The following is a 57,671-nucleotide window of genomic DNA, read 5'->3' on the forward strand; positions in this document are numbered from 1 at the left end:
GTACCCGATATAGCGCCGGACAAGGTGGCGCAGCGCGGGGTGCGGTGCCCGCGTCGCGAAGTCCACATCCGACTCAGCCATCGGGTTCAGCGTAAGCCAGTTCAGTCGCGGTGTAAGACCCCCGCGGCCGACACCAGGCCCGTCTCGTACGCGACGATCACAAGCTGGGCCCGGTCACGCGCCTCGAACTTGCCGAGCAGGTGACTGACGTGGGTTTTCACGGTGCCGAGGCTGACATGCAGCCGTTCGGCGATCTCCGCATTCGAATGCCCTTTGGCGATCAGGGTCAACACCTCCGTCTCCCGTTCAGTGATCTTGGCCAGTTCCTCGGCGGCCCGCCGCGGCACGGGCCGCCCGGCGAACTCGGAGATCAACCGCTTGGTCACCTTGGGCGCGAGCAACGCGTCCCCGGCCGAGACAGTCCGAACCGCCGCCAGCAGGTCCCCCGGCCGCGCGTCCTTGAGCAGAAACCCACTCGCCCCGGCCCGAAGCGCGGCATAGACATAAGCGTCCAGATCGAACATAGTCAGGATCAAGACCCGTGTCTCCGGCCGCGCGGCACAGATCAAGCGAGTGGCTTCGATCCCGTCCATCTCCGGCATCCGGACATCCATCAACACGACATCCGGCCGCTCCCGCGCGACAACGTCAACCGCCTCCCGCCCAGTCCCCGCCTCCCCCACAACGGTGAACTCAGGATCAGAATCGATCAGCGCCCGGAAAGTACCGCGCAGCAACGTCTGGTCGTCAGCGATGACAACCCGAACCATGTCCGTCTTCACACATCAACCTCATAACCGCCCTAGCCATCCTGCGTTCCCACCGCCACTCTGCCATCATTCTTGTCCCGTCCGCCTGACCGCCGCACAGGGTTTACTGGCCTCTCGAGCCCGTTCGCCCTCCCTGGCCCCGTCCCGTCCTCCATCACCATGCAAGCCAGGATGTCCATATAGGACGTCCTGATCACGTTGGGGTCGCGGCCTGGCGCACGTCGTCGCCACTCGGAGCTGTTTGATGACAGGGTGTCCTCACACCGGCCAAGGCTGCCCCGGCGACTGGTGCGCGTGAACACCACCGAAGGTGGGATCACGCCTGTAAGCGGCCGTTGACCGTTCCTGCATGAGCTCAGCGGGAACCTTGGTGGTGCTGGACTGCGCGGGAACACTACCGGCCGCGGGCGGTTGCGCCTGTAAGGCGGTGGGTGGCCGCTCCTGCGTGGACCAACTGGGGGCCTTGATGGTGGTGCCGGGCTGGGGTGGGCGGACCGGTCGGCGTGGGCGGGGAGGGAGTGAGTGGGTGTGGTGTTCATGGTGTTTCTCCGTAAGGAAGGGTTGCGTACACGCGGAATCCGCCTTGCGGGCGTGGGCCTGCTTCGAAGGTTCCGTCGTACATCGTTACGCGCTCTCTGATGCCGATCAGGCCGTGGCCGGGTTGACGGGCGGGGATGTTGCCGCCTGAGCCGTCGTCGATCACTTCGATTCGGACCTCTCTTTCCTTGTTCTCCACGATGATTCGGCACGCTGCCGGTGCCGCGTGCTTCACCACGTTGGTCAGTGCCTCCTGGACGATCCGGTAGACCGAGAGACCGATACCTTCAGATAATCGTTCCAGGCCATGGGTTTTCATGGTGACCCGGACGCCGGCCAGCGCCGCCCGGTCCGCCAGTTCGGCCAGACCGCCCGGCTGGGGCGCCGGGGCGAACTCGACCTGCGAGCCGCCGGTTCGGAGTACTCCGAGCATGTGCCGCATCTCCGTCAACGCGTCACGTCCTGTCGTTTCGATGACGTGCAAGGCTTCCCTGGCCTGCCTGGGCTGGACGTCGACCAAGTGGTTCGTCACCCCGGCCTTCACCACGATCAGGCCCATGCTGTGCGCGACCACGTCATGAAGCTCCCGGGCGATGCGCAGACGCTCTTCCGTGACCGCACGATCGGTCGACCGCGCAAGGTATGCACGGCGGTCACGGATCGCCCGGCCGACTGTCCAGGTCACGCCCAGAATCGCCGCGCCGATCAGCAGTTGGCCTGCCGTCGACCATCGCGTGCTGATCGGACTGATCAGCACGACCATGAACAATCCGAGGCTGCTGAGTAAGCCGAGCGTCAACGTCGGTTCCCAGCGGGGTCGCCGTTCTGTCAGAGCCAAGATGTACACAGTGGCCGCCGGGGCGACGAAGAACGTGTCGAGCAGGTCGAGCGTCAGACACAGTGTCGACAGCGCGAGGACGGTTCCGAACACCGGCCGCGGCCAGCGACGGCGGACCGCGATCGGCAGCGTGCTACCGGCCACGAGAACAGCGGCCAGCCACTCCGGCACTGCTTGCGCGGCGTCGCGCAGCACGACCGGGATGAGCGCCAGCAGCGTGTACACGAATGCGAAAGCGCTGTCGCACACGTACTGTTGCTCTCTGGTCAGCCCGCCGATCAGGAACGGTCGGGATGCTGTTTCGTCCACGCCTCCGACGCTAGCGCGGGGGTCCGACAGTCCGCCTCTGTCTGGAGATAGAGATCGCGGTTCTATCTCCAGACAGATGCGCCGACCGGGCCGGGTACGGCAGCGTGGAACCGTGATCGAAACAACGCACCTCACCAAACGCTACGGGTCCACCACCGCGGTGGAAAGCCTTTCCGTACAAGTCAATCCCGGGTGTGTCACCGGCTTCCTCGGCCCAAACGGCGCCGGGAAGTCGACCACCATGAGAATGGTGCTGTGCCTGGCCGCACCGACTTCGGGCGAGGCGTTGGTCCAGGGCCGCCGGTACGACCAGTTGCGCTTTCCCATGCACGAGGTCGGTGCCCTGCTCGACGCCAACGCGGTCCATGGTGGACGAACAGCGGTCGACCACCTCCGTTGCCTGGCACGAACAAACGGCATCGGCGACACCCGCGTGGTGTCCGTCATGGAACAGGTCGGCCTCGCCGGCGTGGCCAAGCGCCGGATAGGCGGCTTCTCACTGGGAATGAGGCAGCGGCTCGGCATCGCCGCGGCCCTGCTGGGCGATCCCGGCGTGCTGATGTTCGACGAACCGGTCAACGGGCTGGATCCGGACGGAGTCCGCTGGATCCGTGAGCTGACCCGGTCGTTGGCCGCCGAGGGCCGCACTGTCCTCGTTTCCAGCCACTTGATGAGTGAGATGGAGCAGACGGCGGACCGGCTGCTGATCATCGGCCGTGGCCGGTTGATCAGCGACACCACAGTCCGCGACCTGCTCAGACAGTTCGGCCGGGGCGTGCTGGTGCGCTCCCCACGGCAGGCCGAGCTCGCCACGGTGCTCACGGCGGCAGGCGGCGAGGTCGACAGCGATCCGGGTGGCGGTTTGTCCGTGAAAGGCCTGGACGTCGCCGAGATCGGCGATGCGGCAGCAGCACATGGCATCGCTGTGCACGAGGTGACTCCGCGCAGCGCGTCCTTGGAGGAGGCATACATGGCGTTGACCGCCGACAGTGTTGACTACCGGGCGGGGGCTCAGCGATGAGAGACGTCCTCTCCGCCGAGTGGCTGAAGATCCGCACCACGCGATCGAGCCAGTACGTCCTGCTCGCGGTGGTCGTGATCGCCGTGGTGGGAATCCTGCTGGCGTACGCGTGGGCACAAACGTGGAACGGCATGTCTCCGCAGAGCCGGGCTCGCCTCACGGACAGTTCGATCGAGGACACCACGGCACCGCTGCTTCACTTCTGCCTGGGCGTGCTCGGTGTCCTGATCATCACGGGCGAGTACGCGACCGGCATGATCCGCACCAGCCTGACGGTCGCGCCAAGGCGACTTACGGTCCTGCTGTCGAAGGCCGTCGTCATCGGTGCCCTTGCGTGGGTTTCGGGGCTCCTGGTGACCTTCTCGACGTATCTGGTGAGCCGGGACATCCTGGCGAGTCGCGGGTTTCCCGCCTACGCGGCCTCGTTCGGGGAAGAGTTACCCGGACTGGTCGGGGCAGGCAGCCTGCCGACGGTGATCGCCCTTGTCGGGCTGGGACTGGGTGCTGTGCTCCGATCCACTGCGGGCGCGTTGTTCGCGATCGCCGCGCTGGTGTTCATCGTGCCGGCCCTCATCGGTTTCCTGCCTGACCCATGGGACGACCGCATCGGTTCGCTGATGCTTCCCCATGTGACCGATCCGCTCGTCGCAACCGGTTATGTCGTTGTGGCACTGGGTGCCGCGGCCGTGGCGATGGTCCGTAGGGACGTCTGACCGACGTTCTTCGTTCTTCGATTTCGGTCGAGTGGGTGAAGATCCGCTCGGTCCGGTCGAGTTATGGCGAGGACAACCCGACGCCCGAACGCAGAACTAGTGTCCAAGCGCCCGTCATGGAGCAGAGCTCGGAGTACTTGCCTCACCGGCGAGTACACGGCCGGGACCGTCGCCTCCAGCGTGACCGTCCGACCACACCGGACTCTCGATCAACTGTGGCGAAGGCGTCGTTGTCGCAGCAGTGTCGCTGGTTTGGTGTTCCGGCTGAGCGCGTTCGGCGTGGCTCGGTGGATCGTCGGCGACGCTGTTGTGGTCGGCTCTCGGTACCGAGCGGATCGCGGGCGGCTCGGTTGCCGCCGCGATCATGCCGGTGGCCTCCGTGACGGTCGCGCTGGGCGGCGCCGTTCTGAGCTCGGTCAGGCGGGCCGTGCCGCAACGCACGGCCTAACGCCGACCGCGCATTGCTTCACCGACTGCGGGAAGGAGGACAACGATCTCTGCGAGCAGCCACAGAACCAGGGACAGCGCCAGAGCGGCGATGAATTCGCCACCGCCGTCCACGAGGACCCGGATGACCGCGTAGATGTAGTAGAGCACCACGACCGCGCCGAGGACCACGAGGATCCACCGGGCGAACGCGAGCCGTGCCGCCAGCAGGATCGCGAACAGCGCGAAGGTGCAGGCGACCGAGATCCCCGTGGCGATACCGAAGTCGACATTGCCGGTGACGTCCTCGGCGAACGCCATGCCGGGCACCGAGATGACCGCTTCCACGCTGGTCGTCGTCCCGTCCCAGGAAATGATCGAGACCACCAGGGAGAACACCGCGCACAGGAAGAACAATGCCGCCGCGATGTAGGCGGGAGCCGTGTTGTGGCGTGGGGCGTAACCGCCGTAGGGCGGCTGCGGCCAACCGGGACCTGGATAACTCATGTGCAGGAGTATCAACGATGACGTCACGCAGGACTGGACGAACCACCAAGAACGGCCGACGCCGGCGGCCGGGTGGACGCCGGGTGCGGTCTCCGACCGCCGCGATCAGTCGATGAGGAACGAAGGCAGCGGCCTGGTGTCGTTCTCCGGGACCCACCGGCCGTCCTCGAGCCGGTAGTTCAGCGCCGGACCATTGGTCACCAGCGTGCGCAGTGCGTGCACGAGGCGGTCCACGTGCTCGGTTGTAGTGCCCAGTCCGATGCTGGCCCGCAGGGCGCGCTGCTCGCTCGACCCGGCTTTGGTGAGCAGGCGGCGAGTCGCGATGTGGGCACAGAACGCGCCGTCGCGGACACCGATGCCGTACTCGGCGGACAACGCGGCTGCGATCAGGCCCGCGTCATGGCCTGCGATCGTGAAGCTGACGACACCGACTCGCGGACCGTCGAAGATGCTGAGCTCTGTCAGGCCTGGCACCTCGCGCAAACCGGTGCGCAGACGGTGCAGCAGGGCGATCTCGTGTGCCTCGATGTCCGCCCACCGTGCGGCGATCGTCTTGCATGCCACGGCAAGGGCGTGCACGCCGACGACGTTCGGAGAGCCGGCCTCGTGCCGCTCGGGCACCGCGGACCATGCGACGCCCAACCGGTCTCCCCAGCTCACCACGTGCTTGGTGGCGCCACCGCCCGCCAGGTATGGCTCCGCCGCCTGCAACCAGTCGGCACGGCCGATCAGCACACCAGCGCCGAAAGGGGCGTACAGCTTATGTCCTGACAACACGACGTAGTCGACGTTCCACGACCGGATGTCGATGGGCCGATGCGGCGCCAACTGTGCCGCGTCCAAGGCGACCCGCGCACCGTGCCGCCGGGCGACCGCGGCGAGTTCCTCGATGGGCCACAACTCACCGGTCACATTGGACGCTCCGGTGATCACCACGAGCCGGGGGCCGATGGGTGCGGCGGCCAAAGCCGCGTCCAGGGCGATGACGGCGTCACCCGGGGACGCCGGAGTCTGGACTCGCCGGACCCACGGGCCCTTCCACGGCAGCAACGCCGCGTGGTGCTCGGTGTCGAACAGCACGACCGCGGTCGCCTTGGGCAGCGACCGGGCAAGGAGGTTGAGTGAATCAGTCGAGTTCCGGGTGAAGACGACCGTGTCACGGGTGCGGGCACCGACGAAGTCACGCAGCACATCGCGGGCACGCTCGTAGACCTTGGTGGAGACCTGGGAGGCGAACCCCGCGCCTCGGTGGACGCTGGCGTACCAGGGCAGGAGTTCGTCAACCGCGTCCTGCACGGCGCTCAGACAGGGCGCGCTGGCGGCGTGGTCGAGGTTCGCGTACTGGATCTGCTCACCGGTGGCGAGCGGGACGGTCAGGGCGGCGCTGACGACCGGCGGCACCTGCACCGGCGCCTGGTCCTGCGCGAACTGGCGTTGACTGGGAAGTGCGAGCGTCATCTCTGGCTCCTCCGGGCCTCAGGGACCCACGAGGGTCCGCGCTTGCCCGGCCACGGTGTTGTGGCGGGCCTGGTCCTCACCCGGGGCACCCCACCGCGGTAGGAGGGTTGCCGGCCAGCAAGCCGGGGCTTGACGCTGGCGCTCATGACCTTCGTTTCGAACAGTAGCGGACGGACGCCGTCTCACGCGACCACCGCACGGGCGAAATGTGCTGTACACCACAGGCCGACAGGCCAGCGGTCCGTTGGCACACGACGAAGGAGGGGTGCGAACGCACAGGTGAGAGTCTGTTTTCGGACAGGTGGCGCCGGGTGTCAGTTCGGTGTCGATCACGGCCGAGCGTGGCGGGCACCGAGACCTCGGCGCGGCGGCGGGCGTGGTCGCACGCGGGGCGGTCGCTGTCAGTGACCGCGCCTGTCCCTTGAGACGGACGCGGTCAGGTGGCGACTCTGTCGTGGAAGGAGGTGGTTCAGTCGCCGTGTTCGCCGCGCCACCGGGCGTGCCGGCCCGCGCGGTCGATCGCGCGGATTCTGCGTTCAGTCGCGTCCCGGGCTTGCCGGGTGGTGACCACGAGGATGTGGTCGTGGATTTGCAGGCGCGTGGTGGGTTCGGGGGTGAAGGCGGCGTCGTCCCGGGTGACCAGGCTGACCGTGGCGCCAGGGGGTAGCCGCAGCTCGGTCAGGTAGACGCCGTGCAGTTTCGAGCCTTCCGGGATCTTGACCTGGATCAGCTCGGCCCCCAGCTCGTCCAGCGGGGCCGAGTCGACCTCCACGTGCTTGGACTGGGCGCCCTTGCTCAGGCCGAGGGTCCGCGCGACCAGCGGGAGCGTGCCGCCTTGCACCAGGGTCAGCACGATCACGAGCACGAACACCGCGTCGACCAGGTTGCGGGCACCGGGCAGGTCCTCGCTGAGCGGGATCATCGCCAGCACGATGGGCACCGCGCCACGGAGGCCCGCCCAGGACAGGAACACCTGTTCTCGCCACGGGACACGGAAGGGCAGCAACGACAGGAAGACCGACAACGGGCGTGCCAGCAGCAGGAGCACTGCCGCCGCGACGAGGCCCGGCACAACGGAATCGAGCAGACGAGCCGGGGAGGCGAACAGGCCGAGCAACACGAACAGGCCGATCTGGGACAGCCAGCCCAGGCCTTCGGCGAACGACAGCGTGTCGGCGCGGTGCGGGAGCTGGGAGTTGCCCAGCACCAGGCCGGCGACGTAGGTGGCGAGCAGGCCGGAGGCGTGCGCGAGCTGGCCGGTGGAAAAGGCGACGACGCACACCGCGACGGTGGCCAGCGGGTACAGGCCGGTGGCGGGCAGGGCGACCCGCCGCAGGATGAGACCGCCGATCCAGCCCAGGCCCACGCCGATCAGTGCGCCCGCCGCGAGCTCGTACACGGCCAGCAGCGGGAAGACCCAGTCGATCGTGGTCGCGGTGGACAGCACGACCACGGCTATGTACGACGGCGCGTCGTTGAAGCCGGATTCGAGTTCGAGTGAACCGACGACCCGTTTGCTGACGCCCAGACCGCGCAGGACGCTGAAGACAGCGGCGGCATCCGTCGAGGCGAGCACGGATCCCCACAGCACGGCCTGTTTCCAGTCCAGGCCGAGGATGAAGTGCAGACCCGCCGCGGTCACCCCGATACTGACCGCTACGGCCACAGTGGACAGTGCGATGCCGATGCCCATGGACAGCCGGACATCCGACCATCGCGTGGTCAGGCCGCCCTCGGTGAGGATCAGCACCAGGGCGGCGAGCCCGAGTGCCTGCGTGAGCTGGGCGTCGTCGAAGCGGATGCCCAGCCCCGCCTCGCCGATCGCGACCCCGATGCCCAGGTACAGCAACAGCGAAGGCAGGCCAAGCCGGACTGACACCCGGACCGCGAGCACGGCCACGAGTACTACGGCAGCCCCGATCCCCAGGGCAAGGGTCAGCCCAGTCACGCCCGCATTGTCTCATCTGTCCTAAGTGCTCTCGGTCAGCAGCTTGTTGAGCCGTTCGGCCGCATCCGCTGGTGCGCGTGACAGCTCGACAATCTTGTCGCGGCCTCGTTCACCCGCCACAAGAGACACATCCGCCTTGCGCACACCAAAAATCTTGGCCAGAACGGCACGAAGGTGCTCGTTCGCCTTCCCTTCGACCGCGGGCGCCGCGACGGCAACGATGAGAGCGTTCTCACCCCAGCGGCCACCGACCCGGTCCTGACGTGCGCCGGGTTTCACCCGGACAGCGAAGCGGAACTCCACCAAGCGATTATCCAGGGTGTTGCCAGTTCACGCCGGTTCTGGCGAAAAACCCAGATGAACCTGACGGGAACGCGACTACGGGAGGCACTGCGAGCGGTACAGACGGCGGTCGACCAGTCGGCTGGACGTGCTGGTGAACAGATGCTTGCCGCACGGCGGCGTGAACGGGAAAGAAACGGCCCGGCTCACCAGGTGAGCCGGGCCGCCGAGAACCCGGGTTGGTGCCGCACTTCGGCATCAGCCCGTTCGACGCAGGTGCGCCGGGTGATCTCAGGTCAGGACAGCGCCACCTCGACGATGCTCCTGACCTGAGCGACGATGTCGATCCGGTTCTGTTCGAAGACCGGGTCGGTGACCGCCGTTGTGTTGTCCGGGGCGAATTGCAGAACCGGTGTGTGCACGTGGCCACCGGGAATCGTCAGTTTCAACGCGTCACGCAGAAGCGTTGTGCGGTAAGCGATTTCGTTGGACAGGTAGCTCCCGCCGCCGCCCGCCCTGGCGATCGAGCCTTCCGTGGGCCCGGTCGGCGAAACCACGGGCGTGGTGGTGCCAGGCCGGATTTCGGTGACCGAGGTGTTGTCGAAGACGGGGAAACGGCCGGTGGACGCGGCGACGATCTTGGCGTACGGCAGCGTCGTCGGCACGAACTCGGGCTGTGGTGTCACCGTCGGCACGCCCGCGGGGATCGGAATCGTCGTGGCGCGGTTCTCGTTGTCGTTGTCCAGGCCGGTGTGCCAGCGGCCGTTGTAGCGCTCGATGTCCACTCTGCCTACACGGCCTTGGCTGACCGTCGTGAACATGTCGAGTTTCGGCAGCGCGGCCAGGAACGTGCGCTCGACCATCCCCGCTTCGAACGGCGTCCACAGCACCGGGAACATCGCCGTCTGCACGACAGCCGGGCCCTGCGGCGTCTTGAGCATCACGCCGTCCAGCGCCAAGGCGGTCGCCCCGGACGGGTTGCTGCGGCGGATGTCCCCGTCGAGCTGGAACGGGTCGAAGCCACTGACCAGGACCCGTTTCACCCCGGCCGGGAACGCGACCGAATCCTGGCCGCGCGAGCTGGTCTCCACCGAGCCGATCAGCTCGGTCCTGGCCGCGTCGGACAGGGCGAAGCTGGGCAACCATTGCCGCAGCGCCTTCGTCAGCGCGAGCCGCGCCCAGTACAGCGGACGGTCGTCGGCGCGGGGCAGGTCACCTCCTGCCGGCCCACGACCCTGCACGCGGTCGACGGCCGCCCGCCACAACCCGGCGGCTTCCTGCTTGACCACATGATCTGCCTGTTGCTTCGACCGGACAACGCACAGCAGTCGTTCGAACCGGCTCCCGAACCGGTCGAAACCACTACGCCGCAACACTTCCTGGGGAACCGCCAGGTCGAGCCTGCGTTCCGAGACGGTCACCGGCACGGCGCGGTCGTAGCAGTCGGCGGCCTGCTCATGGGCGAAGGCGAGCGGAGCCGTGACGATCACCGCCCCGGCGACGATTCCGCAGGTCACGGCCCTGCGCAGCAAAGTTCTCACGAAGATCCTCCTCACGTCGGTCTATGCAACCAGGGCGGACAGTGGTCACACAGGCGCCGAAAGTTTGCTCGATGCGGCAGAGAGGGCCGAGGCCGGCCACTCAGACGGGCCGCTGCAGGACCAACCTCCGGGAGGCGGCTCAGCGGAGCCGCGCGGACCACGGTCAGAAGCCGCTGAGGAACGCCGCAGTGACGGTCACCGCTTTGTCCGACGTCTTGCCGTCCTTCACCAGGACCGCGAACGCCACATCACCGCGGAAGCCGACGAACCAGCCGTGGGCGTTGTCGCCCTGGTTCTCCGTTTCGGCCGTGCCGGTCTTCCCGTGAACCGACCGGAACCTCTTCAGCTCGGTGGCCGTCCCCGACTGCACGACCTCACCCATCATCGCCTGGACCTGGCCGAGCACGGCTGCGGGCGGCGCCTGGTAGCCCGCCAGGACCTGGGTCTGGGCGTCCTTGCGCAGGGTCGGGGTGACCGGCTTCTTCGCCGCCACGGTGGCCGCGACGAGGGCCATTCCCAGTGGCGAGGCGACGACCTTGCCTTGGCCGATGCTGTCCTCGACGCGTTGGACCGCGCTGTCCGCGGCCTCCACCTTGCCCAGCTCCGACTTGATCCCGGGGATGTCGTAGTCGGCGTTGAGGCCGAGCTGGGTGGCCGCCTTCCGCAGTCCGTCGGCCGGGAGCTGGCCGGCGATCTGACCGAAGGTCGTGTTGCACGACCGGGCGAAGGCGTTGCGCAGCTTCGCGTTCGGCACGTCGAAACCGTCGTTCTTCAGGACACGGCCGCTGATGGTGGCCTGGGCCGGGCACGCCACCGGCGAGTCCGGGGTGAGGCCCTGCTGCTGGATCGCGGCGGCCGCGGTCACGATCTTGAACGCGGACCCCGGGGCGTACTGGCCGCTCAGCGGGTTGCTGTCCGGGCCGCTGGCCGCTTCGTTCTGGGCCACGGCGAGTATTCCGCCGGTGGACGGCTTGATCGCCACGATCATCGTGGGCTCGCTCGCCTTGGCGACCGCGTTCTGCGCGGCGACGGCGATCTTGGCGTTCAGCGTCGACTTCACCGCCTCGGTCGAGGTCTGTGCCGGCTTCTCACCGAACAGCGTCTCGACGTCCTTGCCCGCGGCGTCGACGATGGCCACGTACCGGGCGTCGGTGGTGCCGCCGCCGCTCGCACCACCGACGAGGGTGTTCATCAACGACGGGGAGATCTTCGGGTCCAACGGCTTGGCCGTGGAGCCTTCCCAGACGGCGATCGGCGTGCCGTCGTCGCCGAGCACCGCGGGCTGGCCCGCCTGGCCGATCTTGCCGATCACCGCGATGGTCTGCCCGGCCTGCAACTTCCCGTGCAGGACCGTCGGCGCCCACTTCACCTGCCACTTGCCGTTCACCCTGGCCAGTTGGACCGAGACGGACCACTTGTTGGCGCTGGCCACTTTCAGAGTAGCCTCGACAGGAACGGTGACCGTGGCGGCGCCGGGCTGTGGGTCCGCGGACGGCTTACGGGTGTACGTCAGCGTGCCGGCCGGAACGCCTTTGTGAAGAGCCGTGATCGCTTGCCGCGCCGCGTCCGGGTTGTCCGTCAACGCGGCGGCTTCGGCGGCGTTGCCCGAGGACAGGGCCTTGAGGAACGGGTCGATCACCTGGCTGGTCGACGGCCCGTTGCCGACGGTGGGGATCTCCGGGCCGTCTTTCGCCGTGTTTCCAGCGCTGTCCCCCTCGGAGGACGGCGGCCATAAGACAAGAACCCCGGCGACGATGATTGTCACCGCCGCCAGGGCTCCGCCGATCAGGATCGCGCGTCTCTTGCCGTCCGTCACTACGTCCCACCCCCGTCTAATGGGTCACCCCAGACCCATTGGCAGCATGCCAGAGGTGTCAACGTAGCGACAGGTGAGCTACTTCCTGGCCACCCCAACCCGAACTGTTACACCGTCGCCGACCGTGCCCTCGACCGCGTCCGCGCCAACCGGACCGTACGACAGTTCTTCGGCCAGGGTTTCCGAAGCGACGAACTTCTCATGGTGCTGAGCGGCCCGCAACACGTCACCGGACAGGTCAAGCTGGAGCGAGATCCGGTCCGCCACATCCAAACCAGCCGAGCGGCGCGCCTGCTGCACGACCCGGACCAGGTCGCGCACAAGCCCCTCGTCGGACAGCTCGGGCGTCACGTCGGTGTCCAGCACGACCAGCCCCGAACCACCCGGCAACGGAGCCGCCACGCCGTGGTCACCGGTGACCAGCCGACGCTCGTACTCCCCTTCCAGCAGCTCGATCCCGGCCGCCACGACCGCGCCCGTCGAAGACGTCGACCACTCGCCGGCCTTCACGGCCTTGATCACGGTCTGCACGTCCTTGCCCAGCCGCGGACCCGCCGCACGCGCGTTCACCACGAGCTCGAAGTGCCCGTGCGCGGCCACATCCGTGGTCAGCTCGACCTGCTTGACGTTCACCTCGTCCTTCAGCAGCTCGGTGAACGGCTCGAGCACAGCCGCATCCTCCGACGCGATCACCAGACGTGCCAACGGCAACCGCACGCGCAGCTTGTTGGTCTTACGCAACGACAACGCCGCCGAGGCGACCTGACGCACACGGTCCATCCCGGCAACCAACTCGTCGTCGGCGGGCAGCAAGTCCTCCGACGGCCAGTCGGTCATGTGCACGGAACGCTCACCGGTCAGCCCACGCCACACCGTCTCCGTGGTCAACGGAAGCAACGGCGCGGCCAGACGGCTCACGACCTCGAGCACCGTGTGCAGCGTGTCGATCGCGTCCTGGTCACCGGACCAGAAGCGGTCACGAGAGCGCCGCACGTACCAGTTGGTCAGCACCTCCAGGTACTCACGCACCGAGGCACACGCGCCGGAGATGTCGTACGTCTCCAACGCGACGCGCACCGAAGCGGCCAGATCATGAGTCTTGGCAAGGATGTAGCGGTCGAGCACGTGCTGGCTGTCGGTCCGCCAGGTCCCCTCCACGCCCTCGGCGTTGGCGTACAACGCAAGGAAGTAGTACGAGTTCCACAGCGGCAGCACTGCCTGCCGGACGGCGTCCCGGATCCCGCGCTCGGTGACGATCAGGTTGCCACCACGAAGGATCGGCGACGACATCAGGAACCAGCGCATCGCGTCCGAGCCGTCACGCTCGAACACCTCGTTGACGTCCGGGTAATTGCGCAGCGACTTGGACATCTTCTGCCCGTCGTCGCCGAGCACGATCCCGTGCGCCACACAGGAACGGAACGACGGCCGGTCGAACAACGCCGTCGCCAGCACGTGCAGCGTGTAGAACCAGCCACGCGTCTGGCCGTTGTACTCGACGATGAAGTCGCCCGGGTAGTGGTGGTCGAACCAGTCCCGGTTCTCGAACGGGTAGTGCACCTGCGCGAACGGCATCGAGCCGGACTCGAACCAGCAGTCCAGCACCTCCGGCACCCGGCGCATCATCGACTTGCCGGTCGGGTCGTCCGGGTTCGGCCGGACCAGCTCGTCGATCGCCGGCCGGTGCAGATCCGCCGGCCGCACACCGAAATCACGCTCGAGCTCGTCGAGCGAACCGTAGACGTCCGTGCGCGGGTACTCCGGGTTGTCCGAGCGCCACACCGGGATCGGCGAACCCCAGTACCGGTTGCGCGAGATGCCCCAGTCGATCGCGTTGGCCAGCCACTTGCCGAACTGACCGTCGCGAACGTGCCCGGGAACCCAGTTGATCTCCTGGTTCAGCTCGACCATGCGGTCACGGAACTGGGTCACCGCAACGAACCACGACGACACCGCGCGCTGGATCAGCGGGTTGTCGCAACGCCAGCAGTGCGGGTACGGGTGGTCGTAGGTCTCGTGCCGCAGCAGCAAGCCCGCTTCCTTGAGGTCGCGGATGATCACCTTGTTGGCGTCGAACACGTGCATGCCAACGTAAGGCGCGACCTCTTCGGTGAACTCACCGTGCGGGTTGACCGGGCCGACGACCGTGATGCCCGCGGCGTCCGTGACAACCTTGTCCTCTTCACCGTAAGCCGGTGCGATGTGGACGATGCCCGTACCGTCGTCGGTCGTGACGTAGTCCGCCGCGAGAACCTGGTGCGCGTTCGGCTGCTGCCCCTCGAAGAACGGGAACGGCGGCTTGTAGCGGCGCCCGACGAGGTCGCTTCCCTTGTACCGCGCGACGATCCGCTCCGCGGCGTCCTCGCCGAGTTCACGCGAGTACGCGGAAACCCGTGCCTCGGCGAGCACAAACTTGCGGCCTTCGTGCTCCACGGTCACGTAGTCGACGTCCGGGTGCACCGCGGCGGCGAGGTTGCTCGGCAGCGTCCACGGCGTCGTCGTCCAGACCAGCGCCTCTTCGCCGTTGTCCAGCCGCAGGCTGACCGTCACGGCCGGGTCCTGCCGGTCCTTGTAGACCTCGTCCATTTTGGTCTCGGTGTTGGACAGCGGCGTCTCGCAACGCCAGCAGTACCACATCACCTTGAAGCCCTCGTAGACCAAGCCCTTGTCCCACAAGGACTTGAACGCCCACATGACGCTTTCCATGTAGTCGAGGTCGAGCGTCTTGTAGTCGTTGTCGAAGTCGACCCAGCGGGCCTGGCGGGTGACGTAGTCGCGCCATTCGTCGGTGAACCGCAGCACGGACTTGCGGCACGCGTCGTTGAACGCGGCGACACCGAACTGCTCGATGTCCGCCTTGGTCTTGAAGCCGAGTTCCTTCTCGGCGGTCACCTCGGCCGGCATGCCGTGGGTGTCCCAGCCGAACCGGCGTTCGACGTGCTTGCCGCGCATGGTCTGGAAGCGCGGGACGACGTCCTTGACGTAACCGGTCAGCAGGTGGCCGTAGTGCGGCAGGCCGTTGGCGAACGGCGGGCCGTCGTAGAACACGAACTCGTTCGAGCCGTTCTCCCCGGCGGGCCGCGCCTCGACCGAGGCCTGGAAGGTCCGGTCGATCTCCCAGTACTGGAGTACCTCGGCCTCGAGCTTCGGGAAGGAGGGCTGGGCGGGCACGGTCGCCTCGCCGCCGTGCGTCGCCTTGGGGTACGGCATTTCCGGGTGCCTCTCGCGGTCGTCTGCCCAACTGGGGACGACACACCAGGTTTTCCCGGCGTACCGCGGTACCACCCCGATTGCTCTCGTCGAAGGAGACAAAAGCCACTCGTTGACGGCTGTGACGGGCCTACCCGTCCGGTTCTACTGAGGTCCTGGCGGACCCGTTCTTCCGGAGGCTCCCCGGTGATGGCCGGATCGGTGCCTGTACTCCTAGAGTACAAACTCCGGCAAACGGGTTACGAGCGAGCCCTCTGCTGGGCGGCCAGGGTCGCGTCCGGGCTGCACAGCGCGCACGGCGTGAACCCCAGTTCGCGGGCCTCGGACACCGGCAGCGGCAGCACCGGGCGGTTGCCGAGCCAGACACACGAGCCCAAGTGGTAGCGCGGCCGTTCGTCGATCACGACCACCTGGTCGGCCAGCTCACTGACGACCAGCAGGTCGGTGGCGTCCGTGCCTTCCTCGGGCGGCTCGATGTCCGGGTCGAACACCGGCTGCTGCACGGCCGTCACCGGCTCGGGCGGCAGATCGGTGACCGGTTCCTGCACAGCGGTGACCGGTTCCGGCGGGTTCGTGCCGAACGGCGGCTCACCGAAGACCGGCTTCTCGTACGCCGGCCCAGGGCGTTCCACCGGTTCGATCGGCGTGGCCTTGAGCTGGTTCTCGAACGCCTCGAACGACTCGTCGAACTCCTTGTCGGAGACGGCGTCCGCCGCGGCGGACGAGGACGTCGCCCGGACCGGAGGAGGCGGCGGGGCCGGCGGCGGCTCCGCCGGGGACGACCCGGCCGGTGGCTCTCCGACCCGCTCGGGCTCGGGCCTCCGGTCGGCCGCGGGAGCCCCCCGCGACCGACGACGCCTGTTCTGGATCCAGTCGAGCACCAGCAAGGCGCCTGCCACCACGCTGATCAGCACGGAGATCCATGCCCACAGCGTGTTGGCCGTGGTCAGCGCCGCGATCAACAGCCCGAGCGACGCCACCACGAGCACCAGGACCAGATACAGCATCTTCTAGGTCAGACCCTGGATCAGCCGGCCTCGGCCGCGCGTGGGCCGAACGAGTAGCCCTGCTGGCTGGCCGACCGGCTTCCCTCCGACGACGGTGCCGCCGGTGCGCGGTCCTCCAGCTCCCGCAAGGACGACTGCAGCAGCGTCTTCAGGCGCGTGCGGTACTCGCGCTCGAAGGTCCGCAGCGTGTCCAGCTTCTTCTCGAGGGTCAGCCGTTCCTGCTGTGCCGAGCCGATCAGCTCGGTGTGCTTGCGCTGCGCCTCACGCTCCAGCGCGGTCGCCTTGTCACGAGCTTCCCTGGTCAGCGTCTCGGCACGGGTACGCGCGTCGTTCAGCATGGTCTCGGCCCGCGTACGGGACTCGTTGATCATGGTGTCGGACTTCGAGCGGGCCTCGGAGAGCAGCTGCTCGGCCTTGGTCCGGGCCTCGGCCAGCATGCTGTCGGACTCGGCCTTGGCCTCGCCGGTCAGCCGGTCGGCCATCTCCTGCGCCAGACCCAGCACCTTGGCCGCCTGGACGTGGTGGTCGCCCCCGCCGGCACCGGGGTTGGTCTGCTCCATCGCGCTGGGCGGTGGGACAGGGGTCAGCCGCCGGGACGGCACGGGCTCGTCCACGACGCGGGTCGGAGGGCCGGAGGAGAGGTTGGTCCTGGCGTCGTCCAGATCCGCCCGCGCCGACTCGAGCTGCGCATCCAGCTGCTCGACCTGCGCGCGCAGGTCGTTGTTCTCCTCGATCAGCCGGGCCAGTTCGCCCTCGACCAAGTCGAGGAAAGCGTCAACCTCGTCCTCGTTGTAGCCCCGCTTCCCGATAGGAGGCTTGCTGAACGCGACGTTATGCACGTCAGCGGGGGTCAACGACATCAGATCACCTCACGCACTCACGGCCTGCGGGCATCCCGGGTTCCCCGTCACCCGGGATACACCAGTCGCATCCCGATGAACACGACCAGCAGCAGCACCATAATCGATAAGTCCAGTCCTACGCCTCCGATCCGAACCATCGGGATCAACCGACGGAACAGACGGACCGGAGGGTCGGTCACTGTGTAGATGGTCTCCAGCGCGACCGCAACCCCGCCCGCCGGATGCCACTCCCGGGCGAACGCCCGGACGAGCTCCACGATGACACGAGCGGTGAGCAGTAGCCAGAAGGCGAACAACACGTACCAAACGGCTAGAAGCACTGGTTCCACGCTACAACTCTGCCATTCATCAGCCCCTGCTGGCGAACCCGCCCTCAGCCAGTCTGCGCCGGTCCTCGGCGCTGACGTCGACGTTGGGCGGTGAGATCAAGAACACTTTGTTGGTGACCTTGTCCATCGCCCCGCGCAACGCGAAGGCCAGACCGGCCGCGAAGTCCACCAGACGCCGGGCGTCCGCGTCCTCCATCTCGGTCAGGTTCATGATCACCGGAGTGCCCTCGCGGTAGTGCTCGCCGATCGTCCGGGCCTCGATGTAGCTGGTCGGATGCAGTGTGATGATCCGCCCGAGCGGGGTCGCGGCCGGTGCGGACTCCGGCACCGGGCGCAGCCGCCCGGCCGGCTCGCGGTGCGGCTCCACCGCGAGTGCGCCGCGCGTCGGCGGCGTGTCCCCAGCCCATGCCGGTCGGCCCCTGCCCCGGTCGGCTGGCTGGTAGTCCTGCTCGTCGGCCTCCTCACGGAAGCCGGAACGGCGACGGCGCGGGCCACGCTCCGGATACGCTGCGTAGTCGTCCTCGACGTACTCCGAGCGGTAGCCGTCGGAGCGGTACGAGCCGTAGCGGTCGTCGTCGCCCTCGTAGTCCTCGTCTTCCGCCGGGACCATCCCGAAGTAGGCCTTCAGCTTCTGCAAAGCACTCATGCCGTTGCCTTCCCTCCGCGACTCCCCGGCGTGCGGTACAGCTACCCGATCCAGTCATACCCAAAACCGTGGGGACCCGGCCGCGAAACGCACTCAGGGTGAGGTTAACGGCCGGTCCCCTAGCAGAGCGGTTCCGACACGCACGCAGGTGGACCCGTGTGCGATGGCGGACTCCAGATCGGAGCTCATCCCCGCCGACATCTCGGTCGCGCCGGGGTGATCGTTACGGGTCCGCTCGAAGACCTTCGCCAGCAGGTCAAAGGCATGATCGGCGGACCAGCCCAGCGGTGCGACGGCCATCACCCCGCGAAGAGCCAGTTCACCCTTCCGGGCTACCCCTTCGGCCAGCGCCGGAACGTCCTCGACCGGGCATCCGCCGCGCCGCGGGTCACCGTCCAGCGAGACCTGAATGAGGACGTCGAGTGGCGAGTTTCGGTCACCGGCTGTCAACGCCGAGTCCACCGCACGAGCGAGGGCGTCAGCCAGTCGTGGCGAGTCGACGGACTGCACGACGGACGCCCACCTGACCACCGAACGGGCCTTGTTGCGCTGGAGCTGACCCACCATGTGCCACCGCACGTCGACGCCAGGCAGCAGTTCACCGACTGCTTGGGCCTTCGGTCCGGCTTCCTGATCACGGTTCTCGGCCAGGTGGACCAGTCCCAGCCCGGCGAGCAGCGCGGCGTCCGAAGCCGGGAACCGTTTGGTCACCGGCAGCAACGTCACTTCGTCGGCCGACCGGTTGACCTGCGCACATGCCGCCTCGATGCGATCTTGGACGACGCGGATCGCGGCCGCGAGCTGTTCCCGCCGGTTGATCATGCCGGATCGACCCAAGTCAGTGCGGCCAATCGCCCAGTGGTCCCTTCCCTGCGGTGACTGAACAGTGAACGGTCCTCCACGGTGCACCGTGGATCGATTCCGATCTTGCCTACCCCGATCGCGGCGAGCTGTTCCCAGAGCCCGGCACGAAGATCCAGACCGGGCTTGCCGGACCTGGTCCGGCACGCGCTGCCGGGCAGGTGTTTGTCTACATCAGCCTGCATGTCCGCCGGAACTTCGTAGCACTGGCCGCACACCGACGGCCCGAGCAGAACCTCGATCCGATTCATGCGCGCTCCCGCATCCTTCATCGCCTGGAGGGCCGCCGGCAAGACACCGACACGAGCTCCGACCCGGCCGGCGTGCACCGCGCCGACGACTCCGGCTTCCGGGTCGGCGAGCAACACCGGCACGCAGTCGGCCACGAGGACCGCGACCGCGATACCCGGCTCGCTCGTCACGAGCGCGTCGGTCGCTTCGGCCGGCGAGGTCCGCGGGCCGTCGACGACCGTGACCGTCCGGCCGTGCACCTGCTCCATCCAGACCACGTGGTCCTCGGGGAGCTTCAGATCACGGGCGAGCCGCCGCCGGTTGGCGGCGACGGCCTCCGGGTCGTCGCCGACATGGTCGCCGAGGTTGAACGAGTCGTACGGCTTGGCGGAAACCCCGCCTGCCCGTGTCGTGACCACCCGCCTGATGCGCAAATCCCACTCCCCATAAAAAGACTCGTGAGTGGTTATCAGGGTTAGAACCCCGATAACCACTCACGAGGATATTCAGGTCAGCGACGCATGAAGGGCGGGACGTCGACCTCGTCGTCCGGGTCGTCGGTCACCGGGACCGGCCGGCTGGGCAGGTGCCCGCGCCCGGCGCCCTCCAGACCGGTCGCCCGCGGACCGGGCAGGCTCGTCGGCCGCTCGGACGGGCGGGGCGCCGCGTACTGCGACGGCGGCGGCTGCGTCGAGTGCTGCGGGGTGGCCGGCGGGGTGTAGGTGGTCGACGGCGGAGTCGGCGGCTGCGCCTGCAACTGCGGCTGGACCGCCGGCTGCGGCTTCGGCTCGGGGGCCGGTTGCGGCGCCGGCCGCGACACCTCCCCGGCCTCAGCGGTCGCTGTCGGCGGGTTGGCCGGCGTGCGGGACGCGACCAGTTGCGGGTCGAGCTTCTTGTGTGTGGGCGTGCCACCGTCGAAGCCCGCGGCGATCACGGTCACCCGGACCTCGTCGCCCAGTGAGTCGTCGATCACCGTACCGAAGATGATGTTGGCTTCCGGGTGTGCCGACTCCTGCACCAGCGAGGCGGCCTCGTTGATCTCGAACAGGCCGAGGTCCGAACCACCCGCGATGGCCAGCAGCACCCCGTGCGCACCGTCCATCGACGCCTCCAGCAGTGGCGAGTTGATCGCCTTCTGCGCCGCCTGGATCGCTCTGCCCTCGCCACGGGACGAGCCGATGCCCATCAACGCCGAACCGGCGCCGGACATGACGCTCTTCACATCGGCGAAGTCCAGGTTGATCAGACCGGGCGTGGTGATCAGGTCGGTGATGCCCTGGACACCGGACAGCAGCACCTCGTCCGCCGAGCGGAACGCGTCCATCAGGCTCACGCCGACGTCGCCGAGCTGAAGCAGCCGGTCGTTCGGGATCACGATCAGGGTGTCGCACTCGTTGCGCAGCTCGGTGATGCCCTCTTCGGCCTGCCGCGCACGGCGCTTGCCCTCGAAGGAGAACGGCCGCGTGACGACACCGATCGTCAGCGCGCCGAGCTTGCGCGCGACCGACGCGACGACCGGGGCGCCACCGGTTCCGGTGCCACCACCCTCGCCCGCGGTCACGAACACCATGTCCGCGCCCTTGAGGACTTCCTCGATCTCCTCGCGGTGGTCCTCGGCGGCCTTGTGGCCGACCTCGGGATTGGCACCGGCACCGAGGCCGCGGGTCAGTTCACGGCCGATGTCGAGCTTGACGTCGGCGTCTGACATCAACAGGGCCTGCGCGTCGGTGTTCACCGCGATGAACTCGACACCCTTGAGGCCGACCTCGATCATCCGGTTGACAGCGTTGACCCCGCCGCCGCCGATACCGACGACCTTGATCACCGCCAAGTAGTTGTGCGGGGGCGTCATCGGTTCCGCCTTCCTCCAGTCATAGGTTCACACGTGGTTCACGCCGTCTGCGTCCGGCGGCCACGCAAACCCTCAACCTCAACCAGAGATTCAGAGTCATGTCAACCCCGTACGTCCTCAACCGTGGACGGTAAAGACGGAACGTGCCCGGGTCCAGCAGCCACGCCGTGTGTGACGCAGGCGATCACCCGGCAGCACCAAAAATACCGGGAATCCCGCCGGTCTTCAGATCGCCCGATCCCACTTCATAGGACGTGTCAGGAAATCGTGGGCAGATCCGGGGCGGCCACGTCGTAGACCTTGCCCGGCCTGGTGAGCAACGCCGCCAGCACCATCGCCTTGCGCTCCGAGTCGGCCGCGTTCCCCCACTTCACCAGCTGCCCGTCGACGAGTTTGAGCTGCACGTCGCCCGGGGTCTTCGCGGACAGCGTGACGACTCGTTGCTTGAGCTGTGGCGGAATCCTGCCGAGCACGTCGACCACCGCGCGGGTCGCCGGGTCACCGGACCCGAGCGTCGCCACCTCGATCGACGGCAGTCCAGGTGGCGCCTGCGGCACGACGGCGTAGTCGACTCCGGTCCCGTCCACCATGTGCGCGCCGTCGGCCAGCTTGGCGTACGCCACCGGCTCCCGTTCGCTGACGATGATCTCCACGGTGCCCGGCCAGGACCGTTCGACGCTCACCTTCGCGACGCGCGGCAAGGTGGCGACCCGCCCGGCGATCTCGTCGGTGTCCAGCCGGATCAACGGTTTGCCCATCTCCACGGCCGCGACCGCACGCACCTCGTCGGGCGTCAGGCCTTGCGTGCCCTGCACGTCGACCGTGCGGGCGCCGAGCACCGGCGTGAAGAACACCACGTAGAGCAGTGCGAGCACGCCTACGAAGGCGAGCACGACCGTCCAGCGGCGTATCAACGCCCTGCGGCGCGTGGGCCGCAGGAGTGCCCGCCGCTCCCTGCGCTCGCGAGCCGCCGCGCCCGCGCTGCTGGCGGGGCGGCGGCTCGCGGGACGCGTGGGGCTCGTCATTGCCGGTCCAGCGCCGCAATCAGTTCGCCACCGAGCGCGGTGACGTCACCGGCACCCATGGTCAGGACGAGATCGCCGTCCTTGACCAACGAGGCGACCAGCCCGGGCACCTTGTCGAACGCGGGCTCGTAGTGCACCTGCTCCTTCGGCAACGGCACGGCGTCGGCGATCAGCGCGCCGCTGACGCCCGGCTCCGGCACTTCCCGCGCCCCGAACACGTCCAGCACCACCACTTCGTCGGCCAGCGCGAGCGCCTCACCGAACTCCTTGGCGAACGTGCGGGTCCGTGAGTACAGGTGCGGCTGGAACACGACGAGCACCCGTCCGCCCACGGCCGCGGGACGCACCGCCCGCAGCTGCGCGGCGACCTCAGTCGGGTGGTGGGCGTAGTCGTCGTAGACGCGTACGCCCCGCGAACGGCCCTTGAACTCGAACCGCCGGCGGACACCGCCGAACGCGGCGATGCCTTCCAGCAGGCCCTCCAGCGGCGCACCGAGCTCGAGCCCGGCCAGCAGCGCGGCCAGCCCGTTGGCGGCCATGTGCTCGCCCGGCACCGCGATGCCGACCTCGATCTCCTTGCCCGCCAAGGAGATCACCGCACGGCCTGCGCCGTCGACCGGGTCGTACGACAGCAGCTTGGCCGCGTCGTCGCCTTCCGCGTTCCGGCCGTACCGCCGTACGCGCAGGCCACGAGCCTCGGCACGCAGCGCGAGCGCGGCGGCGCCCGGGTCGTCGGCGCACACGATCAGCACGCCGTCCGGGTTCAGCCGATCCACAAAGGATTCGAAGACCGCGGCGTACGCCTCGGGCGTGCCGTGGTGGTCGAGGTGGTCCGCCTCGACGTTGGTCACCACCGCGACCGACGGCGAGAACACCAGGAACGAGCCGTCGCTCTCGTCCGCCTCGGCGACGAAGATCCCGCCGGTCCCCTGGTGCGCGTTCGCGCCGGATTCGTTGAGGTCACCGCCGATCGCGAACGACGGGTCCAGACGGCAGTGTTGCAGTGCGACGGTCAGCATCGACGTGGTCGACGTTTTGCCGTGCGTGCCGGCGATGCACGCGACCCGGTGACCGACCATCAGCCCGGCCAGCGCCTCCGACCGGTGCAGCACGGTGATCCCGCGCCGCCGCGCCTCGACCAGTTCCGGATTGTCCTCTTTGATCGCCGTGGACACGACGACCGCGGTCGGCCCCTCCTCGAACAGGTCCAGGTTCGTCGCGGTCTGGCCGACCGCGATCCTGGCGCCCTGCGCGCGCAACGCGAGGAAGGTCCGCGACTCCTTCGCGTCCGAACCGGACACGTGCAGGCCACGGGCCAGCAGGATCCGCGCGATGCCGCTCATCCCGGCGCCACCGACGCCGACCAGGTGCGCGCGCTCCAGCACGGCCGGGGTGTTGAGAGTTCCGCTCGTCACTTGCCCACCACGTCCAGCACCATCTTGGCCAGCACGTCCGCCGCCGAGCCGTGCCCGGTGCTCTGCGCGGCGGCACCCATCGCGCCCAGCCTGCGCGGGTTGGTCAGCAACGGCAACAGGGTCTCTTTGACCTTCTCCGGGTTCAGTTCGGCGTCCGGGATCATGATCGCGCCGCCCGCGGTGACCACGGGACGGCAGTTGAACGCCTGCTCGCCGTTGCCGATCGGCAGCGGGACGTACACCGCGGGCAGCCCGACGGCGGAAACCTCGGCCACGGTCATCGCGCCGGACCGGCACAGCACCGCGTCGGCCGCCGCGTAGGCGAGGTCCATCCGCTCCAGGTACGACACGGGCACGTACGGCGGTGCACCCGGGATCTGCTGGACCGCCAGCGAGTGCTTCGGGCCGTGCGCGTGCAGCACACCGATCCCGGCCCTGGCGAACTCGCTCGCCAGCGGCGCCACCGCGTTGTTGATCGACCCGGCGCCCTGCGAACCACCGAACACCAGCAGCGTCGGCGCGTGCGGGTGCAGGCCGAAGAACTGGCGCGCCTCGTCGCGCAGCGCCTGACGATCCAGCTCCGAGATCGACGCGCGCAGCGGGATGCCGATCACCTCGGCGTTGTTCAGGCCCGAGTCCGGCACGGCTGCGGCGACCTTGGCCGCGTACCGGGCACCGACCTTGTTGGCCAGCCCGGCGCGGGCGTTCGCCTCGTGCACCACGATCGGCGTACGGCCACGCGCGGCCAGGTAGGCCGGCAGCGCCACGTATCCGCCGAAGCCGACGACCACGTCCGCACCGACACGGTCGAGCACAGCGCGGGTCTGCTTGATCGCCCGTCGCACGTTCAGCGGCAGCTTGAGCAGGTCCATCGTGGGCTTACGCGGCATCGGCACCGGCGGGATCATCTCCAACTGGTAGCCACGCGCCGGCACGATCCTGCCCTCGAGGCCGCGTTGCGTGCCCAGGGCGACGACCCGGGCGTCCGGCCGGGCACGCATCACCGCGTCGGCCAACGCGAGTGCCGGTTCGATGTGCCCGGCCGTGCCCCCACCGGCCACCACGACACACGGTCCCTGGTTAATGACGTCCTCCTTCGTCCGCACGGGGATGGCCGGTGCGGCCTCGCGCCGAACGGCGACGGTGTTCCGGAACCGGAACGCTACGACGAGTCCTGCGACGCTCGTGCAGCTGACGCTCCGCCGTGCCTGTCCGCCGCGTGGCCGGTTCACGGCGTCCGGCCGTTCGTGGCGGCGTGGACGGGCGCACCGGCTTGCGCTTCTGCGGCGGGTTGTACACGTCGGGGGCGGGCAGCTTCATGAGCCGGCCGAACCGACCTGGTCCCTGCGAGCGTAGTGCGGCCACCGATTCGGGTTCATGGCGAGCACAGTTAGCGAGGATGCCGAACACGAACATGGTGACCACGATCGAGCTGCCACCGGCGGAAATCATCGGCAGCGTGATCCCGGTGACGGGCAGCAGGCCCACCACGTAGGCGATGTTGATCGCGGCCTGGCCGACCAGCCACACCGTCAGGGTGGCGGCCACCATCCGGATCCACGGGTCGATGTTGCGGGCCGCGATCCGCAGGCCCACCACGGCCAGCATGGCGAACAGGCCCAGCACCAGCGCACAGCCCAGGAACCCCAGCTCCTCGCCGATCAGCGCGAAGATGAAGTCGTTGTGCACGTTGGGCAGGTACTCCCATTTCGACTGCCCCTGGCCGAGTCCCTTGCCGAACAGGCCGCCGTCGGCCAGCGCGTACTTCGCCTGCAGGCCCTGCAACCCCTTGCCGCTGGGATCGGCCTCGGGGTTGAGGAACGTCAGCACGCGGGCGAGCCGGTACCCCTCGTTCAGCGACAGCACCACGACACCCGCGACACCGCCGATCGCGGCCGCGCCGAACAGCCGCATCGGCGCACCCGCGAACCACAGCAGCGCGAACAACACGACGATCAACGTGACCGTGCCGCCGAGGTCGGGCTGCATCATGACCAGCGCGAACATCAGCAGCGCGACCGGGACCAGCGGTACGAGCAGATGCCGGTACTGGTGCAGCAGCGCCTTCTTCTGCACCAGCACGTACGCGCCCCACAGCACCAGCGCGAGCTTCGCGACCTCGATCGGCTGGAACGAGATCGGGCCGACCACGAACCAGCTGCGGGCGCCGTAGAACTCCTTGCCGACGATCAGGACCAGCACAAGCATGGCGAAGCACACGGCCAGCGCGGGCGCGGAGAACTGGCGCATCAGCCGCAACGGCATCCGCAGCGCGATCCAGAACGCCACCGACCCGATCGCCACGAACAGCAGCTGCTTCTTGAAGACCGTGTACACCGACGGGCCGGTGTCCAACGAGACGACTGAACTCGCCGACAGCACCATCACCAGGCCGAGCACGGTCAGCAGACCGAACACCGCGAGCACGAGGTGGAAGCTGGCCAGCGGACGGCCGAGCCAGGCGGTCAGGACGGTCAACAGGCCGGCACGCTTGCGCCGGTCCTGCCGGGCGCGTTTACGTTCCTCGGCCGAACTGAGGGTGGCTGTCATCGCAGTGCCTCCCTGTCACGCCGATGCCTGGACTGCTTTCGTGAACGCCTCGCCGCGGTGCACGTAGCTGGAGAACATGTCGTGCGACTTCGCCGCGGGCGCCAGCAGTACGACGTCGCCAGGGCGTGCCAGTTCCCGGGCCGCACGAACCGCTGCAGTCATGGGCTCATCGTCTCCTGAACCGAGCCGCTTGACGGGGACCTCAGGCGCGTGTCGCCCCATGGCTTGCGCGAAAACCTCCTGATCAGCGCCCAGCAGCACGACACCGCGCAGCCTGCCTGCCACGCTCGCGACCAGCTCGTCGACCTCGGCGCCGTGCAGCAGACCGCCCGCGATCCAGACGACGCGGTCGTACGCCATGAGCGACCCGCCTGCGGCGTGGGTGTTCGTGGCTTTGGAGTCGTTGACGTACGCGACTCCGTCGATCTCGCCGACAAACTGCACGCGGTGCGGTGGGGGTTGGTAGTTCCGCAGTCCCTCGCGGACGGCTTCCGGCGTCACGCCGTAGGCCCTGGCGAGGGCTGCGGCGGCGAGGGCGTTGGAGACGTTGTGCGGGCCGGGTGGGCGGACCTCGTCGACCGGGCACATCCGCGTGCCGTCGTCGACGAGCCAGCCGTCGACCACCCCGAACCTGTTCGGCCCCGGCTCTCCCACGGTGAAGCCTTCGCCGCCGTCGGCCAGTTGGACCGACCATTCGTCGTCGGCGTTGTAGATCCGGGTCTTCGCGCCTCGGTAGATCTTGGCCTTGGCGGCGGCGTACTCCTCCACCGTGCCGTGCCATTCGAGGTGGTCCTCGGCGAGGTTGAGCACCACGGCCGCGTCGACCGCCAGCGAGGTCTGCCAGTACAGCTGGTAGCTCGACAGCTCGACGGCCAGCACGTCATAGCCGTCGCGGACGGCGTCGATCACCGGGAGACCGACGTTGCCGCACGCCACGGCCTTCGCGCCGGACGCGAGCAGGATCGATTCGAGCATGCCGACGGTGGTGGTCTTGCCGTCCGTCCCGGTCACCGCCAGCCACGCCTGACCCGGCGACAACCGCTGCGACAGTCGCCAGGCCAGCTCCACCTCACCGATGACCTCGATGCCCATCGAGGCCGCGGCCACGAGCAACGGGCTCGCCGGTTTCCAGCCGGGGCTGGTCACCACCAGATCGGTCCCCGGAGGCGGTTGCGTCAGGCCAGGCCGGGCCATGTCGCCGAAGTCCGTCAACGCCTCGGGACGGCCGTCGGTGACGGTCACGACGGCACCGAGCTCGGCCAGCGCGGCCACGGTCGACCGCCCGGTCACCCCCGCTCCCGCGACCAGGACGTTGCGGTCCCGCCACTCAGCCGTTGCCACTTGCCGCCAGCCACTCGCTGTAGAACAACCCGAGGCCGAACATCGCGCACACGCCACCCAGCAGCCAGAACCGGATGATCACCGTGGTCTCCGCCCAGCCGGCCAGCTCGAAGTGGTGGTGGAACGGCGCCATCCGGAAAATCCGCCTGCCGGTCGTGCGGAAGATCGCGATCTGCAGGATCACCGACAGCATCTCCACCGCGAAGATACCGCCGATCACGATCATCAGCAGCTCGGTGCGGGTCATCATGGACAGGCCCGCGACCAGGCCACCCAGCGCCAGCGACCCCGTGTCACCCATGAAGATCTTGGCGGGCGCGGCGTTCCACCACAGGAAGCCGATGCACGCGCCCATCGCCGCGGCGGCCACGATCGCGAGGTCGAGCGGGTCGCGGGTGTCGTAGCAGGCCGGGCCCAGCGACGTCGAACAGTCGTTACGCAGCTGCCAGAAGCAGATGACCACGTACGTGCCGAAGACCATGGCCGCGGAGCCGCCGGCGAGGCCGTCCAGGCCGTCGGTGAAGTTCACCGCGTTCGACCAGGCACCGATGATGCCGTAGCAGAACACCACGAACCCGACCGTGCCGAACGAGATGAACGAGATGTCCCGGATGAAGGACAGGTTCGGCGACGCCGGGCTCAGGCCGTTCTCGTCGACGAACCGCAGCGCCAGGATGGCGAACGAGACGCCGACGACGAGCTGGCCGACCAGCTTGGCCGTCTTGTTCAGGCCCAGGTTGCGCTGCTTGCGGATCTTGATGAAGTCGTCGAGGAAGCCGACCAGGCCGAGGCCGGTGGTCAGCATCATCACCAGCCAGCCGGAGGCGGTCGGCGACTCGTCCCGGCCCAACAGCATGTTCACGCCGTAGGAGCCGAGGTAGCCGGCCCACATGGCGATCATGATCGCCACGCCGCCCATGGTCGGGGTACCGCGCTTGGACTTGTGCCCCTGCGGGCCTTCCTCCCGGATCTCCTGCCCGAAGCCCTGCCTGGAGAACAGCTTGATCAGGTAGGGCGTGAACAGGATGGAGATCACCAGCGCGATCGCGCCGGCGATACCGATGCCGATCACTTGACGTCCTCCAGGAGGGCGTCGGCGACCCACCACAGCGCCTCGGACTTCGAGGCCTTGACGAGCACGACGTCGCCAGGTCGCAATTCGCTTCGAAGCAGCGCCACGGCCGCGTCGACATCCGGCACCAGCACGGATTCCTCTCCCCACGAGCCTTCGAGGTGGGCGCCCTGGTGCATGGCCCGCGCCTGGTCACCCACCACCACGAGCCGATTGATGTCCAGCCGGACCGCGAGCCGGCCGATCTCGTCGTGCGCGGTGACGTGCTCAGGACCGAGCTCGGCCATCAGCCCCAGCACCGCCCAGGTGCGGCGGCCGCCCTGCCTGGCCATCTCGGCAAGGCTCTTCAACGCGGCCTTGACCGACTCGGGGTTGGCGTTGTACGAGTCGTTCACGACCGTCACGCCGTCCGGCCGGGTCGTGACGTCCATGCGGCGCGCGGACACGCGCTTGGCCTGTGACAGCCACTCGGCGGCCTGCGCGGGCGTCGCGCCGAGTTCCAACGCGACAGCGGCGGCGGTCAGCGCGTTGCCGACGTGATGCGGCCCGTGCAGCGCCAGCTTCACCTCGGCGGCGCCGTGCGGCGTCACGAGCCGGAAGGTGGCCCGTGCCTCGCTGTCCAGCACCACGTTCTCGGCGCGGACTTGCGCGTCGGCGCTCTCGCCGACGAACACGACCCTGGCCTTCGTGCGGGTGGCCATCGCCTTCACCAGCGGATCGTCCGCGTTGAGGATCGCGACACCGTCCTCGGGAAGCGCTTCGACGAGCTCGCCCTTGGCCTTGGCGATGCCTTCCCGGGAACCGAACTCGCCGACATGCGCGGAGCCGACGTTCAGCACGGCACCGATCCGCGGCGGCGCGACCTCGGTCAGCGCAGCGATGTGCCCCGGTCCACGGGCGGACAGTTCGAGCGCCAGGTACTTGGTCTGCTCGTCGGCCCGCAGCACGGTCCACGGGTGGCCGAGTTCGTTGTTGAACGAGCCAGGCGGCGCGACCGTCGGTCCCATCGGCTCGAGCACCTGCGCGATCAGGTCCTTGGTCGAGGTCTTGCCGGACGAACCGGTGACGCCGACGATCGTCAGCCCGGGAAGCCGGTCCACGACATAACGCGCGAGCGCGGCCAAACCGGCCAGGACCGCGGCACCGGAACCGTCCTTGTCACCGGTCAGCACCATCGCGCGGCGATGCGCGTCGGTGACCGGCGGCACGATCACCGCGGGCGCGTCGACCTCACGCGCCGCGAGCGTCAGCCGCGCCCCGGACGACTTCGCGAAGTCGTGCCCGTCCACTTTCAGGCCCGGCATGGCCACGAACAGGCCGTCCGGTGTGACCTTGCGGGAGTCGAACTCGACCGGGCCGGTGACCACGACGCCGGGTTCGACGTTGTGCAGCCTGCCACCGACCGCTTCGGCGATCTGTCCGGCGGTCAACGGGATCACAGGCTCACCTCACGGATCGCGGCCGAGAGCTCGTCCCGGTCGGAGAACGGGTGCACGACGCCGGCGATCTCCTGGCCGGTCTCATGGCCCTTGCCGGCGACCACTACGGCGTCGCCTGGTTTCGCCTCGGCGACGGCGGCCACGATCGCCGCACGCCGGTCGCCGATCTCCCGCACGTGACCGCGGCCGTCGGCGGCCATGGCGCCGTCGACCATCGCCCGGCGGATCGCGGCGGGGTCCTCGCTACGGGGGTTGTCGTCGGTGACGATCAGTACGTCGCTGCGGATCGCGGCCTCCCTGCCCATCAACGGCCGCTTCGCCGCGTCGCGGTCGCCACCGCAGCCGAGCACCGTGATCACACGGCCGGTCGTCTTCGCGCGGATCGCGTCCAAGGCGAGCGCGACCGCCGCCGGTTTGTGTGAGTAGTCGACGACCGCCGTGAACCGCTGGCCCAGCGCGACGCGTTCCATCCGGCCGGGGACCTGGACCTCGCCGAGGCCACGGGCGATCGCGTCCGGCTCGATCCCGGACACCGTCAGGCACGCGGCCGCCAGCAGCGCGTTGGCCACGTTGAACGCGCCCGGCATCGGGAGCCGCACGGGGAACCGCACGCCGGGGCCGTGCACGGTGAACGTCTGCTCGCCGTCGATGGACGAGGTCAGGTCCGTGGCGGTCCAGTCGGCGCCGCGTTCCGTGGCCACGGTGATGGTGTCCGCCTTGACCAGGCGCGCGCCCCACTCACCGTCGACGTTGACGACCTCCTTGGTGGACCGGCCGTCGAACAGCAGCGCCTTGGCCTGGAAGTAGTCCTCCATGTCCCGGTGGAAGTCCAGGTGGTCCTGCGACAGGTTGGTGAAGGCGCCGACCGAGAACCGCGTGCCGCCGGCCCGGCCCAGCGACAGGGCGTGGCTGGAGACCTCCATCGGCACGTGTGTGACGCCACGTTCGACCATCACCGCGAACAGGGCCTGGAGGTCCGGCGCCTCCGGCGTGGTGAACGCGCTCGCCAGGCGTTCGCCCGCGATCCGCGTCTCCACCGTGCCGACAAGACCAGTCGTGTGCCCGGCGGCCCTCAGGCCGGCGTCGAGCATGTACGTCGTGGTGGTCTTGCCGGACGTGCCGGTCACGCCGAGCACGGACAAGCGCAACGACGGTTCGCCGTAGATCCATGCGGCGACGGACCCGAGCACGCCACGCGGGTCCTTGTGGACGAGGACCGGGACGTCCACGTCCGCCAGCATCCCGGCGCCCTTGCGGTCCGTGAGGATCGCGACGGCGCCGGAGGCCACAGCGGCAGCGGCGAACTCGGCGCCGTGCACGCGCGCACCGGGCAACGCGGCGAAGAGGTCGCCGGGCCGCACGTGCTGGGCACGCAGGGTGGCACCGGTGACCATCCCGTCCAAGTCGCCATGGGCGGGGTGTGCGTCCGCACGGGCCACGAGCGTGGTCAATGGGACGGGTTCTGTTCTGGCAGGGCGGGGCGGCGCGTTCACAGCCTTGCCCTCGAGCTTCGCGGGCACGCGCGAGAGGCTACCTTCGAGCGTTCGGCCGCCACCCGGCGGTGCACCCACAGTGGATCTCCGGATCGTGCTAGGCCACACCTGAGCGGCGCACCGCCTGGGCAATGCGCCGTCCGCATCGCCGGTGTCTCAGCTCAGCGTCAGCGGCACGATCGGCGACTGTTCCGGCGAGAGCGGCAGGTTGAAGCGCTGGGCCAGGTACGAGGCGATGTCGTGGAACAGCGGCGCGGCCGTCTTGCCGTTCTCGCCGCCGTAGTAGTCCGGCTTGTCGATCATGATGCCGACCACGAACCGCGGGTTGTCCGCGGGCAGGATTCCGGCGAACGTGATCCAGTACAGGCTGTTGCTGTACCGGCCGGTCGCCGGGTCGACCTGCTGGGCGGTGCCGGTCTTGCCGGAGATCTGGAACCCGTTGAGCGCCGCGGGGACACCCGTGCCGCTCTGCCCGTCCCTTGGCGACTTCTGGACGACCGCGCGCAGCATGTCCTTGACGGTGTTCGCGGTCTGCTCGCTGACCACCCGGACGCCCTCCGGGCGCGGCTCCTCCCGCCTGGCGCCGTCACGGTCGATCGTGGACCTGATGATCCGCGGCGGGACGCGGACGCCGCCGTTGGCGATCGCCTGGTACATCCCGGCCATCTGCAGCACGGTCATCGAAAGGCCCTGGCCGATCGGCAGGTTGCCGAACGTCGACCCGGACCACTGCTTGCGTTCCGGTACCGACCCGGCGCTCTCCCCGGGCAGTCCGACGCCGGTCTTCTGGCCGAGACCGAACTTCCTCAGCATCTCGGCGTACCGGTCCGGGCCTACCTGCTCGGCCAGCATCAGCGTGCCGACGTTGGAGGACTTGGCGAAGATGCCCGTGGTGGTCATCGTGAGCGGGCCATGCGGCCACGCGTCCTCGATGGTCCGGTCGGCGACCTTGTGCGAGCCCAGGACCCTATGGGTGCTGTCGGGTTTGGTGACGCCGTCCTCGATCGCGGCGGCCGCGGTCACCACCTTGTTCACCGAGCCGGGCTCGTACGGCGTGGTCACCGCCGGGTTGCCGGTCGCCTGCGGGTTGCCGTAACCGTTGGGTCCCCTGGGGTCCGACGGGTCGAAGCTCTTGTCGTTGGCCAGCGCGTACACCTCGCCGGTGTGCGCGTCCAGCACGACCGCGGATCCGCCGCTCGCTTTGGTCTGCGCGACGTACGCGGTGAGTTTCTGCTGCACGTCGTACTGCACGTCGGCGTCGATGGTCAGCTCGATGTCCGAGCCGTCCTTGGCCTGCCGCACATTGCGCTCCGTACCCGGGATGACCACGCCGTCGGTGCCTTCCGCGGTGTCCACGGTCTGGCTGCCCGGTTCACCGGCCAGTTCGGCGTCCCGGTCGTTCTCCATCCCGAACAGGCCGTGCACGTTGTGCTTGCTGCGGTCCTTGTCGTCGCTGCGCCAGTTCGCGTAGCCGAGGATGTTGGACGCGAGCGTGCCGCCCGGGTACTCGCGGCGGGACTGCGGCTCGGAGATGATCTCCTTGTACTTCTTGCGGATCTCGCGTTCCTGCGCCGGCAGCACGTCGCGGACCAGGGTGGTGTAGCCGTCCGACCGCATCCTGGTGAGCAGGTCGTTCTCGTCGACCTGGTCGCCGAGCACCGACTTGATCTTCGCGGCGATCTCCTTGATCCGCGACTCGTAGTCGATCTTGTTCTTCTCGTACTCGGCCCTGACCACCCTCGGCACCCAGGCCAGCGCGCGGGTTTCCACGCTGAACGCCAGCTTCACGCCGTTGCGGTCGATGATGTCGCCGCGGTCGGCCGGGATCGCCAGCGTCAGCGAACGCTGCTTGTCCGCGCGGACCGACAACGCCTCGGCTTCGATGCCCTGCAACTGGACCAACCGCACACCGGCCGCGATCAGCGCGGCGATCAGCACGAACCGCACCGTGACGATCCGCAGCCTCGGGTTGGCCAGCCGGCGCCTGCGGCGCGCCAGCGGCCCACGCCGCTGCGCCTTGGGCGGCGCGGGTCTGCGGGCGGGCGGGCGCTTCGGCTTGCCGGCCGGGCGGTGCTGCACCGCCTGGCGTTGCGCCGCCTGACGCGGCTTGGCCTTCGGGGCCGGCTTGCGCCGGGACGGCGGGATCCACTCGTCGGGCATCAGCCATTGCCTCCCGGCGGCTGCGGGGTCACCGGAGCCGAGGACGCCGCGGGAGGCCGGTTCACCGGCTTCGGTTCCCCGACCACGGTCACCTTGCCGTCCGGCCCGACCACCAGCCGGGACGGGTCGCCCGCCGGGACCATGCCCTGCTGGCGCGCCAGCTCGGCCAGGGTGGACGCGGACTCGAGGCCGGCCACGTCCTGTTGCAGCATCTGGACCCGCTCGGACAGCTCGCTGGCCGCCTTCTTGGCCTGGTCGAGCCGGTACGAGTCGGCGATGGCCTGTGTGGACAGCCACAGCGTGGTGATCACACCCGCGGCCAGCAGGCCCATCACGAGCATGACGAACGAAGCCCGGGACGCGGTGACGCGCTCGTGCTTCTGCTTCGGCTTCTGCCTCTGCGGACGCGGCCGTCGCTGTCCGGGCTCAGCGCCCGAGCGGCCCTCACGCTGGGCACGACGTGCGTACGCCCGCTCGGCCGCGGCAGTGCGCGGACGGCGTTGGGTCCGTGGCGGTGCCTCGGTGGTGTCCGGTGCCGCCGTGGCCGCTTCCGCCTCGGCAGCGGCCTTACGACGTGACTGCGACGAGCGGCCGCGCGAAGACGACCCGCCTACCCTTGCCGGTGCGGTCATGACGCCTCCCTGATCCGTTCCGCCGCCCGCAGCCGTACCGGCGCCGCGCGTGGGTTGTGTTCCATCTCGACTTCGTCCGCCTGTTCGGCGCCCCGGGTGAGCAGGCGGATCTGCGGGCCGTGGCCCGGCAGTTCCACCGGCAGTCCCTCCGGGGTGGTGGACTTGGCCAGCTCCGCGAACGCGCGCTTGACCAGCCGGTCCTCCAGCGACTGGTAGGACTCCACGACGATCCGGCCGCCGACCTTCAGCCGGGCCAGCGCCGCGGGCACGGCCCGGCGCAGGACGTCGAGCTCGCCGTTGACCTCGATGCGCAACGCCTGGAACGTGCGCTTCGCCGGATGCCCGCCGGTCCTCCTGCTCGCCGCGGGCACAGTGTTGTAGAGCAGCTGGACGAGCCGCTCGCTGGTGCTGAACGGCTCACGTCGCCGTTCGGCCGCGATCGCCTTGGCGATCTTGCCCGCGAACCGTTCCTCGCCGTAGTCCCGCAGGATCCGGGCCAGGTCGGGCACGTCGTAGGTGTTCAGCACGTCCGCCGCGGTGATCCCGGTGGTCGGGTCCATCCGCATGTCCAGCGGCGCGTCCTTGGCGTAGGCGAATCCCCGGTCGGCCTCGTCGAGCTGCATCGACGACACCCCGAGGTCGAACAGCATGCCGTCGGCGGTGGCCAGGCCGAGGTCGTCGAGCACGTCCGGCAGCTCGTCGTACACGGCGTGGACCAGGTGGATGCGGTCCTTGTACGGCGCCAGCCGCTCACCCGACAACGCGAGCGCGTTGGGGTCGCGGTCCAGCCCCACCAGGGTCAACCGCGGATGCGCGGCCAGCAGCGCCTCGGCATGGCCACCGAGGCCGAGGGTGGCGTCCACGACGACGGCCTGCTTGTCGGCCAACGCCGGGGCGAGCAGCGCGAGGACCCGCTCCAGCAGCACGGGCACGTGCCGCGGGTTCTCGCGCGTCATGGTCTCGACCCCTCTACGGGTACCGCTCGGATTCGGTCGGAGAAAACAGATGCCGTCAGGTCCCAGCCCGGAGAAGCGAACCTGGCGCCGGGGAAGGTGCGCCAGGGTCGATCGCCACCGGGCCGAGGCCTCACGGCATCCCTCGACCTAGAAGAATCCGGGCAGTACCTCCTCCCGTGCCTGCGCGTAGCTGTCCTCGTGCTCGTCCAGATATGCCTGCCAGGCCTGGGCGTCCCAGATCTCCAGCCGGGTGATCGCGCCGATCACCACGCACTCCTTGGTCAGCCCGGCGTAGCGCCGCAGCTCAGGCGCGATCGCGATCCGTCCCTGGCCATCGGGCCGCTGTTCGTCGGTTCCGGCGAACAGGTACCGCTGGTAGGCACGTACCGCCTCGTTCGTCAGCGGGGCGGCGGCGACCTTCCGGGCCATTTCCTCGAACTCCGCTCGGGGGAAGACGTAGAGGCAGTGATCCTGACCCTTCGTGACCATCAGGCCCCCCGCGAGGGCGTCGCGGAACTTCGCCGGCAGCGTCAGCCTCCCCTTGTCGTCCAGCTTCGGGGTGTGGGTACCGAGAAACATCGGTGCACCACCTCCCCACCAGTCCTGCGGACCGGCCATGGGACACCCTTCCGCCCCACTTGCGGCCACAGTACCCCACTTTTCACCACAGTCAACGCGGATCTCGGTCTGATCGCCCGGTCGAAGGACGCGTTTCCGCAGGTGACACCGGTGGGGGCCAGGTGGGGCGGCCCGCCGGCCGGTCCCCTGCCCCGGTGATGCCTATCCGCTGTTCAGAAGGTGTTCAGTTGTCCACAGTGGGCGTTCACGGGCCGGTGGGGGACGGTGGGGAGGCCGTGGTCCGGCCTCGGCGGCGGGACCGGTTCGGGTGATGACTGACGGTGATCGTCGGTATTGATCATGCGGCGAATGCCCGGCGCGAATGCCGTGCGCCCGCTGTCCAAAGCCTGTCGATCGGCTGTCCGAATGCCCAAGACCGGCCACCCCGGCCGCGTGAACATCCAGAATGACGGCAACCTCCGCCGCGCGGGCGCGTCCAGCAGACGGGGAGCCGGCGAAAGCAGGGCTCTTTGTCGCCAACTGTCCTGCACGTCGAGGGCGTCTTGCCGGATACTGATACTGAGAACGACAACCCCGGGCGACTTCGCCCTGGTTTGACACCACTCGTGTCAAGCTGTGCCGCCCCTGTTCGCCCGATCAGGCGAGCCGGGTGCTGGCATCGCATCGGTGGGATCTGGGAGAGCACCACCGAGGAGCATCAGGAGGTCGAGTGACGTCTTCTACCCCGCCTGCCGCGCTGCCTGGGAGCCCGTACGGGGGCAACGGCGCCGGCTCAGGTTCCGTGCCGCCCGACCACTATGCGCAGTCCGTCAACGGGGCCACCCCCAGCCCGGCGCCGCGGCCGAGCGCGGGCAAGGCGCTCGACGAGGTGCACGCCACCGCGCAGCGCATCGCCGCGAACGTCGAGCGCGTGCTGGTCGGCAAACCGGACGTGGTCCGGATCGCGCTGGTCACGTTGCTCGCCGAGGGCCACCTCCTGGTCGAGGACGTGCCCGGGGTCGGCAAGACGTCACTGGCCAAGGCGCTGGCCAAGTCCATCGACTGCTCGGTCTCGCGGCTGCAGTTCACCCCCGACCTGCTGCCCAGCGACGTGACCGGGGTGTCCATCTTCAACCGGCAGACCACCAACTTCGAGTTCCGGCCCGGCCCGGTGTTCTCGAACATCGTGGTCGGCGACGAGATCAACCGCGCCTCGCCGAAGACCCAGTCCGCGTTGCTGGAGTGCATGGAAGAGCACCAGGTGACGGTGGACGGCAAGACCTACCGGCTGGAGTCGCCGTTCATGGTGATCGCGACCCAGAACCCGATCGAGATGGAGGGCACGTACGCGTTGCCCGAGGCGCAGCGCGACCGCTTCACCGCGCGCGTGTCGATCGGTTACCCGGACCCGAACGCCGAGCTGGCGATGGTCGACGAGCACGCCGGCCACGACCCGCTCGCCACACTGCAGCCCGTCTCGGACGCCGCGCAGGTCCGCGCGCTCGTCGAGGCGGTGCGCGGCGTGCACATGGCCCCGGAGATCAGGCGGTACGCGGTCGAGCTGGTCTCCGCGACTCGCAGGCTGCCGGAGATCCGTCTCGGCGCTTCGCCACGGTCGACGCTGCACCTCGTGCGCGCCGCGCGTGCACAGGCCGCGCTGTCGGGCCGTGACTTCGTCGTTCCGGACGACATGCACGCGGTCGCCGTACCCGTGCTCGCACACCGTCTTGTCCTCACCGCGGAAGCGCAGGCCGCCCGCCGGTCGCCGGCGGACATGATCCGCGGGCTTCTGCAGCGTGTCCCCGTGCCGCAGGGCATGGACCCGTCCGCGCAGTGGGCCTCCGACATGCGCGGGAACAGGCAGTAACGATGGCCGGTCCGCTGGCGGGCATGACCACACGTGGCCGGTGCCTGCTGGCCGCGGGGCTGGCCGCTGCCCTGTGCTCGGTCGTGCTCAACGAACGCGACCTGCTGCGGGTGTCGGTCTTCGTGATCGCGATGCCGCTGCTGGTCTGCTTCCTGGCCGGCCGGTCACGGGTCGGCCTGCACACCGAACGGCACATCAACCCGATGCGGACACCCGTCGGTGGCCGGGCCGAGGTGTCGCTCAACGTGTGGAGCACCGGGCGGCTGCCGACCGGTGGCCTGTTGCTCCAGGACAGCGTGCCGTACACGCTCGGCGGCAGGCCACGGTTCGTCATCGAGCACCTGCCGCGTAACAACGGCATCCAGTTGCGCTACACCGTCGAACCGGCGATGCGCGGCGTGCAGCACCTCGGCCCGTTACGTGCCAAGGTGACCGATCCGTTCGGCTTGTCCGAGTTCGACCGGGAACTCGCCGGCGTCACCCGGCTCGTGGTCGTGCCGCGGGTCGTGCCGCTGATCGGCATGCCCGGCGGTGCCGGGATGGGCGCGGGTGAGGACGGCTCGGTCCGGCTGTCGTCCGGCCAGGGCGAGGACGACGCGGTTGTCCGTCCGTACCGCCAAGGCGACGACCTGCGCAAGGTGCACTGGCGCTCGACCGCGCACCGCGACGAGATGATGGTCCGCGTCGAGGAACGCCCGTGGCGCGGCGGTACGACCGTGCTGCTGGACCACCGGGAGCACGCGCACAAAGGCAGCGGTCCGACGTCCAGCATGGAATGGGCGGTCTCGATGGCCGCGAGCGTCTCGTTGCACCTGCTGCGCAACGGGCACCGCGTGCGGCTCGTGTCGGAGACCGGCAGGCCCATCGCGCCGGAGAGCGCGGACGGCATCCACAGCGACTTCCTCGTGCTCGACTCCCTCGCCGCGTTGCAGGCCTCGCACCACAAGGAGATCGCCATCGCCGGCGACCCGGGCCAAGGCCAGGAACTGGTCGCGATCCTCGGTTCGGCCGACCCGGAGTCGATCGACCAGCTGATCCGTTACCGGCCCCGCGCCAGCCGCAGCCTCGCCATCCTGATGGACACGCGGGCGTGGACGACGCAGGGCGACACCACCGCACTCGACCCCGACGGCGCCGCGACACTGCTCAACGGCGCGGGCTGGAGCACCGTCATCGCCAAACCTGACGTGCCGATGCACCAGGTCTGGAACAACCTGTGCCGCGCGAGTCAGAACCGCGGCACGATGCACGCCAGTGGATGGTCTTGATGGTCTACACACCCGCCCGAGAAGCGCGGCCCGCGCCACCGGCGCAGCCGCCACCACCTCCGCGCACGATCCAACGCGGCCCCGAGCCGATGTCGAACAACGTCACCCCGGTCTTCGCCGCGCTCACGACGCTGTGCGCGTCGACCGCGCTGTCCGGCGTGATCGACGGCGGCGTCTGGCTGGGCCACGCCGCCGTCGCGATCATCGTCGTGGTGGGCACCGGCATCGGCCTGCGTGCCCTGCGTTTCCCCATCCTGCTGATCGGCCTGGCGCAACTGTTCGCGCTGATGTGCCTGGTCGTCGCGCTGTTCACCAGCGAGGGCGTTCTCGGGTTCCTGCCCGGCCCGAAGGCCGTCGGGCAGATCGGTGACGTCTTACGGGACGCGGTCACGGTGGTGCAGACCGGGGTTCCACCGGTGGAACCCACCACACCGATCCTCTGCCTTGTCGTGATCGCGATCGGGTTGGTCGCGGTCCTCGTCGACTCGCTGGCCGTCGCCGCGGGCACGCCGGCAGCCAGCGGTCTCGTGCTGCTCTGTGTCTACGCGGTGCCTGCCTCGCTCGCCGACGAGATGCTGCCGTGGTGGTCGTTCGTGCTCGGCGCTGCTTCGTACGCGATGCTGCTCGCCGTCGACGGCACGCACCGGCACCAACAGTGGCGTGGCCGTTCACCCCGTCCGGCGAGCACCAGTGGTAACGCGGGTGCACCCGTTGCGCTCGTGTCCGTGGCTTTGGTCCTGGCGCTGGCGCTCGGCGCGATCTTCACCCCGATCGGCACAGTGGGGCAGCTGCCCGGCAACGTCGGCGCGGGCGGGATCGCCTCCGGCGGGTTCTCGCTCAAGGCGTTCACCCGGCTGCGCGGCATGCTGGACCAGAAGGGCAACCAGGAGATGTTCCGCGTCCGCGGGCTGTCCGACGACCGGCGGTACCTGCGGGCCACGACACTGAAGACGTACAAGGCGAACGAGGGCTGGGACCTCGGGCCCGGCATGCCCAACGGCCGGCCGTTGAACACCGAGCTGCCGCTCGAACCGGGCCGCAGCCCCGGCAGGGAGAACATCCGGGTCGAGATCGAACCGGTGAACTCCGAGGACAACTGGGCGCCGGTGTACGGCTCGCCGAGGCTGATCGAAGGCCTGCCGAACGACGCCCGGTTCGACGAGCTGAGCGGCGCGGTCTACACCCGCAAGCCCCGCAAGTTCGGCACGTACGTCGAATGGGCGGACCTGAACCAGCCGACTTTCGAGCAGCTGCGCCAGTCGCCCAACGCGTCCGGCAGCGAGGTCGGCCCGCAGTACACCGAACTGCCGCCGCTCGACCAGCGGATCACCGCGCTGGCCCGTGACCTGACCGGGGGCAAGGCGAACCAGTGGGACAAGGTGCTGGCGCTGAAGAACTACTTCGCGCCGGAGAACGGGTTCCAGTACCGCACCGAGACAGCGAGGGCGAGCACCCAGGACGCGCTGGTCGACTTCCTGTTCGACGGCAAGGTCGGCTACTGCGAGCAGTACGCCTCGGCGATGGCGGTGCTCGTGCGTGCGGCGGGAATCCCGGCCCGCGTGGCGATCGGCTACACGTCCGGCTTCCAGGCAGGCGACTACCGCTCGATCACCACGTCGGACGCGCACGCCTGGGTCGAGGTCTTCTTCCCGGAGTACGGCTGGATCACCGTCGACCCGACGCCGCTGAACGACGGCCGTGGCTACACCCCGCCGTACATGAACCCGCAGACGTCGGGCAACCCCCGGCTGCCGGCCGACGAACCCTCGAGCACGTCCACGTCGGAGACGACCGAGAACAGCGCGGTGCCCCAAGCGCCCGACAACGACCCGACGCAGACAGACCCGGGCACGACCCCGCAGGACGACGAGTCCTCCTGGGCCGGATACACCAGCGGTGCCCTGGCAGGCGGTGCGACAGTGCTTTCGCTGCTGTTGCTGACCGGCCTCGGTGTCGCCGGGCTCGGTTTGACAGGGGCGTCGCTCACCGCGACGAAACGCCGTCAGAGAACGATTCTGGTCACCATCGCGAGCGTGCTGTGGTTGCTGGCGGCCGTGTTCGCGGTCGCGATCGTGAGCTGGTGGCTGGCCGTACCGCTTGCCCTGATCGGCCTGTTCCTCTTCCCCGCACTGACTCGCTACTGGCGACGACGTGATCGTCTGCAGGTGGTCTCGGGCGGAACGTCCGAAGCCCCGGTGGCGGCGTGGGACGAACTGATGGCCGAGTCGTGGGACCGCGGTGCGAGCGCACCCGAGACCGACACGATCCGGATGACCGCCCGGCGGCTGGTCCGCGAGCACTCCCTGGACGACGAAGGCAAAGAGGGCCTCCGCACAGTGGTGTCGATCCTCGAGCGCTCGTGGTACGGCGGAGGCAGCGCACCCGGCCCAGAACTGCCGACGGCCGTGGAACACGTCCGCGCGAGCATGAACCGCAACGCGCCGCTGTCGTTCCGGGCCAAGTTCTGGCCCCGCTCGGTGATGAATCCCCGCAAACCCCGGAAGAAGCGGTCCGACGACGCCTCCGGCACCACGTTCGAACCCGCATCTTCCACGACGTAGGTCCGTAGCGGAGAAGGCGCGGTCAGGGCTTCGGCCTTGGCCGCGCCTTTTTCGCGTCACGGCCCCGGATCGTGCCCGCCGCAGATCCAGCGCCTGTGGACAGCTCGCCGCAGTGGATCTTCACGCGCCCGTTCCTGTCGGCCCTCCTCGGTACGCTGGATTCCGGGGGCCGGAGGCCGCGCGCCGTTGCCGGCTCACCACGGAGCCTGCTCATGCTCTGCGACCGTTCTCCCGCACGAACCTGCCCCGACGCGCGCATGCGTGAGAACCACCCGTGGCGTGGTTCTGCCGCGCGGTGGCCCTCAGGACGCCGTGATTCAGTCTTGCTCGAAGCGCTTGCGGAAGCGCTCCTCCATTCGTTGGGAGAAGGAACTCCGGCCGGCGGGGCGACTCTTGCCGTCGCCGTCGGCCTGAGTCGCGCCATCACCGCCACGCCGGATGGCGGTCAGGGTGATCAGCGCGCCGAAGAACATGACTAGGAAGCCGAGCAGGCTGACGGCAGGGAATCCCCAAAACCAGAACTCTTGCACGACGACACCCAGCACCAGCAGGGCGACACCAACCACGAACAGCGCTGCACCCTGGACCCGCCGCCTGCGCGACGGACGCCTCAGGCGCGCACCGCGCACAGTGGAAGCAAACTTGGGGTCTTCGGCATAGAGCGCGCGCTCGATTTGATCGAGCAGTCGCTGCTCGTGCTCGGAGAGTGGCATCTTTCCTCCTCCGGCACAGCTCTCACGGGCGCCGGGCGATTGCGGCCGCCGTACCCGGCGGGCGCCCCATCCCTGGGGCGTCACCTCAAGGATACGAGCCCCGCGCCTGCTCGACTACCCGATCCTGCACTCTGCCGCCGGGTCTTGCCAAGAGATCGCGACTCAGACGACGATGCCCGCCGGACAGGAACACGCGTTCGGCGCAGTCAGCGCGGTGTTCGGGAGCGCCGGATGCGGCATGTCCTGCATGGATGACGGTCGGTGACCATACGTGTCCGCTAGGTCGCCGGTGCCCTTCTCCTGGGTGAAACCTGTCAATTTGCTCAAGTGACTCCCGGCACGCGGCCGGCACTCCGGTCACCGCGGCTTGGGCGCACGGCTCCCGCGACGAATTGTCCTCAAAACCCCCGCGTCAGAGATTTCTGAGTCCTGTCAGGACCCTTTCCATCATCGCCAGATCGGGTTCCTCACCCGCCGACGACTTCGCGCGGTGCACGACGACCATGCCCGCCGACGCCATATCACCGAGAACGACCCGGGCGACTCCGAGCGGTAACGACAACAATGCCGCGACCTCGGCGACCGATCTGGCCGACAGGCAGAGCTCGGCGACCGAACGGTGGTCATGGGTCATTTGCGGACCATTACGCGCCAGGGTGGCGCGATTGGTGGAGATCAGCGCTTCCAGCGGAAGGTCGTACGCGGTCTCGGTCCGCCCGCCGGTCCACGCGTACGGCCGGACTATCGAACGGGTGCGGTCGACCTCGGTCCACCCCGGCTCCGGCCATTGGGTCGCCTGCTGCGGGATCTGCGCTGGTGGTGGCACCCTGGGCGGCGGCGGCTGTGGTCCGGGGACACCGAACCGAGCACCTGTCCGGCCAGTGCCTGGCTTCGCCGTGGGCACGGCGGGCTCACCCCACTTCTCCTCCTCAGCGCGCCCCCGGCTGGCGGGCACGTGGCCGAAGCGCGCCCCGGTGCGCCCGACCTCGGACTTGCTTCGCCGTTCAGAACCGGCCACGTATGTCACGTCCCCCACGGCGGATTCCCAGAAGGTTCATCTGAAGAAGAGGCCAAAACGTTAACCACAATCGCCGCGCCGGGGGTAACGCCACTGTTTCGCCGGCGTTTTATCCCAGTTACCGAAATCGCGGCTGCGCCATCCGGGTGATAAATATGACAAACCGCGAACAGTGCGCATTCGGAGGAAAACGCCTGATCAGCCCGGCGTGCGGTCCGGCCGCGGCTCGGTCTCGCCGGAACGGTCGGGGGCCTGCCGGAGCAACGAGGCGGGCCGGATGGCGGCATGGCCGAACTTCGCCCGCGCGCGGTCGGCGGCCTGGTCGGCTTCCCGCCAGCCGCTCTCCGGCGCGTCGAGCAGCAACTGCTCGCCGCTGTCCTGCGTCAGTTGTTCCATCCGCACGCCGATCAGCCGGACCGCGCCCGGCGGCGTCTGCTCGGCCAGCAACTGGCAGGCGACCTTGAAGATCTCCCGCGTCACATCGGTCGGCACGAGCAACGTCCGCGACCGGGTGATCGTGGTGAAGTCGGCGAACCGCACCTTGATCGACACCGTCCGGCCGCGCAGCCCGCGGCCGCGCAGGGCGGCGGCCGTCTTCTCCGACAGCCGCAGCAGCTCGCGCTTGAGCAGCTCACGGTCCCAGTGATCGACCTCGAACGTCTCCTCGGCGCCGACGGACTTGTCGACCGACTCGGGCTCCACCGCACGGTCGTCGTACCCGTGCGCGAGCGGGTGCAAGTGCTCGGCGAGCGCGTTGCCGATGATCCTGCGCAGCCGGGGCAACGGTGCCGCCGCCACGTCCGCGACCCGCTCGAGCCCGACGTCGGCCAGCCGCTCCGCGGTCTTCTTGCCGACGCCCCACAACGCGGACACCGGCAGCGGGTGCAGGAACTCCAGCACCGACGCCTTGGGCACGACGAGCATCCCGTCCGGCTTGCACAGCCCGGACGCCAGCTTGGCCACGAACTTGGTCGGCGCCACCCCGACCGAGCACGTGATCCCGTGCTCGGCCTCGACCCGTTCGCGGATCAGCTGCCCGATCCGGCCGGAGGTCATGCCCATCCGCCGCAGCGCACCGGAGACGTCCAGGAACGCCTCGTCCAGGCTCAGCGGTTCGACCAGGGGCGTGATGTCCCGGAAGATGCCCAGCACGCCTCTGGACACCTCCTGGTACAGCCCGAACGTCGGCGACACGAACACCGCGTGCGGGCACAACCGCCTCGCCCTACTGGTGGGCATCGCCGACCGCACGCCGTACTTGCGCGCGATGTAGTTGGCCGACGACACGACACCCCGGTTGCCGATCCCGCCGACGACCACGGGCTTGTCCTTCAGCTCCGGCCGTTCCCGGATCTCGACCGAGGCGTAGAAGGCGTCCATGTCGACGTGCAGGATCGAACAGCCCGAGTCGTCCGGCCCGACGCCGTCCCGCACGACGAACCGATCGACCAGCCCGCGGGGTAAGTCACCGCTGCGTCCCATGGATCACCTCCTTTCGTCCGTGCTCGCGCCCGCGCGGACACGCTATCCCCACCCACCGACAGTGCCGGATCGTCCTCACTCCGCCCGGCCAGGCTTGGTAGCCCAACGTGGCCGAATAACCCCAGCTCACCCCTCGTGAGTACTTATCAGGGTTAGAACCCGGATAACCACTCACGAGGGGGTCGTGGGCGGTGGTTACGGTCTGGTCCATGTCCAGGTGGCCGAAGAGCGTCTACGAAGTCGGTGACGAGCCTGATCCCAGGTTCACGCTCGCCAACGAGCGCACGTTCCTGGCGTGGCTGCGCACTTCCATCGCCCTGATGGCCGCCGGAGTGGGCTTCGCGGCGCTCGGCCCGGCTGGCAACGCCCTGGATCTGGCCGTCGCCGTCGCTCTGCTGGCCACGGGGATCGCGTGCAGCCTGAGCGCGCTGCAGCACTGGATCGCCTGCGAGCGGGCGATGCGCCTGGGCGAGCCGCTGCCCTCCCCCTGGATGGCCGCGATTCTGGGCATCGGCCTGGCGATCACCGGCGTGCTGGCCGCGATCCTGGTGCTCAGCCGGTGAAGCGTCAGCCGTGGGACCCCGGCCTGCAGGTCGAGCGGACCGCACTGGCCTGGATGCGGACGTGCCTGTCGCTGGTCGTCGTGGCGTTGGTCGCGTTCCGGTTCGCCGCGCACCACAGCCTGCCGCTCGCGCTCGGGTTGGGAGCCGTCGTGGTCCCGTTGGCGCTGATGGCGCTGTGGCTGGCGTGGCGCCGTTACCGCACGAGCGAAGCGAGCCTGGTAGCGGGCAAACGTTTGCCTGACGGTCTTCTCCCGCTGACCTTGACTGTCATCACGGCACTGACAGGCGCGCTCGGGTTCGTCTACGTGGTGCTGGAGCGCTAGCGACGGCCCACGGCATGCAGCCGTGCGGCGACGTCCAGCAGCGGTGACGTGGTCGCCGCGGCGAGCTCCAACTGGGCGAGCGCCTCCGCGGCGCCCGGGTTGCTCTCCAGCACCGAACCGGGGACCAGGTCGGAGACGACGCCGTGTCCCTGGACCAGCTCGACCTTCAAGCCACCGTCGATCAGCAGCTGGGTCAGCCCCGGGATGTCGTACCGGCGCGACAGGGTCTCCTCGGCCAGCTGCCCGGCCGGGTCGTCCAGCAGCCTGCGGGCGTCGACCAGACGGCCGGAGATCGCGCGGTGCAGGACTGCGGCGTAGCGGTTCGCGACGAGCACCGACACGAGCCCGCCCGGGGTGGTGGCCTCGGCCATCGCCGCGATCGTGGTCTTGGGGTCGTCGACGACCTCAAGCAGGCCGTGCCCGAGCACGAGATCGACCGACCCGGCGGGCACCAGCTGGCCAAGGGCGTCGCTGTCGCCCTGCAGCGCCGTGATCGAGTCGACAACGCCCGCGTCCTTGGCCCGCCGGTTCAGCGTGGCCAGTGCGTTCGGGCTCGGGTCGACCACGGTCACGGCGCAGCCCGAGGCGGCGAGCGGAACGGCCCACACGCCGCTGCCGCCGCCCACATCCAGCACGCGCGGCGGCTCGCCTGCGCGGCGTTCACGCACTGCTGCCAGCTCGGCGTGGAGCACGCGGCGGACGGCATCTGGTCGCATGTTCGAAACCCTAAACGGTGGTCATGACGTTGGTGGACGGGACCCGAGACGGCGACGGTCCTCAGACCGTAGGCTTCCACGAGTGCAGACGGTCGCAGTACTGAGCCTCAAGGGCGGTGTCGGCAAAACGACGGTAGTGCTCGGCCTGGCGTCGGCCGCCTTGCGGCGTGGCGCACGGACCCTGGTTGTCGACCTCGACCCGCAGTGCAACGCCACCGCGACGCTGGACCCCGAGGAGACCGGGACGACTCTGGCCAACGTGCTGGAGAGCCCCCGGTTGCCGGTGGTCCGCGAAGCCATCGCGGCCAGCGCGTGGGGTGAGGGGGTGGACGTGCTGGTGGGCTCCGAGGAAGTCGAGGAGCTCAACCATCCCAATCCGGGTGCCCGGCGGCTCGGCAACCTCGGCCGCGCGTTACAGGAGGTCAACAAGTTCATCGAGGACGGCGAACTGCCGTACGAGCTGGTGCTCCTGGACTGCCCGCCGTCGCTCGGACGGCTGACCCGTTCGGCGCTCGTCGCCGCGGGCGGCGCCCTGCTCGTGACGGAGCCGACCTTGTACGCGGTGTCCGGCGCACAGCGTGCGTTCGACGCCATCGCGGAGACCCGTGAGCAGTACAACGCCGAACTGACCACCTTAGGTGTCGTGGTCAACCGCGTGCGGCCACGGTCCTACGAGCACCAGTTCCGCATCCAGGAACTGCGAGAGCACTTCGGTTCCCTCGTACTGCCTGTGGCTTTGCCAGACCGTCTCGCGGTGCAACAGGCACAAGGCGCGTGCATGCCCATCCACCAATGGGGCACGCCCGGCGCTCGTGAGGTCGCGCTGGCGTTCAACCTCGTACTGGCACGCGTGTTGCGGTCCGGACGACGCGGCAGGCACCACCAATTCGCGTGGCCTGAGGACGACAACGACGAAGCGGCAGATGCCTGAGGGAGACACCGTCTATCAGGCCGGTCGCAAGCTCACGCAAGCGCTGGCCGGTCATGTACTGACCCGTGGTGAACTACGTCACCCTCGTCTGTCGACCACCGATCTCGCCGACCGCACCGTGCTCAACGTACGGACCGTCGGCAAGCACATCTTCATCCGCTTCGACCGCGACCTGAGCCTGCACAACCACCTACGGATGGACGGCTCGTGGCACGTCCACCGTCCCGGCGCTCGGTGGCGCGCACCCGCGTACCACGTGCGCGCCATCCTCGCCCACAAGGCGGCCGAGGCGATCGGCGTACGCCTGCACGACATGGCGTTGTTGGCTACTGACAAGGAATCCACGCTCGTCGGGCACCTCGGGCCGGACCTGCTCGATCCATCGTGGACAGACGAGCACGCGGAGCGCGCCGAACGCGCACTCGCGGCGGATCCGGCCCGCGAGATCGGCGAGGCACTACTGGACCAGCGGGTGATGGCCGGCATCGGAAACGTCTACAAGGCAGAGGTTTGCTTCATGCTCGGCGTGTCGCCGTGGGCACCCGTGTCCGAAGTAGATGTCTCACGGGCGGTGTCGTTGAGCCGGGAAGTGTTGCTGCGCAACGCTTTGAACTCGCGGCGCAGCACGACCGGGTCCACTGTGCACGGACGGGAACTGTGGGTGTACGGACAGGCCCGGCGCGGCTGCCTCAAGTGCGGCGGCCGGATCATGGCGGCCGGCCAGGGCAGCGGGGTGGAGGCGCGCACGACCTGGTACTGCCCCGTGTGCCAGCGGCGCTAGGGAAATACATTGGCGCGGACCCGGCCTCTCGGCATAAGTTGGATGTACACGAGAGAGGAGGTGGTCCAAAGTTGTATACCAACAGGACACGTGAGGTGGCTGTCCGCTAAGGACCACCATCAGGCTCAGCCGGCCGGCGAACACGGCAGACGCTGGTCATCCAGCGCCGTGACGCGGGCGTGTGGTCGGCGAATCCACAGCAGCCACCGGCCCTCGGGGTTTCCGGGAACGTCCAATCCCGGACCTTGTGCTCAGCACAAGGAGTCGCCCCGGGGGCTCTTTCCCTGTCCGGGCCTTGCCGTACGAACGGTCCGTTCGCGAATCCAGTTGTCCGCAACCCGCCAGTAACCCCTGTGACCAGGCCTTATCGCCGGTAGACTGGGCTCGGGGTCGCCCCCCGGGAGTGGTGGGGGCATGTCTGACGCTGGTGTGGCGTAATTCTGTCTCTGGCCGGTCATGCGGCTGTTGTGGTGTGTATCTCTCTTCGCGCTGGGCGTCGATTCCTCTTGCCAGGGCTGGGCGTTCGGGCACCTCAGAGGCTTGGCTGAGGCGATTCGGCGATCGCGGGGTCCGCAAGGCAGCATGTAGGCGTGTACAAGCTGATTCGACGGGCGCTTTTCCGGTTCGGCGGCGGGGACGCGGAGGTCGCGCACCACCGGACCACCGCGATCCTCGCGAAGGCGGCGCCGGTGCTCGCGCCGTTGGGGCGCGTGCTGAGCGTCGAGGCGCCGGTGACGGTGTTCGGTGTGCGGTTCCCCAACCCGGTGGGGCTGGCCGCCGGGATGGACAAGGACGGCGCCGCGCTGCATGCCTGGCCCGCGTTGGGGTTCGGGTTCGTCGAAGTCGGTACGGTCACCGCGATCGCGCAGCCGGGCAATCCCAAGCCGAGGCTGTTCCGGTTGCCGGACAGCGAAGCCGTGATCAACCGGATGGGCTTCAACAACGCGGGCGCCGAAGCCCTGGCCCTGCGGCTGGCCGCGGGCCGCAAACCCCAGGTGCCGTTGGGGATCAGCATCGGCAAGTCCAAGGTCGTGCCGGTCGAGCAGGCCGTCGAGGACTACCGGAAGTCGTTGCGCGCGCTCTACCCGTACGGCGACTACTTCGCCGTGAACGTCAGTTCTCCCAACACTCCTGGGCTGCGTGGCCTGCAGGACCGCAAGGCGCTGAGCGAACTGCTCGCCGAACTGACGTTGGAGTGCAGGGCATTGGCCGAACGGGACAGGTCGAAGCCGAGGCCGCTGCTGGTGAAGATCGCGCCGGACCTGACCGACGACGCGATCGGGGAAGTCCTCGAGGTCTGCGACGAACACGGTGTCAGCGGCGTGATGGCGACGAACACGACCCTCAGCCGGGACGGGCTGGCGCCCACCGACCAGCACCTGGCCGGTGAGGCAGGCGGGCTCAGCGGGCGGCCGTTGACCGTGCGGGCTCGTGAAGTGGTGTCGTTCGTGCACAAGCAGACCGATGGACAGCTGCCGGTCATCGGCGTCGGCGGAATTCTCGACACGGACGACGCGGCGCGGATGTTCGACGCGGGCGCGAGCCTGGTCCAGCTGTACACCGGATTCATCTATCGCGGCCCTGGTCTGGTGCGCCGGATCAGCCAGTCGCGTAGGTGACCGTACGTGCGGAAAGTTCACCCGTTCGTGGCCCGATCATACGATCAGGTGAACTTCGGTCCTTGGTTGTCCCGTCGTGCCCTCAGCCGCCGTACTACCGGATAGAGGACCACGATCACGACCGAGCCCCACGCGACACCGTGCAGCTCCAAGCCCCAGATCGAGACGGTCAGGTCGCCGACCCCGGCCAGCACCGCGGCACCGGCGATCATCAGCGTGACCGGACTGGCCAGGTCCACCTTGGCCTGCGACCAGATCCGCACGCCCAGCATGCCGAGCAACCCGAACAGGCCGATGCCCAGTCCGCCGACCACGCCGGGCGGCATGGTGTCGATCAGCGCGGCGACCTTGGGAACGAACGCCAGCAGCACAGCACAGACCGCGGCCATCGCGCACGCCGCCGTGGACAGGACCTTCGTCGCGGCCATGAGGCCGGTGTTCGCCGGATAAGCCGTGGTCCCCGTGCCGCCGAGGCCACCGGCGAGTGCCGTGGAGATGCCGTTGGCGATCAGTGCGTCACCGATGCTCGGGTCCAGATCCTGCCCGCTGATCGCCGAGACCGCCTTGACGTGTGCCACGATCTCGGCCACCAGCACCAGGACAACGGGCACCGACAGGACCATCACCGACGGCAGCAGTTCGGGAGTGTGGAACTGCGGCACGCCGACCCACGGCGCGTTGATCAACGCGTCGATCTTCGCCGGCTCGATCCGCCCGGTCACGATCGCGACGAACCAGCCGACAGCCACGCCGACCAGCACAGACAGCCGGGCCAGCAATCCGCGTGCCAGCACGAGGCACAACAGGATGACGCCGATCGTGATCGCGCCGATCCCCGGCTGGGCCTCGAACGGGCGGACGGCGTGCGGCGCCATGCTCAGCCCGATCAGCAGCACGAGCCCGCCGGTCACGACCGGCGGCAGGACCGATTCCAGCAGGCGCACGCCCAGCGCCTTCACGGCGATGCCGAACACGATCAGGATGCCGCCCGCCACGACGACCGCACCCAGCTGCGCCGCGACCCCGTGTTGCTTGGCCGCGATGAGCGGCGCCATGAACGCGAAGGACGAGCCCAGGTAGCCGGGCACGCGGTTACGGGTGATGACGAGGAAGACGATCGTGCCGACGCCGGAGAACAGCAGAGTGGTCGTCGGCGGCAGCCCGACGGCGGCCGGGACGAGGATCGTCGCGCTGATCATCGCGGCGACGTGTTGCGCGCCGAACCCGGCCATCACCGGCCAGCTGAGTCGCTCGCGGGCGCCGATCAGCTCACCGTCGCGTACCCGGCGTCCATCGCCGTGTACGGACCACAGCATCACCGTCGAGTCCCTTCCCCGCTGAACCTTGCGGGAATCCTGCCACGTCAGGTAGCCGACGATGCTATGTGACCCTCCTGTTATCACACGTTTGCCGTAACGACCTGGCCCCAAGATGCCACCTCGTGAGTGTTTATCAGGGTTAGAACACCGATAAACACTCACGAGGGGTGCGCTGGTCAAGCGGTGACGGTCGTCAGGGGAAGATCTCGCGCAGGGCCACTGCCAGGCCGTGCAGGCGGTCGGTGGCGTCGGTGAGGGCGTAGTTGTCCGGGCCGCCGGAGGAGCTGGCGGCGACGAGGCGGCCGGCGGCGGCGATGAGGGCGCCGTAGCCTTCGAGGCCCTCGTCGAGTTGGGCACGGAGCCGCACGACACCGTCGGACAGGGCTGCGCGGTCGGCGGCTGGGGCCATGTCGCGGGCGCGTTCGACGGCCTGGAGTTCGGCGGCGACCTCGCGCAGGGCACTGGCGGCTTCGGCGCCGGTGGCGCGGGCCTGTTCGACGGAGTCCGCGGGGACGGTGCTTCGGGGCGAGCTGAGCTGGCGGAGTAAGTCGGCCAGCACGCGTTCGGCGTCGGCCAGGCGTTCCATGGGTTCGCGGGCGGCCGACCGGGCCGGGGGAAGGGCGGTGGGAACCGCGGTGGGAACCGGTGCCTTGTTCAGACGGCGGAGGCGACCGCCGGAACGGACGCCGAGAGCCAGCGAACCCAGCGCGAAGACGCCGATCACCGCGCCGGCCAGCAGGGCCTCGAAGCCCGCCGTCCCGGTCGCGATCACCGCGCCGACCACGCCGAGCAGCAGGCCGAGGAAGATGAAGATCCACATCGCCGCGGCGGCGCGTTTTTTCCTGCGCTCGTGTTTGGCCGCCGGGTCGGTGTAGCGGGCCAGATGGGCGCGCACCTGGTCGGCGACCGGGCCGCGTAGCTGCTTCTCCACCAGCTGGCGAAGTTCCACGAAATCGCCTCTACGCGGCCTGTCCACCGGTCACATCCTTCTGGTCGGTCAGTTGCCCTGCGGGTTCGCCCGCTGTTCCTGCGCCACCCGCTGCTGGATCTCGGCCTGAATGTTGGCCGCGGGCGCCGCCGCCGCTCCCTGCTGCTGGCCGCTGGTCACCTGCTTGGAGCCACCGGCCATCGAGGCGCGGATCTGCTCCAGCCGGGACTGGCCGGCCATCTCCGTGGTGGACGCCTGGACCTCCATCATCCGGCCCTGCACCGAGTTCTGCGCCAGCTCGGCCGCACCGAGGGCGGTGGTGTACCGCTTCTCGATCTTGTCGCGGACCTCCTCCAGCGACGGCGTGTTGCCGGGCGCGGCCAGCTCGCTCATCTGGTTGAGCGACTTGGAGACCTGCTCCTGCATCTTGGCCTGCTCGAGCTGGCTGAGCAGCTTGGTCCGCTCGGCGAGCTTCTGCTGCAGCACCATCGCGTTGCGCTCGACCGCCTGCTTGGCCTGCGCGGCCGCCTGCAGCGACTGGTCGTGCAACGTCTTGAGGTCCTCGATGCCCTGCTCGGCGGTGACCAGCTGGGTCGCGAAGGACTGCGCGGCCTGCTCGAACTGGGTGGCCTTGGCGTCGTCGCCCTTGGCCCGCGCCTCGTCGGCGAGCACGAGCGCCTGCCGGGCCGAGGCCTGCAGCTTCTCCACCTCACCGAGCTGGCGGTTGAGCTTCATCTCCAGCTGACGCTGGTTGCCGATCACAGCGGCGGCCTGCTGCGAGAGGGCCTGGTGCTGGCGCTGCGCCTCCTCGATGGCCTGCTGGATCTGTACCTTCGGGTCGGCGTGCTCGTCGATCTTGGACGAGAACGACGCCATGAGATACTTCCAGAACTTCACAAAAGGGTTGGCCATCTCCTCCGCCTGCCTTCTTGCGTACTACGGCTGCCCACAGGCAACGACCCGGGTACCTGTCCGGGTTCCATCGTGTCAGGTGCGCGATTGTCGTTCCACCGGGCCCAGGGGTAAATCAGGGATGGCCCTGATCGTTATCCGAGCCTCCCCCTACCGAACTTATCCCGCCCACGGCACCCGTAACCGCGGTTTGCGGCAATCGATCAGACAGCGAGAGCCGGCCGGGAATCCCGGCCGGCTCTCGTGATCGTCCTGTTATGCGGCGAACACGCTCGCCCTGGCGATGTCCGGACCGATGCGGTGCGACAACGCGGGCTGGATCCGCAGGTCGGACAGGGTCTCGCCGACCACGGTGTCCAGTCCGATGTCACCGGCACCCAGCAGCTCGTCCGGCACGCCCAGCGAACCGCCGTCCAGCCCGGCCGCGGACATGCTCGCCTCGCCGGCGCCGCCGCCCGAGGTGGCGGGCTCCTTCGAAGCGGGCTGCTCGGACTGGCCCGGCTCCAACTGCGCCGACTCCAACTGGGCCGACTCCAGCAGCTTCTCCGGGTCGAGGCCGCTCATGTCGTTGGCGACGTTGTAGAGCAGCTCCGGCAGCGGCAGCTCGAGCGCGTCGCAGATCGCGGCCAGCAACTCGCTGGACGCCTCCTTCTGCCCACGCTCCACCTCGGAGAGATACCCGAGGCTCACCCGCGCGGTCCGAGAGACCTCGCGCAGCGTGCGGCGCTGGATCGTGCGGGCATGACGGAGCCGATCACCGATCGCCTCACGCAACAGCACACTCATCGCGCCTCCCTTCACCGGCGGGCCCGTGCCGACAACGTTACCGAGACTGGACGACATCACGCACCGAGTTGACACGCCGTACGCCAAGGGCGAACGACTCAGCGTGGTGGAATGTTCCCCCGTCAGGGTGCCGTCCCCCGGCCGGACAGCAGGTCAACCGCCTCGCGGACGCTCGCCGCACGGACTTCGTGCCGATCACCGGCAACAGTGATCGTCGCCACGTTCACGCCCGTGGGACCCGCCAGGCCGAGGTGGACGGTGCCCGGCGCGACGCCGTCCTGCGGGTCGGGACCGGCCACTCCGGTCAGCCCGATCCCCCAGGTGGCCGCGCACCGGTCACGTGCGCCGGCCGCCAGCTGGCCGGCCACGTCCGGGTCGACCGCCCCGCGAGCGGCGAGCAAGTCAGGGTCGACCCCGGCGAGGCCCCATTTGAGGTCGGTCGCGTAGACCACGAAACCGCCACGCACGACGGCGCTGGAGCCCGGCACGGTCGTGAGCACGGCGGTGAGCAGGCCCGCGGTGAGCGACTCGGCCGTGGCGACCGTTTCGTGACGGTCCCGTAAGCCGGCGATCACCGCGACGAGCTTGTCCTCGGACAGGCCGAGCGCCGACGCCAGGACGTTCACTGTGCCGCTCGCCGCGCCCGGATGCCCTTGGCCCGCAGCCGGAAGGCCCGGACCACGTAGTCGAGTCCGGTCACGACGGTCAGCCCGACCGCGAGGCCCATCAGCACCCAGTTGACCACGTCGAAGAACGCGGGCAACGGCGCGAGGAAGAACCCGATCGCGATGATCTGGGCGAGTGTCTTGGCCTTGCCGCCCGGGCTGGCCGGGATCACGCCGTACCGGATCACCCAGAAGCGCAGCAGGGTCACGCCGATCTCCCGGGCGGCGATCACGATGGTCACCCACCACGGCAGTTCGCCGAGGATGCTCAGGCCGAACAGGGCGGCGCCGGTGAGCGCCTTGTCGGCGATCGGGTCGGCGATCTTGCCGAAGTCGGTGACCAGGCCGTGCTTGCGGGCCAGCCAGCCGTCGAGCTGGTCGGTGAACGACGCCACCGCGAAGACGATCGTCGCGGTCAGCCGCCAGCCGAAGGAGTCGCCGCTGTCGGTGAACAGGGCGATCAGGAACACCGGGACCAGGATCAACCGGCTCACGGTGAGGATGTTGGCGACGTTCACCAACGGCACTGGTCGCACGGGGACAACCTCCGCAGCTGGAGGCGGCGGCGCGTGCGTCTCGTGCGACGGATCGGCGGGCGCGGTGCTCACGGGAGGACCTCGAGGGCACGGACGATCAGGTCCACGCCCTCAGCGCCTTCGACACGGCATCGCACGAAGTCACCGACGGCGAGACCGTCGCCGTCCTCGATCACGCATTCGCCGTCGACCTCGGGGGCCTGATGGGCGGCACGCCCGATCACCTCGTCGTCTGCCTGCTCGACCATGACCACGACCTCGTCGCCGACACGGTCCTCGGCGCGTTCCATGGTCAGCTGCTCGACCAGAGCGGAGATCCGCGAGACGCGTTCGGCGACCGTGTCCTCGTCGTGTTTGTCGTCGAAGCCCGCGGCCTCGGTGCCCTCCTCGTCGGAGTAGCCGAACACGCCGACGGCGTCCATCCGCGCGCCGATCAGGAACCGTTCGAGTTCCCGCAGGTCCTCTTCGGTCTCGCCGGGGAAGCCGACGATCACGTTGGTCCGGATGCCCGCGTTGGGCGACAGCGCCCGGATCTGCCCGGTCAGCTTGAGGAAGCTGTCGCAGTCGCCGAACCGGCGCATCCGGCGCAGCACCTTGCCGCTGCCGTGCTGGAAGGACAGGTCGAAGTAGTCGGCCACGCCCGGTGTCGTGGCGATCGTCTCGACCAGCGCCGGACGGGTCTCGGCGGGCTGCAGGTACGACACGCGGACCCGTTTGATCCCGTCGACCGCGGCCAGCCTGGGCAGCAGCCTCTCCAGGTGGTCCATGCCCCGGCCGAGGTCCTTGCCGTACGAAGTGGAGTTCTCGCTGACCAGGAACAGCTCGCGGGCGCCGTGCTCGGCCAGCCACCGTGCCTCGGCGACGATCTCGTCGGGCGTCCGGGACACGAACGCGCCACGGAACGACGGGATGGCGCAGAACGTGCACCGCCGGTCACAGCCGGACGCGATCTTCAGCGCGGCGACCGGCGCGTCGTCCAGCCGGGTCCGCATGACCCGCGGGCCCCAGCCGTGGCCGGGCACGGCCACTTCGCTCTCCTGCCGCCGCACCGGGCTGATCGGCAGCAGCGTGCGGCGGTCGACCGGCACGTGCGACTCGATCTGTTTGCCGTGCACCACCTCGTCCAGCCGCGCGGCCAGCTCGGGGTACTCGTCGAAGCCCAGGACGGCGGACGCCTCCGGCATGCTGTCGGCGAGCTCCTTGCCGTAGCGCTCGGCCATGCACCCGACCGCCACCACCTTGGCGCCGGTGTCGGCCGCGGCCAGCAGCGTGTCCACCGAGTCCTTCTTGGCCTGTTCGACGAAGCCGCAGGTGTTCACCACGATCACCTCGGCGTCGTCCGCCTCGGCCAGCTCCCAGCCGCTGCCGACCAGGCGCCCGGCTAGCTCCTCGGAGTCGACCTCGTTACGGGCACAACCGAGGGTGAACATGGCGACGCGCCGCTTCGCGATGGGTGAAGACACCGAATCAGGGTAACCGCCCGGGTGGCATGACTCCGACCACAGTGCGGGCGCCGGTGTCGTGACGATGGGGCAGTTCACGAAGCTGAGGGCTAGATTGAGGGGAATCGGCAAGGACAACTTGGTTGGTCAGGTGAACGACACGACGGTTGTGCGGCGCGCCCGCACCACGGATGTCCGGGCGATGAAGACGATCATCGACCGGTACGCGGGCAAGGTCCTGCTGACCAAGCAGCTGGTCACGCTGTACGAGGACATCCAGGAGTTCTGGGTGGCCGAACAGGACGGCGAGCTGGTCGGCTGCGGCGCGCTGCACGTGCTCTGGGAGGACATCGCCGAGATCCGCACGATCGCCGTGCTGCCGCAGGCCCTGGGATACGGCATCGGGCACGCGTTGCTCGAGCGGCTGATCGCGACGGCGAAGGAACTGGGCGTGTCCCGGTTGTTCGCGTTGACCTTCGAGGTCCGGTTCTTCGAGCGGCACGGGTTCCACCAGATCGAGGGCACGCCGGTCAGCCCCGAGGTGTACGAGGAGATGCGCCGCTCGCTCGACCAGGGTGTCGCGGAGTTCCTGGACCTGCCCTACGTGAAGCCCAACACCCTCGGCAACAGCCGGATGGTGCTGGAACTCTAGGTCACGAACACGGTGAAGGCCGCGGTCCGGACCACCCCGCCGACCCGGAACTCCAGGAACAGCCGGTGCTCGCCGCGTTCGGCGAAGGCGGCCTGGAACGTCAGCTCCCCGTCCGGCAGGGCCGTTCCGACGCGTTGCGACGGGTGCAGGTGCGTGACCGAGTGCAGGATCGCGTTGAACCCGGTCAGGTGTCCGTAGGCGCCCAGGTGTTCCTCGGGGGACGTCACCGGCGCGCCGGACGCGTCCGTGATGCGCAGCCGGATCGTCGACGGTTTCCCGACCGGCGGCTTGGCCACGCCGTCCGGTCGGGTCACCACGAAACCGTCGACGGCGGAGACCGCCGCCGGTTCAGGCAGCGGCACGAACGTGGTGTCGCCGGGGATGATGAACGCCGAGCCGAGCACGATGGGGTGCGACGGGTCACGGCCGACGAACTCGACGTACATCCGGTAGGCACCGCCGTCGGGCACCGAAGCCGTTGTGTGCCAGGTGTCTCCGCGCAGCTCCGGGTGAACGTGTTGGTAGGACTGCATGTCGTCGCGGACCACGAAGAAGTGCAGCTGCTTGGTCTGGTTCTCCGGGAACGAGGTCTCCGGCCTGCCGGACGGTCCGATGATCTGGAACGCGATCGGCAGGTCGGTACCCCGGGCCTGCGGCACGGTGAGCGGGTGGAAGCGGAAACCGTCCTGGGTGTCGGACAGTCCGTCGCTGTGCGGCGCGACCGGCGCCGGAACGTGGTGCACGACAGGCGAAGGCCGTGTCACCACATAGCCGACGACGCCG

52 protein-coding genes and 1 riboswitch (2 of these 53 running past the window's edge) are annotated in these 57,671 nt (G+C 69.0%); of the genes, 11 read left to right on the plus strand and 41 right to left on the minus strand.

The annotated features are described in order from the left end of the window. The 3 genes from GC106_RS03840 to GC106_RS47500 form a co-directional block, all read right to left on the minus strand. Positions 1 to 81 carry the start of a helix-turn-helix domain-containing protein gene (locus GC106_RS03840; RefSeq protein WP_173124330.1) on the minus strand. The gene continues 756 nt to the left of window position 1, outside the view, so the window shows 81 of its 837 coding nt (coding positions 1–81); it begins with the start codon at positions 79 to 81; the stop codon falls past the left edge of the window. A 20-nt stretch (positions 82 to 101) separates the two neighbouring features. Further along, positions 102 to 770 (minus strand): response regulator, encoded by a 669-nt coding sequence (locus GC106_RS03845; RefSeq protein ID WP_173124332.1) that lies wholly within the window; start codon positions 768 to 770, stop codon positions 102 to 104. Positions 771 to 1,305: 535 nt separating this feature from the next. Continuing rightward, the gene (locus GC106_RS47500; RefSeq protein WP_217279946.1) at positions 1,306 to 2,454 is read right to left on the minus strand and encodes a sensor histidine kinase; all 1,149 of its coding nucleotides are present in this window, start codon (positions 2,452 to 2,454) and stop codon (positions 1,306 to 1,308) included. 112 nt (positions 2,455 to 2,566) lie between these two features. Here GC106_RS47500 and GC106_RS03855 point away from each other — a divergent pair, with 112 nt between their 5' ends. Then, positions 2,567 to 3,475, plus strand: a complete 909-nt coding sequence (locus GC106_RS03855) for an ABC transporter ATP-binding protein (protein WP_312872393.1) — start codon at positions 2,567 to 2,569, stop codon at positions 3,473 to 3,475. After that, a complete protein-coding gene (locus tag GC106_RS03860) occupies positions 3,472 to 4,188 on the plus strand; it encodes an ABC transporter permease (protein ID WP_173124336.1) in 717 nt (238 codons plus the stop codon). Before GC106_RS03855 ends, GC106_RS03860 begins: the two co-directional genes overlap by 4 nt. A gap of 444 nt (positions 4,189 to 4,632) precedes the next feature. On the opposite strand, the gene GC106_RS03865 is transcribed toward GC106_RS03860, so the two are convergent. The 26 genes from GC106_RS03865 to mraZ all read right to left on the minus strand — a co-directional run bounded on the left by GC106_RS03865 (position 4,633) and on the right by mraZ (position 35,827). Continuing rightward, positions 4,633 to 5,121: a hypothetical protein gene (locus GC106_RS03865; RefSeq protein WP_173124338.1), complete on the minus strand. Its 489-nt coding sequence runs from the start codon at positions 5,119 to 5,121 to the stop codon at positions 4,633 to 4,635. A gap of 105 nt (positions 5,122 to 5,226) precedes the next feature. Beyond that, positions 5,227 to 6,579 (minus strand): aminotransferase class V-fold PLP-dependent enzyme, encoded by a 1,353-nt coding sequence (locus GC106_RS03870; protein ID WP_173124340.1) that lies wholly within the window; start codon positions 6,577 to 6,579, stop codon positions 5,227 to 5,229. Between the two features lie 33 nt (positions 6,580 to 6,612). After that, positions 6,613 to 6,729: riboswitch (SAM riboswitch) on the minus strand. A gap of 319 nt (positions 6,730 to 7,048) precedes the next feature. Beyond that, complete coding sequence (locus tag GC106_RS03875; RefSeq protein WP_173124342.1) at positions 7,049 to 8,527, minus strand: potassium/proton antiporter; 1,479 nt, start codon at positions 8,525 to 8,527, stop codon at positions 7,049 to 7,051. Between the two features lie 21 nt (positions 8,528 to 8,548). After that, the gene (locus GC106_RS03880; RefSeq protein ID WP_173124344.1) at positions 8,549 to 8,830 is read right to left on the minus strand and encodes a DUF167 domain-containing protein; all 282 of its coding nucleotides are present in this window, start codon (positions 8,828 to 8,830) and stop codon (positions 8,549 to 8,551) included. A gap of 275 nt (positions 8,831 to 9,105) precedes the next feature. Continuing rightward, on the minus strand, positions 9,106 to 10,350 hold the full coding sequence (locus GC106_RS03885; RefSeq protein WP_217279948.1) for a pyroglutamyl-peptidase I: 1,245 nt from the start codon (positions 10,348 to 10,350) through the stop codon (positions 9,106 to 9,108). 163 nt (positions 10,351 to 10,513) lie between these two features. After that, positions 10,514 to 12,166, minus strand: coding sequence for a penicillin-binding transpeptidase domain-containing protein (locus tag GC106_RS03890; protein ID WP_173124345.1), 1,653 nt, complete (start codon positions 12,164 to 12,166; stop codon positions 10,514 to 10,516). 78 nt (positions 12,167 to 12,244) lie between these two features. After that, entirely contained in the window at positions 12,245 to 15,376 is a 3,132-nt protein-coding gene (gene ileS, locus GC106_RS03895; protein WP_173124347.1) for an isoleucine--tRNA ligase, read from the minus strand. A 239-nt stretch (positions 15,377 to 15,615) separates the two neighbouring features. After that, on the minus strand, positions 15,616 to 16,383 hold the full coding sequence (locus tag GC106_RS03900) for a hypothetical protein (RefSeq protein WP_173124349.1): 768 nt from the start codon (positions 16,381 to 16,383) through the stop codon (positions 15,616 to 15,618). A 20-nt stretch (positions 16,384 to 16,403) separates the two neighbouring features. Then, a complete protein-coding gene (wag31, locus tag GC106_RS03905; protein WP_173124351.1) occupies positions 16,404 to 17,243 on the minus strand; it encodes a DivIVA-like cell division protein Wag31 in 840 nt (279 codons plus the stop codon). 47 nt (positions 17,244 to 17,290) lie between these two features. Beyond that, the gene (locus GC106_RS03910; RefSeq protein WP_033381653.1) at positions 17,291 to 17,566 is read right to left on the minus strand and encodes a YggT family protein; all 276 of its coding nucleotides are present in this window, start codon (positions 17,564 to 17,566) and stop codon (positions 17,291 to 17,293) included. Between the two features lie 28 nt (positions 17,567 to 17,594). Continuing rightward, positions 17,595 to 18,221, minus strand: coding sequence for a cell division protein SepF (locus GC106_RS03915; protein ID WP_173124353.1), 627 nt, complete (start codon positions 18,219 to 18,221; stop codon positions 17,595 to 17,597). 93 nt (positions 18,222 to 18,314) lie between these two features. Then, a complete protein-coding gene (locus GC106_RS03920; protein WP_173124355.1) occupies positions 18,315 to 19,043 on the minus strand; it encodes a YggS family pyridoxal phosphate-dependent enzyme in 729 nt (242 codons plus the stop codon). Continuing rightward, complete coding sequence (gene pgeF, locus GC106_RS03925) at positions 19,040 to 19,747, minus strand: peptidoglycan editing factor PgeF (protein WP_173124357.1); 708 nt, start codon at positions 19,745 to 19,747, stop codon at positions 19,040 to 19,042. The genes GC106_RS03920 and pgeF overlap by 4 nt, the downstream gene beginning before the upstream one ends. A 77-nt stretch (positions 19,748 to 19,824) precedes the next feature. Beyond that, entirely contained in the window at positions 19,825 to 21,165 is a 1,341-nt protein-coding gene (gene ftsZ, locus GC106_RS03930) for a cell division protein FtsZ (protein ID WP_173124359.1), read from the minus strand. Positions 21,166 to 21,422: 257 nt separating this feature from the next. Beyond that, the gene (locus GC106_RS03935; protein WP_173124361.1) at positions 21,423 to 22,190 is read right to left on the minus strand and encodes a cell division protein FtsQ/DivIB; all 768 of its coding nucleotides are present in this window, start codon (positions 22,188 to 22,190) and stop codon (positions 21,423 to 21,425) included. After that, on the minus strand, positions 22,187 to 23,605 hold the full coding sequence (murC, locus tag GC106_RS03940; RefSeq protein ID WP_173124363.1) for a UDP-N-acetylmuramate--L-alanine ligase: 1,419 nt from the start codon (positions 23,603 to 23,605) through the stop codon (positions 22,187 to 22,189). Before murC ends, GC106_RS03935 begins: the two co-directional genes overlap by 4 nt. Beyond that, a complete protein-coding gene (gene murG / locus GC106_RS03945) occupies positions 23,602 to 24,669 on the minus strand; it encodes an undecaprenyldiphospho-muramoylpentapeptide beta-N-acetylglucosaminyltransferase (protein ID WP_376777693.1) in 1,068 nt (355 codons plus the stop codon). The genes murC and murG overlap by 4 nt, the downstream gene beginning before the upstream one ends. A gap of 16 nt (positions 24,670 to 24,685) precedes the next feature. Beyond that, positions 24,686 to 26,155, minus strand: coding sequence for a putative lipid II flippase FtsW (gene ftsW / locus GC106_RS03950; RefSeq protein WP_173124365.1), 1,470 nt, complete (start codon positions 26,153 to 26,155; stop codon positions 24,686 to 24,688). Between the two features lie 15 nt (positions 26,156 to 26,170). Further along, entirely contained in the window at positions 26,171 to 27,496 is a 1,326-nt protein-coding gene (gene murD, locus GC106_RS03955) for a UDP-N-acetylmuramoyl-L-alanine--D-glutamate ligase (RefSeq protein WP_173124367.1), read from the minus strand. After that, on the minus strand, positions 27,483 to 28,568 hold the full coding sequence (mraY, locus tag GC106_RS03960; protein ID WP_173124369.1) for a phospho-N-acetylmuramoyl-pentapeptide-transferase: 1,086 nt from the start codon (positions 28,566 to 28,568) through the stop codon (positions 27,483 to 27,485). The genes murD and mraY overlap by 14 nt, the downstream gene beginning before the upstream one ends. Further along, positions 28,565 to 30,007, minus strand: coding sequence for a UDP-N-acetylmuramoyl-tripeptide--D-alanyl-D-alanine ligase (locus tag GC106_RS03965; protein WP_173124371.1), 1,443 nt, complete (start codon positions 30,005 to 30,007; stop codon positions 28,565 to 28,567). Before GC106_RS03965 ends, mraY begins: the two co-directional genes overlap by 4 nt. After that, a complete protein-coding gene (locus tag GC106_RS03970) occupies positions 30,004 to 31,527 on the minus strand; it encodes a UDP-N-acetylmuramoyl-L-alanyl-D-glutamate--2,6-diaminopimelate ligase (RefSeq protein ID WP_312872394.1) in 1,524 nt (507 codons plus the stop codon). The genes GC106_RS03965 and GC106_RS03970 overlap by 4 nt, the downstream gene beginning before the upstream one ends. A 129-nt stretch (positions 31,528 to 31,656) precedes the next feature. Continuing rightward, on the minus strand, positions 31,657 to 33,660 hold the full coding sequence (locus GC106_RS03975) for a peptidoglycan D,D-transpeptidase FtsI family protein (RefSeq protein WP_173124373.1): 2,004 nt from the start codon (positions 33,658 to 33,660) through the stop codon (positions 31,657 to 31,659). Beyond that, positions 33,660 to 34,292: a cell division protein FtsL gene (gene ftsL, locus GC106_RS03980; RefSeq protein ID WP_173124375.1), complete on the minus strand. Its 633-nt coding sequence runs from the start codon at positions 34,290 to 34,292 to the stop codon at positions 33,660 to 33,662. Before ftsL ends, GC106_RS03975 begins: the two co-directional genes overlap by 1 nt. After that, positions 34,289 to 35,248: a 16S rRNA (cytosine(1402)-N(4))-methyltransferase RsmH gene (gene rsmH, locus GC106_RS03985; protein WP_173124377.1), complete on the minus strand. Its 960-nt coding sequence runs from the start codon at positions 35,246 to 35,248 to the stop codon at positions 34,289 to 34,291. The genes ftsL and rsmH overlap by 4 nt, the downstream gene beginning before the upstream one ends. Before the next feature lie 147 nt (positions 35,249 to 35,395). After that, positions 35,396 to 35,827, minus strand: a complete 432-nt coding sequence (gene mraZ / locus GC106_RS03990) for a division/cell wall cluster transcriptional repressor MraZ (RefSeq protein WP_173124379.1) — start codon at positions 35,825 to 35,827, stop codon at positions 35,396 to 35,398. Positions 35,828 to 36,536: 709 nt separating this feature from the next. Here mraZ and GC106_RS03995 point away from each other — a divergent pair. Genes GC106_RS03995 through GC106_RS04005 form a run of 3 tightly spaced genes read left to right on the plus strand, consistent with a single transcriptional unit; the run spans position 36,537 to position 41,502 of the window. Next, on the plus strand, positions 36,537 to 37,673 hold the full coding sequence (locus GC106_RS03995) for an AAA family ATPase (RefSeq protein ID WP_173124381.1): 1,137 nt from the start codon (positions 36,537 to 36,539) through the stop codon (positions 37,671 to 37,673). Between the two features lie 2 nt (positions 37,674 to 37,675). After that, positions 37,676 to 38,941: a DUF58 domain-containing protein gene (locus GC106_RS04000; protein WP_173124383.1), complete on the plus strand. Its 1,266-nt coding sequence runs from the start codon at positions 37,676 to 37,678 to the stop codon at positions 38,939 to 38,941. Further along, positions 38,941 to 41,502, plus strand: coding sequence for a transglutaminase TgpA family protein (locus GC106_RS04005; RefSeq protein WP_246364630.1), 2,562 nt, complete (start codon positions 38,941 to 38,943; stop codon positions 41,500 to 41,502). The genes GC106_RS04000 and GC106_RS04005 overlap by 1 nt, the downstream gene beginning before the upstream one ends. A 317-nt stretch (positions 41,503 to 41,819) precedes the next feature. Here GC106_RS04005 and GC106_RS04010 read toward each other — a convergent pair whose 3' ends face one another. The 3 genes from GC106_RS04010 to GC106_RS04020 form a co-directional block, all read right to left on the minus strand. Next, complete coding sequence (locus tag GC106_RS04010; RefSeq protein ID WP_173124385.1) at positions 41,820 to 42,215, minus strand: SCO2097 family morphological protein; 396 nt, start codon at positions 42,213 to 42,215, stop codon at positions 41,820 to 41,822. 412 nt (positions 42,216 to 42,627) lie between these two features. Next, positions 42,628 to 43,251 carry a DUF742 domain-containing protein gene (locus tag GC106_RS49200; protein ID WP_173124387.1) on the minus strand — a complete coding sequence of 208 codons (624 nt, stop codon included), beginning with the start codon at positions 43,249 to 43,251 and terminating at the stop codon, positions 42,628 to 42,630. 180 nt (positions 43,252 to 43,431) lie between these two features. Beyond that, positions 43,432 to 44,715, minus strand: a complete 1,284-nt coding sequence (locus GC106_RS04020) for a DNA polymerase IV (protein ID WP_173124389.1) — start codon at positions 44,713 to 44,715, stop codon at positions 43,432 to 43,434. A gap of 209 nt (positions 44,716 to 44,924) precedes the next feature. Between GC106_RS04020 and GC106_RS04025 the strand changes: the two genes are divergently transcribed. Further along, positions 44,925 to 45,278 carry a YidH family protein gene (locus GC106_RS04025; RefSeq protein ID WP_173124391.1) on the plus strand — a complete coding sequence of 118 codons (354 nt, stop codon included), beginning with the start codon at positions 44,925 to 44,927 and terminating at the stop codon, positions 45,276 to 45,278. Then, positions 45,275 to 45,601: a YidH family protein gene (locus GC106_RS04030; protein WP_217279950.1), complete on the plus strand. Its 327-nt coding sequence runs from the start codon at positions 45,275 to 45,277 to the stop codon at positions 45,599 to 45,601. Before GC106_RS04025 ends, GC106_RS04030 begins: the two co-directional genes overlap by 4 nt. Here the strand turns inward: GC106_RS04030 and GC106_RS04035 are convergent. Continuing rightward, positions 45,598 to 46,317, minus strand: a complete 720-nt coding sequence (locus tag GC106_RS04035) for a class I SAM-dependent methyltransferase (protein WP_173124393.1) — start codon at positions 46,315 to 46,317, stop codon at positions 45,598 to 45,600. The two genes, GC106_RS04030 and GC106_RS04035, sit on opposite strands and share 4 nt — an antisense overlap. Before the next feature lie 82 nt (positions 46,318 to 46,399). Between GC106_RS04035 and GC106_RS04040 the strand changes: the two genes are divergently transcribed. From GC106_RS04040 to GC106_RS04050, 3 genes are all read left to right on the plus strand, one after another. Next, entirely contained in the window at positions 46,400 to 47,248 is an 849-nt protein-coding gene (locus GC106_RS04040) for a ParA family protein (protein WP_173124395.1), read from the plus strand. Beyond that, positions 47,241 to 48,029, plus strand: coding sequence for a DNA-formamidopyrimidine glycosylase family protein (locus tag GC106_RS04045; RefSeq protein ID WP_173124397.1), 789 nt, complete (start codon positions 47,241 to 47,243; stop codon positions 48,027 to 48,029). The genes GC106_RS04040 and GC106_RS04045 overlap by 8 nt, the downstream gene beginning before the upstream one ends. A gap of 590 nt (positions 48,030 to 48,619) precedes the next feature. Beyond that, positions 48,620 to 49,648, plus strand: coding sequence for a quinone-dependent dihydroorotate dehydrogenase (locus GC106_RS04050; RefSeq protein ID WP_312872395.1), 1,029 nt, complete (start codon positions 48,620 to 48,622; stop codon positions 49,646 to 49,648). 44 nt (positions 49,649 to 49,692) lie between these two features. Here GC106_RS04050 and GC106_RS04055 read toward each other — a convergent pair whose 3' ends face one another. The 7 genes from GC106_RS04055 to rimO form a co-directional block, all read right to left on the minus strand. Next, positions 49,693 to 50,964 carry a uracil-xanthine permease family protein gene (locus GC106_RS04055; RefSeq protein WP_173124399.1) on the minus strand — a complete coding sequence of 424 codons (1,272 nt, stop codon included), beginning with the start codon at positions 50,962 to 50,964 and terminating at the stop codon, positions 49,693 to 49,695. A gap of 196 nt (positions 50,965 to 51,160) precedes the next feature. Then, positions 51,161 to 51,916 (minus strand): phage shock envelope stress response protein PspM, encoded by a 756-nt coding sequence (gene pspM / locus GC106_RS04060; protein ID WP_173124401.1) that lies wholly within the window; start codon positions 51,914 to 51,916, stop codon positions 51,161 to 51,163. Between the two features lie 48 nt (positions 51,917 to 51,964). Continuing rightward, positions 51,965 to 52,807, minus strand: coding sequence for a PspA/IM30 family protein (locus GC106_RS04065; RefSeq protein ID WP_173124403.1), 843 nt, complete (start codon positions 52,805 to 52,807; stop codon positions 51,965 to 51,967). Between the two features lie 255 nt (positions 52,808 to 53,062). Beyond that, a complete protein-coding gene (locus GC106_RS04070) occupies positions 53,063 to 53,593 on the minus strand; it encodes a helix-turn-helix domain-containing protein (RefSeq protein ID WP_173124405.1) in 531 nt (176 codons plus the stop codon). Positions 53,594 to 53,715: 122 nt separating this feature from the next. After that, the gene (locus tag GC106_RS04075) at positions 53,716 to 54,168 is read right to left on the minus strand and encodes a CinA family protein (RefSeq protein ID WP_173124717.1); all 453 of its coding nucleotides are present in this window, start codon (positions 54,166 to 54,168) and stop codon (positions 53,716 to 53,718) included. Positions 54,169 to 54,215: 47 nt separating this feature from the next. Then, positions 54,216 to 54,866, minus strand: a complete 651-nt coding sequence (gene pgsA, locus GC106_RS04080) for a CDP-diacylglycerol--glycerol-3-phosphate 3-phosphatidyltransferase (protein ID WP_173124407.1) — start codon at positions 54,864 to 54,866, stop codon at positions 54,216 to 54,218. Then, positions 54,863 to 56,224, minus strand: a complete 1,362-nt coding sequence (gene rimO, locus GC106_RS04085; RefSeq protein ID WP_173124719.1) for a 30S ribosomal protein S12 methylthiotransferase RimO — start codon at positions 56,222 to 56,224, stop codon at positions 54,863 to 54,865. The genes pgsA and rimO overlap by 4 nt, the downstream gene beginning before the upstream one ends. Before the next feature lie 163 nt (positions 56,225 to 56,387). On the opposite strand from rimO, the gene GC106_RS04090 reads away from it, so the two are divergent. Further along, positions 56,388 to 56,888 carry an amino-acid N-acetyltransferase gene (locus GC106_RS04090; RefSeq protein WP_312872397.1) on the plus strand — a complete coding sequence of 167 codons (501 nt, stop codon included), beginning with the start codon at positions 56,388 to 56,390 and terminating at the stop codon, positions 56,886 to 56,888. Here the strand turns inward: GC106_RS04090 and GC106_RS04095 are convergent. Beyond that, positions 56,885 to 57,671 carry the 3' portion of a DUF8832 domain-containing protein gene (locus GC106_RS04095; protein WP_217279952.1) on the minus strand. Its footprint extends 59 nt past the window's final position, so only the last 787 of its 846 coding nucleotides appear in the window; its start codon lies beyond the right edge, outside the window; it ends in the stop codon at positions 56,885 to 56,887. The genes GC106_RS04090 and GC106_RS04095 overlap by 4 nt on opposite strands.

The sequence above is a fragment of the Kibdelosporangium persicum genome (genome assembly GCF_013280595.1).
Lineage (GTDB): Bacteria > Actinomycetota > Actinomycetes > Mycobacteriales > Pseudonocardiaceae > Kibdelosporangium > Kibdelosporangium persicum.

What these genes read in the sequence shown, in the direction of transcription:
- GC106_RS03845 (WP_173124332.1), bottom strand. Translation starts at nt 770, where the DNA reads ATGGTTCGGGTTGTCATCGCTGACGACCAGACGTTGCTGCGCGGTACT.
- GC106_RS03860 (WP_173124336.1), top strand. Translation starts at nt 3,472, where the DNA reads ATGAGAGACGTCCTCTCCGCCGAGTGGCTGAAGATCCGCACCACGCGA.
- GC106_RS03865 (WP_173124338.1), bottom strand. Translation starts at nt 5,121, where the DNA reads ATGAGTTATCCAGGTCCCGGTTGGCCGCAGCCGCCCTACGGCGGTTAC.
- GC106_RS03870 (WP_173124340.1), bottom strand. Translation starts at nt 6,579, where the DNA reads ATGACGCTCGCACTTCCCAGTCAACGCCAGTTCGCGCAGGACCAGGCG.
- ileS (WP_173124347.1), bottom strand. Translation starts at nt 15,376, where the DNA reads ATGCCGTACCCCAAGGCGACGCACGGCGGCGAGGCGACCGTGCCCGCC.
- GC106_RS03900 (WP_173124349.1), bottom strand. Translation starts at nt 16,383, where the DNA reads ATGCTGTATCTGGTCCTGGTGCTCGTGGTGGCGTCGCTCGGGCTGTTG.
- wag31 (WP_173124351.1), bottom strand. Translation starts at nt 17,243, where the DNA reads ATGTCGTTGACCCCCGCTGACGTGCATAACGTCGCGTTCAGCAAGCCT.
- GC106_RS03915 (WP_173124353.1), bottom strand. Translation starts at nt 18,221, where the DNA reads ATGAGTGCTTTGCAGAAGCTGAAGGCCTACTTCGGGATGGTCCCGGCG.
- GC106_RS03920 (WP_173124355.1), bottom strand. Translation starts at nt 19,043, where the DNA reads ATGATCAACCGGCGGGAACAGCTCGCGGCCGCGATCCGCGTCGTCCAA.
- ftsZ (WP_173124359.1), bottom strand. Translation starts at nt 21,165, where the DNA reads ATGACGCCCCCGCACAACTACTTGGCGGTGATCAAGGTCGTCGGTATC.
- GC106_RS03935 (WP_173124361.1), bottom strand. Translation starts at nt 22,190, where the DNA reads ATGACGAGCCCCACGCGTCCCGCGAGCCGCCGCCCCGCCAGCAGCGCG.
- ftsW (WP_173124365.1), bottom strand. Translation starts at nt 26,155, where the DNA reads ATGACAGCCACCCTCAGTTCGGCCGAGGAACGTAAACGCGCCCGGCAG.
- GC106_RS03975 (WP_173124373.1), bottom strand. Translation starts at nt 33,660, where the DNA reads ATGCCCGACGAGTGGATCCCGCCGTCCCGGCGCAAGCCGGCCCCGAAG.
- ftsL (WP_173124375.1), bottom strand. Translation starts at nt 34,292, where the DNA reads ATGACCGCACCGGCAAGGGTAGGCGGGTCGTCTTCGCGCGGCCGCTCG.
- rsmH (WP_173124377.1), bottom strand. Translation starts at nt 35,248, where the DNA reads ATGACGCGCGAGAACCCGCGGCACGTGCCCGTGCTGCTGGAGCGGGTC.
- mraZ (WP_173124379.1), bottom strand. Translation starts at nt 35,827, where the DNA reads ATGTTTCTCGGTACCCACACCCCGAAGCTGGACGACAAGGGGAGGCTG.
- GC106_RS04000 (WP_173124383.1), top strand. Translation starts at nt 37,676, where the DNA reads ATGGCCGGTCCGCTGGCGGGCATGACCACACGTGGCCGGTGCCTGCTG.
- GC106_RS04005 (WP_246364630.1), top strand. Translation starts at nt 38,941, where the DNA reads ATGGTCTACACACCCGCCCGAGAAGCGCGGCCCGCGCCACCGGCGCAG.
- GC106_RS04010 (WP_173124385.1), bottom strand. Translation starts at nt 42,215, where the DNA reads ATGCCACTCTCCGAGCACGAGCAGCGACTGCTCGATCAAATCGAGCGC.
- GC106_RS04020 (WP_173124389.1), bottom strand. Translation starts at nt 44,715, where the DNA reads ATGGGACGCAGCGGTGACTTACCCCGCGGGCTGGTCGATCGGTTCGTC.
- GC106_RS04025 (WP_173124391.1), top strand. Translation starts at nt 44,925, where the DNA reads ATGTCCAGGTGGCCGAAGAGCGTCTACGAAGTCGGTGACGAGCCTGAT.
- GC106_RS04035 (WP_173124393.1), bottom strand. Translation starts at nt 46,317, where the DNA reads ATGCGACCAGATGCCGTCCGCCGCGTGCTCCACGCCGAGCTGGCAGCA.
- GC106_RS04045 (WP_173124397.1), top strand. Translation starts at nt 47,241, where the DNA reads ATGCCTGAGGGAGACACCGTCTATCAGGCCGGTCGCAAGCTCACGCAA.
- GC106_RS04055 (WP_173124399.1), bottom strand. Translation starts at nt 50,964, where the DNA reads ATGCTGTGGTCCGTACACGGCGATGGACGCCGGGTACGCGACGGTGAG.
- GC106_RS04065 (WP_173124403.1), bottom strand. Translation starts at nt 52,807, where the DNA reads ATGGCCAACCCTTTTGTGAAGTTCTGGAAGTATCTCATGGCGTCGTTC.
- GC106_RS04070 (WP_173124405.1), bottom strand. Translation starts at nt 53,593, where the DNA reads ATGAGTGTGCTGTTGCGTGAGGCGATCGGTGATCGGCTCCGTCATGCC.
- rimO (WP_173124719.1), bottom strand. Translation starts at nt 56,224, where the DNA reads ATGTTCACCCTCGGTTGTGCCCGTAACGAGGTCGACTCCGAGGAGCTA.